This is a genomic window from Flavobacterium amylolyticum (assembly GCF_048284335.1).
Taxonomy (GTDB): domain Bacteria; phylum Bacteroidota; class Bacteroidia; order Flavobacteriales; family Flavobacteriaceae; genus Flavobacterium.
Genome location: NZ_JBLVPG010000002.1, coordinates 288357 through 346027, shown reverse-complemented (window position 1 = coordinate 346027; position 57671 = coordinate 288357). Strand labels below are relative to the sequence as shown.

The 57671-nt window shown below is 33.4% G+C and carries 40 protein-coding genes and 2 pseudogenes (2 of these 42 cut by a window edge); 24 read left to right on the top strand and 18 right to left on the bottom strand.

The annotated features are described in order from the left end of the window. On the bottom strand, positions 1–793 hold the beginning of the coding sequence (gene nagB, locus ACNQF9_RS07670) for a glucosamine-6-phosphate deaminase (RefSeq protein WP_417960119.1). Its footprint begins 1145 nt before the window's first position; the window shows 793 of its 1938 coding nt (coding positions 1–793); it begins with the start codon at positions 791–793; its stop codon lies off the left edge, out of view. A 350-nt stretch (positions 794–1143) separates the two neighbouring features. Between nagB and ACNQF9_RS07665 the strand changes: the two genes are divergently transcribed. After that, positions 1144–2805, top strand: coding sequence for an MFS transporter (locus ACNQF9_RS07665; RefSeq protein WP_417960120.1), 1662 nt, complete (start codon positions 1144–1146; stop codon positions 2803–2805). A 199-nt stretch (positions 2806–3004) separates the two neighbouring features. On the opposite strand, the gene ACNQF9_RS07660 is transcribed toward ACNQF9_RS07665, so the two are convergent. After that, entirely contained in the window at positions 3005–4852 is a 1848-nt protein-coding gene (locus tag ACNQF9_RS07660) for a CocE/NonD family hydrolase (protein WP_417960121.1), read from the bottom strand. A 506-nt stretch (positions 4853–5358) separates the two neighbouring features. Between ACNQF9_RS07660 and ACNQF9_RS07655 the strand changes: the two genes are divergently transcribed. Genes ACNQF9_RS07655 through ACNQF9_RS07635 form a run of 5 tightly spaced genes read left to right on the top strand, consistent with a single transcriptional unit; the run spans position 5359 to position 10621 of the window. Then, positions 5359–6831 (top strand): sodium:solute symporter family protein, encoded by a 1473-nt coding sequence (locus ACNQF9_RS07655; RefSeq protein WP_417989966.1) that lies wholly within the window; start codon positions 5359–5361, stop codon positions 6829–6831. Next, the gene (locus tag ACNQF9_RS07650) at positions 6812–7246 is read left to right on the top strand and encodes a GNAT family N-acetyltransferase (RefSeq protein WP_417960123.1); all 435 of its coding nucleotides are present in this window, start codon (positions 6812–6814) and stop codon (positions 7244–7246) included. Before ACNQF9_RS07655 ends, ACNQF9_RS07650 begins: the two co-directional genes overlap by 20 nt. A 6-nt stretch (positions 7247–7252) precedes the next feature. After that, a complete protein-coding gene (locus ACNQF9_RS07645; protein WP_417989965.1) occupies positions 7253–8407 on the top strand; it encodes an amidohydrolase in 1155 nt (384 codons plus the stop codon). Beyond that, entirely contained in the window at positions 8397–9548 is a 1152-nt protein-coding gene (alr, locus tag ACNQF9_RS07640) for an alanine racemase (RefSeq protein ID WP_417960125.1), read from the top strand. Before ACNQF9_RS07645 ends, alr begins: the two co-directional genes overlap by 11 nt. Continuing rightward, the gene (locus tag ACNQF9_RS07635; RefSeq protein WP_417960126.1) at positions 9548–10621 is read left to right on the top strand and encodes an alanine/ornithine racemase family PLP-dependent enzyme; all 1074 of its coding nucleotides are present in this window, start codon (positions 9548–9550) and stop codon (positions 10619–10621) included. The genes alr and ACNQF9_RS07635 overlap by 1 nt, the downstream gene beginning before the upstream one ends. 165 nt (positions 10622–10786) lie before the next feature. Here the strand turns inward: ACNQF9_RS07635 and ACNQF9_RS07630 are convergent, their stop codons facing one another. Genes ACNQF9_RS07630 through ACNQF9_RS07620 form a run of 3 tightly spaced genes read right to left on the bottom strand, consistent with a single transcriptional unit; the run spans position 10787 to position 15444 of the window. Then, positions 10787–12820, bottom strand: coding sequence for a protein-disulfide reductase DsbD family protein (locus ACNQF9_RS07630; RefSeq protein WP_417960127.1), 2034 nt, complete (start codon positions 12818–12820; stop codon positions 10787–10789). Beyond that, on the bottom strand, positions 12820–14130 hold the full coding sequence (gene tilS / locus ACNQF9_RS07625) for a tRNA lysidine(34) synthetase TilS (RefSeq protein ID WP_417960128.1): 1311 nt from the start codon (positions 14128–14130) through the stop codon (positions 12820–12822). The genes ACNQF9_RS07630 and tilS overlap by 1 nt, the downstream gene beginning before the upstream one ends. Before the next feature lie 27 nt (positions 14131–14157). Then, positions 14158–15444, bottom strand: coding sequence for an anthranilate synthase component I family protein (locus tag ACNQF9_RS07620; protein WP_417960129.1), 1287 nt, complete (start codon positions 15442–15444; stop codon positions 14158–14160). A 142-nt stretch (positions 15445–15586) separates the two neighbouring features. On the opposite strand from ACNQF9_RS07620, the gene ACNQF9_RS07615 reads away from it, so the two are divergent. Beyond that, the gene (locus ACNQF9_RS07615) at positions 15587–15991 is read left to right on the top strand and encodes a VOC family protein (protein WP_417989964.1); all 405 of its coding nucleotides are present in this window, start codon (positions 15587–15589) and stop codon (positions 15989–15991) included. A gap of 37 nt (positions 15992–16028) precedes the next feature. Next, positions 16029–16409 (top strand): DoxX family membrane protein, encoded by a 381-nt coding sequence (locus ACNQF9_RS07610; protein WP_417960131.1) that lies wholly within the window; start codon positions 16029–16031, stop codon positions 16407–16409. Positions 16410–16503: 94 nt separating this feature from the next. Here the strand turns inward: ACNQF9_RS07610 and lpdA are convergent, their stop codons facing one another. Together lpdA and ACNQF9_RS07600 are read right to left on the bottom strand one after the other, a co-directional pair. Next, positions 16504–17907 carry a dihydrolipoyl dehydrogenase gene (lpdA, locus tag ACNQF9_RS07605; protein ID WP_417989963.1) on the bottom strand — a complete coding sequence of 468 codons (1404 nt, stop codon included), beginning with the start codon at positions 17905–17907 and terminating at the stop codon, positions 16504–16506. Between the two features lie 151 nt (positions 17908–18058). Next, on the bottom strand, positions 18059–18517 hold the full coding sequence (locus tag ACNQF9_RS07600) for an Lrp/AsnC family transcriptional regulator (protein WP_417960133.1): 459 nt from the start codon (positions 18515–18517) through the stop codon (positions 18059–18061). A gap of 277 nt (positions 18518–18794) precedes the next feature. Here ACNQF9_RS07600 and ACNQF9_RS07595 point away from each other — a divergent pair, with 277 nt between their 5' ends. From ACNQF9_RS07595 to ACNQF9_RS07570, 6 genes are all read left to right on the top strand, one after another. Next, on the top strand, positions 18795–20021 hold the full coding sequence (locus ACNQF9_RS07595) for an aminotransferase class I/II-fold pyridoxal phosphate-dependent enzyme (RefSeq protein ID WP_417960134.1): 1227 nt from the start codon (positions 18795–18797) through the stop codon (positions 20019–20021). Positions 20022–20897: 876 nt separating this feature from the next. Beyond that, positions 20898–21482, top strand: a complete 585-nt coding sequence (locus ACNQF9_RS07590) for a Maf-like protein (protein WP_417960135.1) — start codon at positions 20898–20900, stop codon at positions 21480–21482. An 11-nt stretch (positions 21483–21493) separates the two neighbouring features. Continuing rightward, positions 21494–22024 carry a mechanosensitive ion channel domain-containing protein gene (locus tag ACNQF9_RS07585; RefSeq protein WP_417960136.1) on the top strand — a complete coding sequence of 177 codons (531 nt, stop codon included), beginning with the start codon at positions 21494–21496 and terminating at the stop codon, positions 22022–22024. A 183-nt stretch (positions 22025–22207) separates the two neighbouring features. After that, a complete protein-coding gene (locus ACNQF9_RS07580; protein ID WP_417960137.1) occupies positions 22208–23407 on the top strand; it encodes an AI-2E family transporter in 1200 nt (399 codons plus the stop codon). 101 nt (positions 23408–23508) lie between these two features. Further along, a complete protein-coding gene (locus tag ACNQF9_RS07575; protein WP_417989962.1) occupies positions 23509–25329 on the top strand; it encodes a BamA/TamA family outer membrane protein in 1821 nt (606 codons plus the stop codon). 284 nt (positions 25330–25613) lie between these two features. Then, entirely contained in the window at positions 25614–26279 is a 666-nt protein-coding gene (locus ACNQF9_RS07570) for a spermidine synthase (protein ID WP_417960139.1), read from the top strand. A 93-nt stretch (positions 26280–26372) separates the two neighbouring features. Here ACNQF9_RS07570 and kdsB read toward each other — a convergent pair whose 3' ends face one another. Next, positions 26373–27110 carry a 3-deoxy-manno-octulosonate cytidylyltransferase gene (kdsB, locus tag ACNQF9_RS07565; RefSeq protein ID WP_417960140.1) on the bottom strand — a complete coding sequence of 246 codons (738 nt, stop codon included), beginning with the start codon at positions 27108–27110 and terminating at the stop codon, positions 26373–26375. 761 nt (positions 27111–27871) lie between these two features. Here kdsB and ACNQF9_RS07560 point away from each other — a divergent pair. The 6 genes and pseudogenes from ACNQF9_RS07560 to ACNQF9_RS07535 all read left to right on the top strand — a co-directional run bounded on the left by ACNQF9_RS07560 (position 27872) and on the right by ACNQF9_RS07535 (position 36575). Next, positions 27872–28198: a DUF6660 family protein gene (locus ACNQF9_RS07560; protein WP_417960141.1), complete on the top strand. Its 327-nt coding sequence runs from the start codon at positions 27872–27874 to the stop codon at positions 28196–28198. A 107-nt stretch (positions 28199–28305) separates the two neighbouring features. After that, positions 28306–32678: pseudogene (locus tag ACNQF9_RS07555) on the top strand (CusA/CzcA family heavy metal efflux RND transporter). Positions 32679–32692: 14 nt separating this feature from the next. Continuing rightward, entirely contained in the window at positions 32693–33913 is a 1221-nt protein-coding gene (locus tag ACNQF9_RS07550) for an efflux RND transporter periplasmic adaptor subunit (RefSeq protein WP_417960142.1), read from the top strand. Between the two features lie 25 nt (positions 33914–33938). Beyond that, positions 33939–34268 (top strand): annotated as a pseudogene (locus ACNQF9_RS07545) (MerC family mercury resistance protein); the annotation flags it as partial. 57 nt (positions 34269–34325) lie between these two features. After that, positions 34326–34538 carry a GDCCVxC domain-containing (seleno)protein gene (locus tag ACNQF9_RS07540; RefSeq protein WP_417960418.1) on the top strand — a complete coding sequence of 71 codons (213 nt, stop codon included), beginning with the start codon at positions 34326–34328 and terminating at the stop codon, positions 34536–34538. An 18-nt stretch (positions 34539–34556) separates the two neighbouring features. Continuing rightward, positions 34557–36575: a heavy metal translocating P-type ATPase gene (locus tag ACNQF9_RS07535; RefSeq protein ID WP_417989961.1), complete on the top strand. Its 2019-nt coding sequence runs from the start codon at positions 34557–34559 to the stop codon at positions 36573–36575. Between the two features lie 157 nt (positions 36576–36732). Here the strand turns inward: ACNQF9_RS07535 and ACNQF9_RS07530 are convergent, their stop codons facing one another. Together ACNQF9_RS07530 and ACNQF9_RS07525 are read right to left on the bottom strand one after the other, a co-directional pair. Beyond that, the gene (locus tag ACNQF9_RS07530; RefSeq protein ID WP_417989960.1) at positions 36733–38652 is read right to left on the bottom strand and encodes an amino acid permease; all 1920 of its coding nucleotides are present in this window, start codon (positions 38650–38652) and stop codon (positions 36733–36735) included. A gap of 274 nt (positions 38653–38926) precedes the next feature. Continuing rightward, positions 38927–41842 (bottom strand): FAD-binding and (Fe-S)-binding domain-containing protein, encoded by a 2916-nt coding sequence (locus tag ACNQF9_RS07525; protein ID WP_417960420.1) that lies wholly within the window; start codon positions 41840–41842, stop codon positions 38927–38929. Between the two features lie 268 nt (positions 41843–42110). On the opposite strand from ACNQF9_RS07525, the gene ACNQF9_RS07520 reads away from it, so the two are divergent. The 3 genes from ACNQF9_RS07520 to ACNQF9_RS07510 all read left to right on the top strand — a co-directional run bounded on the left by ACNQF9_RS07520 (position 42111) and on the right by ACNQF9_RS07510 (position 46671). After that, complete coding sequence (locus ACNQF9_RS07520; RefSeq protein ID WP_417960145.1) at positions 42111–43643, top strand: glycoside hydrolase family 10-like protein; 1533 nt, start codon at positions 42111–42113, stop codon at positions 43641–43643. Between the two features lie 30 nt (positions 43644–43673). Then, on the top strand, positions 43674–44942 hold the full coding sequence (locus ACNQF9_RS07515) for an MFS transporter (RefSeq protein ID WP_417960146.1): 1269 nt from the start codon (positions 43674–43676) through the stop codon (positions 44940–44942). A 118-nt stretch (positions 44943–45060) separates the two neighbouring features. Next, positions 45061–46671, top strand: coding sequence for a glycoside hydrolase family 3 protein (locus tag ACNQF9_RS07510; RefSeq protein WP_417989959.1), 1611 nt, complete (start codon positions 45061–45063; stop codon positions 46669–46671). A 302-nt stretch (positions 46672–46973) separates the two neighbouring features. On the opposite strand, the gene ACNQF9_RS07505 is transcribed toward ACNQF9_RS07510, so the two are convergent. The 4 genes from ACNQF9_RS07505 to ACNQF9_RS07490 form a co-directional block, all read right to left on the bottom strand. Beyond that, complete coding sequence (locus tag ACNQF9_RS07505) at positions 46974–48029, bottom strand: phytase (RefSeq protein ID WP_417989958.1); 1056 nt, start codon at positions 48027–48029, stop codon at positions 46974–46976. A 240-nt stretch (positions 48030–48269) separates the two neighbouring features. Further along, on the bottom strand, positions 48270–48680 hold the full coding sequence (locus tag ACNQF9_RS07500) for a metallophosphoesterase (protein WP_417989957.1): 411 nt from the start codon (positions 48678–48680) through the stop codon (positions 48270–48272). 57 nt (positions 48681–48737) lie between these two features. Beyond that, entirely contained in the window at positions 48738–49016 is a 279-nt protein-coding gene (locus ACNQF9_RS07495) for a hypothetical protein (protein WP_417989956.1), read from the bottom strand. A 65-nt stretch (positions 49017–49081) separates the two neighbouring features. Continuing rightward, positions 49082–51895: a TonB-dependent receptor gene (locus ACNQF9_RS07490; protein ID WP_417989955.1), complete on the bottom strand. Its 2814-nt coding sequence runs from the start codon at positions 51893–51895 to the stop codon at positions 49082–49084. Positions 51896–52926: 1031 nt separating this feature from the next. Here ACNQF9_RS07490 and ACNQF9_RS07485 point away from each other — a divergent pair. Then, positions 52927–54069, top strand: coding sequence for a saccharopine dehydrogenase family protein (locus ACNQF9_RS07485; RefSeq protein WP_417960151.1), 1143 nt, complete (start codon positions 52927–52929; stop codon positions 54067–54069). A 94-nt stretch (positions 54070–54163) separates the two neighbouring features. Here ACNQF9_RS07485 and ACNQF9_RS07480 read toward each other — a convergent pair whose 3' ends face one another. From ACNQF9_RS07480 to ACNQF9_RS07465, 4 genes are all read right to left on the bottom strand, one after another. Then, positions 54164–55018 (bottom strand): EamA family transporter, encoded by an 855-nt coding sequence (locus ACNQF9_RS07480; RefSeq protein ID WP_417989954.1) that lies wholly within the window; start codon positions 55016–55018, stop codon positions 54164–54166. 147 nt (positions 55019–55165) lie between these two features. After that, positions 55166–56065: an MBL fold metallo-hydrolase gene (locus ACNQF9_RS07475; RefSeq protein ID WP_417960153.1), complete on the bottom strand. Its 900-nt coding sequence runs from the start codon at positions 56063–56065 to the stop codon at positions 55166–55168. A gap of 272 nt (positions 56066–56337) precedes the next feature. Continuing rightward, on the bottom strand, positions 56338–56931 hold the full coding sequence (locus ACNQF9_RS07470) for a 2OG-Fe(II) oxygenase (protein WP_417960154.1): 594 nt from the start codon (positions 56929–56931) through the stop codon (positions 56338–56340). 171 nt (positions 56932–57102) lie between these two features. Further along, positions 57103–57671: the 3' portion of an AAA family ATPase gene (locus ACNQF9_RS07465; protein ID WP_417960422.1), read on the bottom strand. It continues 895 nt past the right edge of the window; the window shows 569 of its 1464 coding nt (coding positions 896–1464); its start codon lies off the right edge, out of view — the gene reads right to left on this strand; the stop codon is at positions 57103–57105.

Genomic DNA, 57671 nt, shown 5'->3' with positions numbered 1-57671 from the left:
AAACAAAAGTGGTATTAGTATGGTTTTGCAAAAATGTTGCTGGGGTTTCAGGGCTCATTTCTCCTTGAATAGTTGTTTTTATCACTTCTGCTTTATTCTGACCCCAGGCCATCAAAACAATTCTTTTGGATGTAAGAATAGTAGAAATACCCATCGTAATGGCTCTTTTGGGAACATTTTCGATTCTATTAAAATCAGAAGAAGCATCAACCCTAGTGATGTGATCTAAAGTAATTATTCGAGTTCCTGAATTGATATGAGAGCCTGGCTCATTAAAACCTACATGACCCGTCCGACCAATTCCTAACAATTGAAAATCAAGTCCACCTACCTTTTTTATTTTATTTTCATATTCAATACAATATTGTTTGAGTGTATCTATTGGTATTGTTCCATCAGGAATATTTATATTTTCAGGTTTAATATCAATATGATTAAACAAATGCTCGTGCATAAAATAATGATAGCTGTGGTGGTTTTCTTTTTTCATTGGATAGTATTCATCCAAATTAAAAGTGACTACATTACTAAAACTAAGTCCATCTTCTTGATGCATTCGAACCAATTCTTCGTATACCTTAATTGGTGACGAACCTGTTGCTAGACCTAGAATACAGGATTTGTTTTCAGACTGTTTGAATAGAATCAATTGTGCAATTTCTTGAGCAACTATTAAAGACGCTTCTGAAGCATTTTTGAAAATTTCATTGTGAATTTTTTCAAACCTTGTTTCCTCAAATTTGCCGGCACTTTCATAACTGATGTCTGGTACATTTTCTAAAGCACTTTTCATAGGGTGTTTTTTATACTGATTTATAAAGATAGGTTTTTTTATAAGAGTTTAAAAAAATTAAAATCGCAGATATATAATTCTTAAATTATATAGTGAAGTTCATTGAATCCTAAAAAGAGTATACCATTTCTACTGCTCAAGAGTATTCTACAGCAAGCGACAAATTAATCCTAGTGCAGGAATTAGGAAAAAATTTGAAAAAAAAACATCTTTTTTTAACAATTAGTGAATATTCAATAATTATAACAATATTTAGTCTAAATTATTTTTTTTTAATTTACTTAACAAATATATTTACGGTCTTACAGCTTTAAAACTATTTAATTACAATCATTAACCAATGCATACTTATGAATTCAGAACAAACAAGGTCTAACAATTCCGCCCTTTATACGCTTATAACAGTATTTTTCTTTTGGGGTTTTATTGGAGCATCAAACGGTATTTTTATTCCATTTTGCAAAGCTAAATTTGGCTTAGACCAATTTCAAAGTCAACTAATCGATTTCGCTTTTTATGGGGCTTATTATATTGGAGCTTTATTACTTTTCATTTTTAGTAGTATTGCAAAGAAAGATATTCTAAATGGATGGGGATTCAAAAAAGGAATTATTTATGGATTATTAGTCAGTACATTTGGAGCCGTATTAATGATAGTGGCCGTAACACAAGGTAGTTATTTATTTATTCTTGGCGCTTTATTTATAGTTGCACTTGGTTTTTCATTGCAACAAACATCAGCACAACCTTTTGCAGCCTCTCTTGGTGAACCCCATTCTGCATCAAGCAGATTGAATCTTGCCGGAGGAATTAATTCATTAGGAACTACGATAGGCCCCATTGTTGTTTCCATCGCTTTGTTTGGAGTTATTGCGGGAGTAAATATCGAAGAATTTGCTCAAAAACCAGATTCATTGGATTCAATGAGAATCTTGTATGTATTTGTTGGAGGTCTGTTTTTATTGGCTGCAGCCTTATTCCATTTTTCTAAAAAATTACCGGCAGGAAAAAGTGATTCTACTTTTGAAACGGCTAATAAAGCAATGAAAACCCTTATTGCAATTACTGTAATTCTGGTAGCTATTTTTGCTTATATCTTTTCTCGTTATGAAGACCCTCAATTTATTAGTCGTTTTATAGACAACAAAGAAAAAGATTTCTTAGGATTAGCTTTGACCGTTTCAACCCTTTTAGTTGTGGTCATTGGATTATTCTTCGCTAATACAACTGCTCAAAAAAATCCTGAAGGATGGGGTGCTATGAAATACCCACAATTAGTATTAGGGATGCTGGCACTGTTTGCTTACGTAGGTGTCGAAGTAACCATTGGAAGTAATCTTGGAGAATTATTGGTAACTGCTGACTTTGGTTCTATTTCTGGTCCTGCTTTGGCACCTTATATGTCTATGTATTGGGGTAGTTTAATGATTGGACGCTGGGCAGGAGCTATTACTGTTTTCAACCCGTCATCACAATTAAAGAAAATTTTACTTATTGTTATTCCTTACGTAGCTTTTGGTGTAGTACTGACCGCTAATGCAATTTCTGGCCAAGATGTTACACCATTATATGCCTATTCCTTTGTAATTTTGTTTCAAATTGCTGGTTTCTTTTTAGGGAAAGACCAACCTTCAAGAACCTTAATGATTTTTGGTTTAATGGGAATGACAGCCATGCTTATTGGTTTATTCACAACGGGGACTATCGCAATTTTTGCTTTTATGAGTGGCGGATTATTCTTAAGTATTATGTGGCCTTGTATTTTCTCACTGGCAATTGCCGGATTAGGAAAATACACATCTCAAGGTTCTGCTTTTTTAGTAATGATGATTTTGGGTGGTGGAATTATCCCTCCATTACAAGGAAAGTTAGCAGATATAATTGGAATTCATACCTCTTATTTTATTCCAGTTTTATGTTTTGCTTTCATCGCATTCTATGGTTGGAAAGTAATTGGGATTCTAGAAAAACAAGGTATTGGAAACGAAATAGAAGTTGGTGGAGCACACTAATTTCACACAGAAACACCAATAATTAAACAAATAAAAAAGCGATTCAAATAAGATTTTGAATCGCTTTTTTTAGCTAATGCCATATCATTAGTATGCTTAAATAAAAATGTACTAGGTTACCTAACCTATAAAAAAACAAATAAGCTGTCTCTTTGAGAACTTTTATTTGTTTTTTTATATTAACCTTAATCTTACTAATTTATTTTAAAACTGTAAACTCAATTTTTGAATCATTATAAATTTTGTGTGCCTGTTTCTTAAAATCTTCAGGTTTAGCATAGAATATATTATCCACAAAGGTTTGCGGATTCAAATCAATTAATGGAAACCAGGTACTTTGTACTTGAATCTGGATTTTATGTCCTTTTTTGAATGTATGAAAAACATCTTGTAACTTGATATTTAACGCCGTTTTTTCATTAGCCACAAAAGGCTCTGGTTTTGAAAAACTATTTCTAAAACGTCCACGCATTACTTCGCTACGCACCATCATGTGATAATTACTCATTTTTAAATAAGAAGCAACGTCTTTTGTCTCTGGTTCATCTTTCGGGAATACATCAATTACTTTAACAATCCAGTCCGCATCAGTTCCTGTAGTTGAAACTTGCAGTTTAGCTATAATTTCTCCAGCTAAAGTTGTATCGTTATTTAAAACTTCTGTTTCAAAAACCAGCACATCAGGTCGTCTAGCAGCAAAACGCTGATCATCCGTCATGTATTTTCTTGGCGTAAGCCCTTGTTGTTTAATATCCTCTGAATAAGGAACTGGTTTTTTAGGATCACTTACAAATTCCTCAAAAGCAAAATTCTTTTTTGCCATTTTTGACAAACGATTGTCTTGTAAAAAGAAATCTTGTTTTTCAGTATTTTGTGGAGGCCACGAATCATAAGTTTTCCATTCTTTAGCACCTGAATCAAAAACATAGGCTTCGGGTAATTTATTTTCTCCTTTTGCGCTATTTTTTAAAAAATGGCGGAAAAAATTAGCTTCGATATTTTTTTGATAAAAACCAGAAATACTGTCTCCAAAATTAATATTACCAATCACTTGTTTTGCAGAATTTCTAGCCCAATCGCCATGACTCCATGGTCCCATCACGATGGTATTATAGTTTTTACTACTCTTTTCTATAGTACTATATGTGTTTAAAGGCCCGTATAAATCTTCTGCATCAAACCATCCACCTACTGTCATTACAGCTGGCTTTATGTTTTTCAAATGTTGTAAAATCCCACGTTTTTGCCAAAAATCATCGTAACTGGAATGGTCTTTCAGCTGTTGCCAAAATTCATCTTCTTTACCATAATACTTATCTAAATTGGATAATGGTCCTGCATCCAAGAAAAATTGGTAATCATCATTTGTTCCTGTATTCGTGAATTTATACCACGGTTCAGTAGTACGTTTTGTTTTTTGTGGTCCAAATAATGGTGTTACTTTCCAATAACTCAACAAATAAGCTCCATTATGATGAAAATCATCAAAAAAGAAATCAGCAATACAGGCTTGAGGTGAAACTGCTTTTAAAGCTGGATGATTGCTTAACAAAGAATAGGTTGCATAAAAACCTGGATAGGAAATTCCCCATGTTCCAACATTTCCGTTATTATTTGCTACATTTTTAACCAGCCAGTCAATAGTATCATAAGTATCCGAGGCTTCATCGGTGTCTTTTTTACTTTTTTTGTTAGGTAAAAAACCGCGCATATTGTCGTATAAACCGTCACTCATAAAGCGACCACGAACATCTTGATAAACAACAATATATCCCTCTTTCATCATGGTTTCACTTGGAGAAATACTTTTTTTAAACTGATTCTCTCCATAAGGTCCTGAATTATAAGGCGTTCTTTGCATTATAATTGGATATTTTTTTGAACCATCTTTTGGAGTGTAAATAGAAGTAAACAACTCTGCACCATCGCGCATTTTAATATGCACTTCTTTTTTGGTATAATTATCAGCAACATAATTTGGTACTTTATCTTGGGCAAAAAGAATTGCACCAATAAAAAAAAGAGAAATACTTAGTGATTTTTTCATGAATTTTTTTAATTAAAATAGTTTTTAAAGATAAAAAAATCTATGAATATAATATCCTTATTTCATCTTTTTTAAAATTGACATATCGCCTTTACTGAGATAAAAAAGTAGAAATATACGCTGTTTATAATTGTTAATTATCTTCAACACTTTCACACCAATAATTCATTTATGAATTCAAATTAGTGGTTTTTTTATCAGATAATCCTTTGTCTTTGTCTTGAATTATTCACATTATTAACCCGAAAAATGAGCGTTTTTACTCATAAAAAGCACATTTTACCTGTTTTAATAACTTTTTTCAGATAATTCGCCTTATATTTGTAAAATAACAAGTTATTTTTTGTGGTTATTAAAGTCTCTTTTTGTACACTTTTAACCCAAAAATTAAGATCCCTTATTTCAGAAAAAAAATCTGAAAAAATCATCTTTTTGCAGTTTACTGCATCTTTTGCCTTTTGGAAAAATTCCATATACAGGCTATTAAATAATCGAAAATAAATAATATGCACATAATAGATTATGCAATCTTTGTTGTTTATATGCTGGCTATGTTAGGCGTTGGCGTATATTTTTTTAACAAAAACAAAACGGCTGAAGATTTTTACGTAAGTGGCCGAAATATGAGCAGCTGGCACATCGGTTTATCCGTTGTGGCCACAGATGTTGGGGGTGGATTCTCAATAGGATTAGGCGGACTTGGCTTTACGATGGGGATATCAGGTTCTTGGATGCTATTTACCGGACTGCTTGGCGCTTGGCTCAGTGCCGTTTTTCTTATTCCAAAAGTAAGTGCGTTAGGACATAAATATAAGTTTTTTACTTTTCCGCAAATATTTGATCATTTTTATAACGCTAAAGTCGCGCTGTTGGCCGGAATTATTTCAGCTATTGGATATATTGGATTTACGAGTTCGCAAGTTTTGGCTGGAGCCAAATTAGCTTCGGCAACCATAGAAGGACTTAATTTACAAACAGCACTAATTGTCATGGGACTTATAGCGGTAATCTACACCGCTATTGGAGGATTGAAAGCCGTTATATATACTGATACGATTCAATGGTTAGTCCTGATTGGTGGCTTGGTTTTCATAGGGATTCCAGTTGCCTACAATGCCGTGGGAGGGTATGACGCAATCAAAGCTACATTATCCCCTGAATATTTATCACTGACCAATGTAAAATGGTATCAGATTTTAAATTGGTCCATAACCATAATACCCATTTGGTTTGTAGGAATGACTTTATACCAGCGGATTTATGCCAGCAAGGGAGAGAAAGAAGCAAAAAAAGCATGGCTGATCGCCGGTGTTTTTGAATGGCCCATAATGGCATTTATGGGCGTGATTCTGGGAATGCTGGCGAAAGTGGCCGCTACCAAAGGAATGTTTGACGGTATTACAGATGCAGCCAATATGGACAGCGAAATGGGATTGCCTATTTTACTGGCAACCATACTTCCTGTAGGATTAATGGGACTGATGCTTTCTTCCTATTTTTCGGCTATACTTTCTACTGCGGACAGTTGCTTAATGGCGGCTTCGGGAAATATTGTCACCGATATTATTGCTAAATTTTCTAAAAAAGAATTAAGTCATAAAAAAGAACTGCGACTTTCACAAATGGTCACCTTGATCGTTGGTTTTCTTGCTATTTTAATAGCTTCCCAAATGCAAAATGTATTAGAACTGATGCTTTACTCCTATGCTTTCATGGTGTCCGGATTATTTGTTCCGGTCATAGGCGCTTTATTTTGGAAGAAAAGCCATCCAACAGCTGCTTTTTGGAGCATGCTTTTTGGGGGTGCCACCACAATCCTGCTAATTGTTACAGAGAATAAACTTCCTTTAGGATTAAAACTGCCGGAACATTTAGATGCAAACCTCTATGGAATAAGTATTTCTCTTATTTTATTCATTACAATATCACTCTATTACAACAACAAAAAAGAAAGACAAAATGGAATTCAAACAAATTAATGCTACTACTGGAGAAGATACAATTTATACCAATCAAATTGTTGCACTATTCCTTTATACCCATTTAGAACAATATGGTGACACCATTGAAGACATTCAGAAATGTATTGATTATGCCATGAATCCAGTCAAAGGAGGAAACATTGTAGTGGGAATCGAGGAACAAAAAATCGTAGGGGTCGTGATTTTAAACAACACAGGGATGAAAGATTTTATTCCCGAAAATATTTTGGTATACATTGCCGTGGACAACAGCCAACGCGGAAAAGGGTTTGGAAAACAATTGATGCAAAAAGCAATATCGATTGCCGAAGGAAATATCGCACTGCATGTAGAGCCGGACAATCCTGCCAAAAAACTATATGAAAAACTAGGCTTTACAAATAAATATTTGGAAATGCGCCTCATAAAATAGTCCAAAATGGAAAATTCAAACCAGTATACCGATTCACTTGTGCAGTTAAGAAAGGAATTACACAAACATCCCGAGGTTTCAGGTAAAGAAGTTGAAACTGCTAAACGTATTTATTCATTTCTCGAAAATCACCCTCCTGATGAATTGATTACCGGAGTAGGAAAAACTGGCGTAGTCGCAATTTACAAAGGTAAAAAAGCCGGAAAAACAGTATTATTTAGATGTGAGCTAGATGCTCTGCCTATTGAAGAGACGAACGTTTTTGAACATCGATCACGTACAACTGGAATTTCCCACAAATGCGGACACGATGGTCACATGGCTATTCTCTGCGGTTTAGCTGCTGAAGTGTATCAGAATAAACCGGAATCAGGAACTGTCATTTTATTATTTCAGCCGGCTGAGGAAGATGGCAGTGGTGCTCAAAAAGTATTATCGGATCCAAAATTTGCTTCTTTGCACCCCGATTATGTATTTGCTTTACATAATTTACCGGGGTTTCCACTCAATCAGATTGTCGTAAAAAACAATATTTTTACTTGTGCAGTTCATAGCATGATTATTAAGCTGAAAGGAAAGACAGCCCATGCCGGAGAACCTGAAAAAGGAATTAATCCTGCATTAGCAATAGCAGAAATTACAACTAAATTTAATGCAATTATTCAGAGAGACATTTCAAAAGAAAAATTTTGTCTTATTACACCCATTTACACAAAAATGGGCAAAAAAGCCTATGGTGTTTCAGCTGGTTCAGGAGAAATTCATTTTACTGTACGTAGTGACAGTAATTTGCAAATGAAAAAAATAGAATTGGTTTTAGAAAATTTAGCAAAATCAATTGCAAAAGAATGTGAGCTGAAATGTAAGATTCGATGGATGCAAGGTTTTCAAGCCAATGAGAATCATGAAACCGCTGTAGCAATCATCAAAAAGGCAGCAAAAATTAATAATTTTGAACTATTCGAAAAAGAAAAACCATTTACTTGGGGTGAAGATTTTGGCTTGTTTACACAACACTATCCCGGCGCCATGTTTGGACTGGGTTCAGGAATACACACACCGGCTTTACACAATCCTGATTATGATTTTCCTGATGAAATTATTGCAACTGGAGTAGCTATTTTTCATCAAATCAGTAAACAAATTACAAATGCACACTAATTCACTTATCGAGCTTGATCGCTCCGCGTATCAAAAAAATATTAATTTTTTAAAAAATACTTTTGGAAAAAAAGTACTGGTTTCCTCTGTTGTAAAAGGAAATGCTTATGGTCATGGAGTACAGCCGTTTGTGGCTATGGCATTTCAATGTGGCATAACTCATTTTTCTGTTTTTGATGTTCAGGAAGCTAAAGTCGTAAAAGCAACACTACAGGACAAAGCAACTATTCTGGTTATGGGACTCGTTCAGGATGAAGATATGGAATGGGTAATAAAAAACGATATTGAATTCTTTATTTTTGATAAAAGCCGCCTTACGATAGCTATGAAAACCGCTAAAAAACTCGATAAAAAGGCAACTTTGCATATTGAAGTAGAAACGGGAATGAACCGAACCGGTTTTGAAAAAAATGAACTGAATACTGTGATTGCTTTTTTAAAGAAACACGTACAACATCTTAATTTCAAAGGACTTTGCACTCATTATGCCGGAGCCGAAAGTATCGCTAATTATTACAGAGTGGACCAGCAAATCCAGAAGTTTGAAGAAATTTACACCTTTTTTTGTAAAAACGACTTAAAACCGGAAATTAGACATTCCGCATGTTCAGCAGCATCCATAATGTTTCCGCAAACCAGAATGGATATGGTGCGCATTGGAATAATGCAATACGGATTGTGGCCCAGTCCAGAAGTATTTGTTACGTATCTCAATTCTAAAAAGAACAAAACAGATCCACTGCAACGCGTTATCACTTGGAAAAGTGCAATAATGAGCGTTAAAAAAGTAAATATTGGTGATTTCATTGGTTATGGAACCAGTTTTATGGCCAAAAGGAAAATGAAAATCGCAGTGATACCTATAGGATATTGCCACGGATACAGTCGTTCTTTGAGCAACCAAGGCCGTGTACTGATACTTGGACAACGCTGTGTTGTAGTCGGCTCCGTAAACATGAACATGATGACCGTCGATATTACTGATATTGAGATGGCAAAAAAAGAAGACGAAGTAGTGCTGATCGGCACACAAAAAGAACTTTCTGTTTCTGTCGCTTCCTTTAGTGATTTCAGTAATCAACTCAATTATGAATTATTAACTCGGATTTCTAAAGCAATTCCACGTAAAATTATAGAATAATGGCCTTTATAAAATTATACCGAAAAAAATTACAGGAAAATTATCAATTTTTAGACCAAACATTTAAATCAAGAAACATCCAGTGGGGAGTAGTTTCAAAACTCTTATGCGGAAATAAAATTTATCTCAAAGAAATCATCGCCTTAGGAGTCCGTGAAATTCATGATTCCAGAGTAAGTAATTTAAAAAAAATTAAAGGACTAGATCCCGAAATTCAAACCGTCTATATTAAACCCCCAGCAAAACGAAGTATTGAAAGCATTGTGCGATATGCCGATATTAGTTTTAACACTGAGATCTATACGATTCAATTGCTTTCGGATGAAGCTGTCAAACAAAACAAAACGCATAAAATCATCATCATGATTGAAATGGGTGATCTTCGAGAAGGCGTTATGGGAGAAGAATTAATAGAATTTTACGGTACCATTTTAAAAATGCGTAACATAGAAATATCAGGTATTGGGACCAATCTTAATTGTCTTAGCGGTGTAATGCCTACTCAAGATAAACTAATTCAATTGAGCTTATACAAACAGCTAATTGAAGCTAAATTTAACATTAGTATTCCATTCGTCTCCGGTGGAACCTCAGTTGCGATTCCTTTGATATTGAAAAATGCCCGACCTATGGCTGTGAATCATTTTCGAATAGGAGAAGCACTTTTTTTTGGCAAAGATTTGTTTACAGGAAATACTATCGAAGGAATGCACAATGATGTTTTTAAATTATATGCTGAAATTATCGAAATTACTGAAAAGCCAAAAACACCAACAGGTGAATTAGGCGAGAATGTTGCCGGAAATTCCTTTTCTATGAACGAAGTCACTGATTTAGGAATCACTTCCCTGAGAGCCATTCTAGACATTGGTTTATTAGACATGCAACCCCAATACATCGAATCTGATGATGCTGACATTACCATTGTAGATGCCAGTTCTGACATGTTAGTTATTGATATTTCTAATTCTAAAAAGACCTATAAAATAGGAGATTTAGTCGCTTTTAAAATACGATATATGGGTGCATTGTATCTTTTAAATTCTGATTATATTGAAAAAATAATCGAATAAAACCACATTACTTCCCACCTTGAGCAAAATACCCCTAATACTACGGATTATATTCCGCCACTATTACTAAATAAAAATTGCACTAATCTCCAGCAATTGATTTGTTGAAATTAGTGCAATTTTATTTAAATATTCGGTCTAAAATTTATGTGACCAGACGATAGGTTATTTTATTTTTTTAAATTGATCAATTCCTGCTTTCAACCATCCTTTATAAGCATTGATATTTGAATTATAACTTTCTGGTTTATCAGATAACATATTTTCTTCTGTATCTAAAACAATGTAATACGGTTGCGCATTGGCTTTGTATCGAGTGATTTGAAAATCGCTCCATTTATTCCCCACACTTACAATTTCTTTACCCGTTTCTTTAGATATATATTGCTCACTTTTTGGCAATTCTCTTTTATCATCGACATACAAAGAGATCAATACCACTTCATCCTGTAATATTTTAAGAATCGCGGGATCAGACCAAACATAATCTTCCATTTTTCTGCAATTCACACAAGCAAATCCGGTAAAATCAAGTAAAATGGGTTTGTTTACTGATTTAGCATAAGCCAATCCTTTTTCATAATCGTCAAAAGCAATAAGATCATGTGGCCCTAAATGTGCGCCTTGCGGCAAAATTTGGGCTGATGCATTCGATCCGCCTTTTGAGTTTCCTACACCGTATGGACTTTCGCTATAGGTCATTGGTGGCGGGAAACCAGAAATTAATTTTAATGGTGCGCCCCAAATTCCGGGAATTAAATAGATGGTAAAGGCCAGCACTACTAATCCGAAAGACAATCTTCCCACCGAAATATGATTCATAGGACTATCATGCGGCAGCGTAATTTTTCCGAATAAATAAAACGCAAGTGTTCCAAAAATAGCAATCCAAATTGACAAGAACACTTCTCTTTCTAAGAAATGCAATTGCAATACCAAATCCGCATTGGATAAAAATTTGAAGGCCAAAGCCAATTCTAAAAATCCTAAAACCACTTTAACAGTATTCAACCAACCACCAGATTTTGGCAAAGAATTCAACCAACCCGGAAACATCGCAAACAACATAAAAGGTAAGGCTAAAGCTAATGAAAATCCGAACATCCCTACAATTGGTGCTATTCCTCCCTTAGAAGCCGCTTCTACTAATAGTGTTCCCACAATAGGTCCTGTACAAGAAAAAGATACAATCGCTAAGGCTAAAGCCATAAAGAGAATTCCAATTATACCACCTCTATCCGCTTGATTATCGACTTTATTAGCCCAAGAATTAGGCAACATGATCTCGAAAGCACCTAAAAATGAAGCCGCAAAAGTAACTAGTAAAATAAAGAAAATAATATTAAACCAAACATTCGTTGATAACGCATTCAGGGCATCGGCACCAAAAATCCAAGTCACTAAAAAGCCTAAAACTACATAAATAAAGATAATAGCAATTCCATAAATAATGGCATTTCTAATTCCTTTTGCTTTTGTTTTACTTTGTTTTGTAAAAAAACTTACTGTCATAGGGATCATCGGGAAAACACAAGGCGTAAGCAATGCGGCAAATCCAGATAAAAAAGCGATAAAGAAAATAGACCATAATCCCCTTTGTTTGGAAGGCTTAGAATCTAATACCGGAACTTTTTCAGGAGTAACAATTTGTGCTTTATTCCCATCCGTATTTACAACTGTAGTATCAACTTTGGCAGAATCTATTGTCGTTAAATCAGGTGCTACAGTAGCTATCTCTAATGTTTTTGAAGCCACAGGAATCGTAAACGAAAAATTCTTCTCTATATTAATACAAACCTCTTTACACACTTGGTAATTGAAATTAACTTCAATTTTAGAAACCTTTGGATTTGTAATTGTGATTTCTTGTTGAATTTGTCCTTTCTTTTCAAAAAATGTTTCGTTTACTTCAAAAATATCATTAAAAGCTGTTCGGGTCTTGCTTTCTTTGGCTTTACCAACCAAATTAAAATTTCCTTTTTGATTTTTGAAAATGATTTCCAATGGCAGCGGTCCGCCATCTGGAGTAAATTGAGAATACAAATGCCAATCATTTTCTATGACAACATTGAAAGTAAGGATATAATTAGTATCTGATTTTTTTTCTATTTTGGTGGTCCATTTTGCAGGATCAAGAATTTGAGCATCTCCATTGGCAAAAGCCAAAAAAGCAATAAGTATAAATAGTAGTTTCTTCATTATTCTAATTGTATTTTAAGTATATTTCTTGTTGTATTTTGTACTTTAAAGCGTTCATCTTGACGAACATCAATAATCCAAACTATTTGATCATTCGAACATAAAAGCCAAGTATTTTCTTTATCTATCAATGATAATTTTTCATCTTTAAAAAGCTTGCTTACTTTCTTCGATTTACCATTCATCCCAAAAGGCTGCAGCTTATCTCCCTCGTTCCAATGCCTTAAAACCAATGGATATTGTAATTTATCGGCGTCCACAAAGATAGTTTTATTTGAAACGATACTAATGTCCGCTACTTTACAAAACGTAAGATTTAAGGGAATATTAACTTCTTTTTGATTTTCGTCAATAAAATATTCTTCCTTTTCATTTACGAAATTTATCGGGCTAAGGATTAGAGAATTCCTATTTTTCAACAAACGGTATTCAGAAGAAAAAATTTGCTTTCCAGATTGGCTTTCGACCAAATCATAAATATCATCCCATGCCGAAAATTCAAATTCTTTGAGCCATTGGTACAAATACGATTTGTAATTCGGTAATTTTTTTAATTTTTTTAAATCAAAGTAAATATCTTCTTTCTCTTGCGTTGCAACTTGCTGATAAATCATAATGGAAGCATCTTCAACCATAACTTGTGCCTCTTGCAAATACATTTGCGTTTTGTTAAACGAGGAAAGGAAATTTGGATTCAATTCCTTTAACATTGGGACCAGATGATGGCGAATTTTATTTCGAAGGTATTTATCAGATGCATTACTACTGTCTTCACGCCATTGAATGTTATTTAATCCGGCATATTCTTCCATTTCCGCCTGGCTGAATGCCAAAAGTGGGCGAATTACTTTTTCGTTCTGTTCCGGAATCCCTGTCAAACCATCTAAACCTGTTCCTCGACTCAGATGGATTAGGAATGTTTCCAGATTATCATCAGCATGATGCGCCGTAAGAATATAGTCAAATTTTTCCGTTTCCAATAATTCATAAAACCAATTGTAACGTAATTCTCGGGCTGCAACTTGGGTAGATATTTTATAATCTTCAGAAAAAGCTTTGGTATCAAATTGCGTTATAAATACTGAAATATCATTTGTAGTGGCATATTGCTGAACGAAATTTTGATCTTCAAAACTTTCCATACCGCGCAATTGAAAATTACAATGTGCAATTCCAATTTTATAATTCAATTGCTGAAACAAATGCACCATGACCATACTGTCTTTCCCGCCACTTGTAGCAAGAAGTAATTTTTTTCCGTTCAAGAATTGGAAATTATGAAGCAGATGGTTTTTGAATTTCTGTAGCATGTTCAAATTTAATTAATTCATTTTGATTTAGCTTAAAACTTCTCGCATAGCTTTTGCTTTAAGCAAACATTCTTCATACTCGTTTTCAGGAATGGATTGCGAAGTTATAGCACTTCCAACTGAAAAAGAAACATATTTTTTTTCTTGATTGTATAAAATGCTTCGGATAACCACATTGAAATCAAAATTTCCATTGGGGGAAATATACCCTACAGCACCACTATAGAGCCCACGTTTGTTTTCTTCCAGTTGTTCAATGATTTTCATCACCGAAATCTTTGGAGCTCCGGTCATACTTCCCATTGGAAAAGTTGTTTTTAAGGCATCTACAACGGAATATTGTGCATCTAATCTTGAAGTTACTGTTGATATCATTTGATGTACTTGCATAAAAGTATAAATACCACATAACTCTTCTACTTCAACGGATCCCTTTTGTGCCGTTCGAGACAAATCATTCCGCACTAAATCCGTAATCATAATATTTTCAGCTCTTTCTTTTGGGTCTAAAGCCAATTGTATTTTTGATTTTTCATCTTCAATTTGATCCAAAAATCGTTTGGCAGTTCCTTTAATTGGCTGTGAAATAAGCCGTTCTCCTTCTTTTTTTAAATAGCGTTCCGGTGTCGCCGAAAGTAAAAAGTGTTTGTTGTTTTTAAAAAAAACAGCAAATGGAGGCTGAGAAATTTCGTTGAGTTTTATAAATTTTTCAATTGGATCAATCGTTGTATTTTCGGCAAAAAACTCCATACAAAAATTGGCTTCATAAATATCGCCTTGATGAATATGTTCCAATATTTTAGAAACCTTTTCAAGATAATTTTCTTTCAGAATTCGTTGCTGAATAGTTACTATTTCTTCTATTTCAACTTTTGACTTTTGACTTTCAACAATACTTTCAAAATCTTCCTCTATTTCAGCGTCACACACATTAAGATATTGAATTTCCAGTTGATTCCCTTTCAATAAAAACAGTTTTTTTGGTTGAAAGAAAAACAAATCCGGAAAATCTAGTCCATCAAAATTATCTGATTGTAAATCCTCAATGTCATTTTTAAGATCATAAGATAAAGTACCAAAAAGCCAATCTTTAGTACTTCGCTGGTATTGTTTTAAATCCTCAAAAGCATTGTGATGATCGGTCTTTATTGAAGTAAATGCATCAACGGCAAGAACACAATCATAACTGGAATAGTTTTGCGGATAATCATTACTGTCTAAATAAATGATTTCTCGAAACTGTTGAGACCAAAATAAAAGTTGCTGCTTGAACAATTTTGGATTAGAAATGGACTTGTAAATTGAAGTTCTCAAAAAATGATGGTGTTTAAAATTCAAAATTACAACAAAAAATAAACCTTCAATAACTGATTTTACAAAAAGTAGCTTATTTTTTTGTAAATTTGATACTACAGGTTTGTTTTTGAATTCTTTTAATCATTTAATAATTCCAGTTATGGCTTCAAAAATTTTTATTAATTTAGCTGTTAAAGACTTAAAAAAATCCATTGATTTTTTTACTAAACTTGGATTTTCTTTCAATCCACAATTTACAGATGAACATGCTACTTGCATGATTATAGGAGAAAATATTTTTGCGATGTTAGTTACGGAGCAACGTTTTAAAGACTTTACCAAAAAAGAAATTTGTAATGCCCATAAAAATACCGAAGTTTTACTTGCAATAGATGCCGAGAGCAAAGAAAAAGTAGATGAAATGATTCAAATTGCAGTTAGTGCCGGTGGTTCAATTTATATGGAGCCACAGGATCATGGGTGGATGTACGGAAATAGTTTTGCTGATTTAGATGGGCATCAATTGGAAATTTTCTATATGGATCAAAGTGCTATTCCTAAATAATAATTCTCAAATCTGTAACCTCTAAAAACCATATACTATGAAAATTGCAATTATTATTATCCGAACTTTAATTGGGCTTTTGCTACTTTATGCGTCTGTTAGCTTCTTTCTAAAACTAGCACCGGAACCAGAAGTTACAGGAAACTTTAAGGCTTTTAATGTCGGCTTAGTTGCGTCAACTTATTTGATCCCCTTGGCAAAATCAATGGAATTCCTTTGTGGATTATCCTTTATTACCGGACGGTATGTTACATTAGCCAATATTTTAATATTACCTATTACCATAAACATTTTGTTTATTAACTTTTTTTTATCCCCTGAAGGAATACCAATTGCCTTATTTTTATTTTTAGGAAATCTGTTTTTAATTTACAGCCATTGGGAAAATTACAAAGGTTTATTTGTGGCCAAAGGCTAAGTAAATTCACCTCATAACAAATAAAAACCCGTTCAATAGAACGGGTTTCTTTATTTTTAAACAAGTATTTGATCTCTCATTTCAGATTCTCTAATTATACATGCAAAGCTCTGTTATCAGTAGCGGCTAATGCAGCTTCTTTTATCGCTTCTGCAAATGTTGGATGTGCATGAGACATTCTTGAAATATCTTCAGCAGATGCTTTGAATTCCATTGCAGTAACTGCTTCAGCAATTAAATCCGCACAACGGGCTCCAATCATGTGAACTCCCAGCACTTCATCCGTTTTTGCATCAGCAAGAATTTTTACAAATCCGTCTAAATCTCCTCCAGCACGAGCACGACCAAGGGCTTTAAAAGGAAAACTTCCTGATTTGAAATCTACTCCAGCTGCTTTCAATTGCTCCTCCGTTTGTCCTACAGCTGCCACTTCTGGCCAAGTATAAACAACACCCGGAATCAAGTTATAATCAATATGTGGTTTTTGACCTGCTAATATTTCTGCAACCATGGCTCCTTCTTCTTCTGCTTTGTGCGCTAACATAGCACCGCGAACAACATCTCCAATAGCATAGATATTAGGTACGTTAGTTTGTAAATGATCATTTACTTCAACCATTCCTCTATCTGAAATTTTCACTCCTGCTTTATCAGCATTCAATCCATCAGTATACGGACGACGTCCCACAGAAACTAATGAATAATCTCCTTCCAGCGTAATTGTTTCTCCTTTTGCATTTTCAGCTTGAACAACAACGCTCTCGCCATTTCTTTCTACTGATTTCACTTTGTGTGAAACGTAGAATTTCATGCCTTGTTTTTTTAATACTTTGGTCAATTCTTTTGACAATGAAGCGTCCATTCCGGGAATAATTCGATCCAAATATTCTACTACAGAAACTTGCGCTCCCAATCGTAAATACACTTGCCCTAATTCAATTCCAATTACTCCACCACCGATAATTACCAAATGTTTTGGTACTTCTTTAAGTTTCAACGCCTCTGTAGAAGTGATGATTCTTTCTTTATCGATTTTGATAAATGGCAAAGAAGATGGTTTTGAACCTGTAGCGATAATGATATTTTTAGCTTCGATAGTTTCAGAAGTTCCGTCCGCTTTTGCAACAGCAACATGTGTAGCATCAACAAATGAACCCAATCCTTCCAGAACTGTAATTTTATTTTTGTCCATTAAAAATTTCACACCACCTGAAGTTTGATCTACAACTGCTTGTTTGCGCGCAATCATTTTTTCAAGATTTACTTTTACTTCGCCAGAAAATTCAATTCCGTGATCTGCAAAATGAGCAATTTCACTGTAATGATGAGAAGAAGCAAGTAATGCTTTGGAAGGAATACAACCTACATTCAGGCAAGTTCCTCCAAGAGTTGAATATTTTTCGATAATTGCTGTTTTGAAACCCAACTGTGCACAACGAATTGCTGATACATATCCGCCTGGTCCAGAACCTATAATGACTACGTCAAATGAACTCATAGTATATTTTTTTATTGTGTTTTTATAAAATGTTGCACAAAATTAAGGAATTAAGTTTTGTTTAAAGTTTAATTCCGAAGGTTTTTTGTTACGATTTTTTAGTAATTAACATTTACTTGTCATTGAATACCACTTAAAATTCACCTTTATTCTAAATATCAACAACAGTCGTATTTTTTACTTCACTAATCATAAAAGTGCTATGTGTACTGCCTATGTGTTGCAATGTAGTCAGTTTTGTAACCAAAAATTCTCGATACGCTTCCATATCTTTTACTACTATTTTAATTATATAATCATAATCACCACTCACATGATGGCATTCAAGGACTTCCTTGAGTTTTACCACTTCATTTTCGAATGTAGCAATAAACTCTTTGGTATGCTGAATCAATTTGAGGTGACAAAAAACAACAAAACCTTTTTCGACTTTCGAACGATTGATTAACACGACATATTTATCGATAATTCCTTCTCTCTCCAGTTTTTTAATTCGTTCGTAAACAGCAGTAACAGAAAGATTAAGTTTTAAGGAAAGCTCTTTGGTTGTTTTTTTACTGTCGGATTGTAATAAAAAAAGTAGTTTTTTATCGATGGGGTCTAATGTCATTTTTATTGAAATTTGAATTGAAATAAAATCTATATAAATCCTATTTGAGAGGCTAATTTAGAAAATTAAATTATATAATTTAATTATAATAGTTTTAAAATCTAATATTAAACAATATGATTGATTATCAATCTAGAACATTGTTATTTTGGATAGATTTTATTCATACCGAAATCTAATAGCCCTGATAGCAGCGACATCCTTTTACTTTTTTCTTTAAAAAGTAAAAGATACAGCGAATAGCAGGAATAGCTTCAAATAACAATAAAAAACAATTATGAAAAATTTCAATCCCGCAGACAACATTCAGGATTTACAGTACTTTGGTGAATTTGGTGGTGTGAATCCATCCATTTCGGATTCCTCAACCTACACTTTCTTATCGGCAAAAACAATGTTCGATACTTTTGAAGGCAATATAGAAGGCTGTTATTTATATTCACGTCACTCTTCTCCAAGCAATTTATACTTAGACAAAGCCTTGGCTGCGATGGAAGGCACAGAAACAGCCAATGTTTCAGCATCAGGAATGGGAGCCATTACCCCTACATTGTTGCAATTGTGCGGTGCTGGCGATCACATCGTTTCCAGCAGAACTATTTATGGCGGAACCTATGCTTTCTTGAAGAATTTCACACCAAGATTAGGCATCAAAACCACTTTTGTTGACATCACAAAACTAGACGTTGTAGAAGCTGCAATTACTCCCGAAACTAAAGTTTTGTACTGTGAAACGGTGAGTAATCCTTTACTGGAAGTAGCTGATATTGCCGGTTTGGCAAAAATTGCTAAGAGACATAATTTGAAATTAGTGGTAGATAATACTTTTTCACCATTATCTGTTTCTCCTGCAAAATTAGGTGCGGATATTGTGATTCATAGTTTGACAAAATACATCAACGGGAGCAGTGATACTGTGGGAGGCGTCACCTGTGCTTCTCAGGAATTTATTGATAGTTTAAAAAATGTGAATAGTGGCGCCAGTATGTTATTGGGTCCAACAATGGACAGTTTACGTTCTGCCAGTGTGATGAAAAACTTACATACATTACATATTAGAATGAAACAACACAGCCACAATGCGATGTATCTTGCAGAACGTTTTGAAAAAGAGGGTCTAAAAACGGTTTATCCTGGTTTAAAAAGTCACCCAAGCCATGCATTGTATACTTCGATGATTAATCCCGAATATGGTTTTGGAGGTATGATGACACTAGATGTTGGCACTTTGGAAAAAGCTAATGCATTAATGGAATTGATGCAAGCCAAAAATTTAGGATATTTGGCAGTAAGTTTAGGATTTTATAAAACTTTATTTAGTGCTCCGGGAACTTCAACTTCTAGCGAGATTCCTATCGATGAACAAATAGAAATGGGATTGACTGATGGTCTAATTCGGTTTTCTATAGGTTTGGATAATGATATCGAAAGAACCTATCACATGATGAAAAAATGTATGATGGAATTGGATATACTAACACCAGAATCCGTTTTGATGAATTAGTATGAAATAAGAAAAATTTATGTTTATAGTAATCCAAAAAAAAGATCGCTAATTTTATTAACTCGTTTTTAGATAATAAAAACGCTGATTATAGTATTTTACAGATCCATTACCGGCTTTTTTCCTTTTTAACCGTTTTTATCGTAAGTTGTATCAGTCGATTTTTAGCTTTTATAAATTCATTTAGCATAATACAAATGTAGCTTACAATTTCATACATTACTTTGATTATTATTTTTAGTTGACTGAAAAATCGTTGTGGCCCCTTGGTTTTATCTAGTGGTACTAAATTTTGAAAGATTGAAACCTATTTAAACAATGAAAAATACCGTTAAAAACTAAAATATCAAGGAAAGTTTTATTTTCTACACCTACAGAAGCATCAGATTTACCAAAAAAAGTTTACAAATGTTCTAGATTACTAAAAAAATAACCCAAGTAGCATATGTGGAGCAAATTACTCTAACTATGCTTTAACTGAATTTTTTAAGTACTTAAAAAGCGAATTAATTTAAGGTATTAACTAATTCATAATGTAACAATAAAACTTGAAATCTTTAAATACATTAAAATTTAATGGGACAGAAAAACGAGTTGTTCGACTTTTAATTATGTAACTAATGAAGTATTTAAGAATTCAATTAATTACTAAAATATAAATTAGAAATTCTACATCTAACATATGTTATATTTCATTTCAAAACTTACGGTAGAACAATAAATAACTTCTAAAATGCTAATCTATTTTTTTACTATATTTGAACTTTCTGTTAGTCTATTTTATGACATAAACAGGATTGTTTAAAACCTATTAATTAACTGTAAATCGACATTTTACTTCTAAAAAATTTTAGCTAACAGCTTACTATAAATACAATGCTTAAAAATAAATTAAAAAAATACATCTTAATTTTGGCTTCTGGTTCTCCAAGACGTCAGCAATTTTTTAAAGATCTAGATTTGGATTTTGAAATTCGTTTAAAAGAAATTGAGGAAATCTATTCACCAGATTTGAAAGCAGAACAAATCACTAATTATCTGGCTGAATTGAAAGCCAGCGCTTTTGAAGGTGAATTAAAAGCCAATGAAATTCTGGTTACCAGCGATACCATTGTATGGCACAATAACAAGGCCTTGGGTAAACCAAAAAACGAGCAAGATGCTTTTGAAATCTTAAAATCATTGTCGAATGCTACACACGAAGTAATAACTTCAGTTTGTTTTAAAACCAATGTGAAAGTTGATTTATTGTATGAAATAACCAAAGTCACTTTTAATGAATTAAGCGATGAATCAATTCACTATTATTTGGAGAATTACAAACCATTTGATAAAGCAGGAGCCTATGGCATTCAAGAATGGATTGGCTTTATAGGCGTCTCAAAAATAGAAGGTTCATATGCGAATGTAATGGGAATGCCTACTGATAAAGTGTATGAATACTTGAGTAATTTAGCGTAATAAATATAGATATGGCTTTATTTAATGTATATACTAAAGAACTAATTGCATCCGGAATTCTAGGTTTTTTATTGATCTTTTTACGCATTATTTCAACAAAACTGGTGCGTCGCTTTGCTAAATCAAATCAAACAATTGAACACAGGACGAATTTAGTAATTAAGTACATCCATTTGTTTATCAATGTTTTAGCAGTTATAGCCCTAATAATAATTTGGGGGGTTCAAACCAAAGATATTTTCATTGCACTATCTTCTATCACTACTGTTGTAGGAGTTGCTATGTTTGCCCAATGGTCTATTTTAAGTAACATCACCTCTGGTATTATTTTATTTTTTTCCTTCCCGTTTAAAATTGGTGATGTAATTAAAATCCATGATAAAGATTTTCCAATTGAAGCTGAAATCGAAGATATTGGCGCTTTTCACGTTTTCTTAAAAACTATTGATGGAGAAAAGATTATATATCCAAACAATTTACTATTGCAAAAAGGGATCTCTATCCTAGAAAATCATTTCGAAAATAAAGAATTTGTTGATTAATTCATAACTTTATAATAATTAAGCGATTTTATACTATTCAATAAGTAGTATGAAAAAGTAATAATTATATAACTATTGATCTAAAATGTATAATACTTTAATTTTTATAATTATACATATTTGTTCTTGAAAAAATTTGAACTTCAAAAATATACTTTGTTTGCACTACAAAATTATAAAGAGATGAATGAGATTATAAAGTTTCCGTTTTATGTTAAATTAACCTTGACTTTATTAGGCTTAATAAGCATTGTCTTTATCTTTTATATTGGCCAAGACATATTGATTCCAATAATGATGTCGTTTTTGTTTGCCATATTATTATATCCTATAGTTCAGTTTTTTAAATCTAAACTACGTTTTCCGCATGTGTTGGCTGTAATGATAGCAGTGCTATTATTTGTTTTAGTTTTTATAGGCCTTTTTATATTTTTATCATTCCAGATCAGTGATTTTGCAGATGATTTTGATAGAATTGAAAGAAATATTAATATTCACCTAAGTAATATTCAAGGATTTGTCAGAGACAATTTTCATTTAAGTTCAAGAGAACAAAAACAATACATCGATACTGCCACAGAAGATTCGTTAGAAAAAGGAAAAGAAATAATAGGAACTACACTAATGTCTTTTACGGATACCCTAATTAATTTGACTTTAATACCTATTTACACTTTTCTAATTCTTTTGTACCGTACTCATTTTTTACTTTTTTTATCTAAATTATTCAAAAAAGAAAACCATGATCAGTTAAAAATAATTTTAACTAACATTAGAGTAGCTATCAATAGTTACATTGTAGGTTTGATTATTGAAATGATTTTAATTTCTACAATGACTACTCTTGGATTCCTGTTAATAGGTGTAAAATATGCCATTTTATTGGGTATAATAACCGGAATTCTAAATCTGATTCCTTACATTGGAATTCTATTTGCAGGTGTTTTAAGTATAGTGGCTTCTCTTACCGGTTCTCCAGATATATCAATAATTATTGGTGTTATTGTAATCACGATTGTTGTTCAACTGATCGATAATAATATTATTGTTCCACTAATTGTAAGCTCTAAAGTAGAAATAAATGCATTCATATCAATTATTGGAATCATTATCGGTGGAGCAATTGCTGGGGTTTCCGGAATGTTTTTAGCACTTCCGATACTTGCCGTTTTAAAAGTAATTTTTGACAGAGTTGAATCCCTAGAGCCCTGGGGCTATTTAATGGGCGATCATTTACCTAAAACCTACACTTGGCGCAAAATTAAATTACCTCTTTTTGATTCTGAAGAACCTTCTGAAAAAATTATACTTAAGGCTGATGTTATTGTACCAGTGTTTACTGAAACAACTACTGAAAAAGATCCTAATCGAACTGAAGGTTAAACTTAAAAAATACTTTTGAACTCATTCTTTTTAATACTAATAACATTAGAAGAAAAATTCTCTTATGTTTGTATGACAACTTTACAGTTTATTCTTTAATAATGTATAAAAAAATAAAACTGATTCTATTTCTTGTAGTATTCTGCTACTCTCACATTTCTTTTGCTCAAGCAATAGAGCCTAAAAAAGATACATCTTCCCTTTATACAAATATTCAAAATTATTCAAAAAAGAATAAGTTTACCCGTTTGATGCATAAATTAATTTTTAGATCGCCTGTGATAAAAAACGATGAAACTAAAAAAACCCAAAAAAAATACGAAACTTATGAAGGTAAAATTATAAGAAACATTACTATTCTTACTCTGGACCCTTTTGGATATTCTGAAATTGATACTTTAAAAAAACCTAAAAACTGGGCAGAAAGAAATGGTAATAAGATACATATAAAAACAAATCGCCTCGCTATTCTCAATTTATTACTTATTAAGAAAAACAAACCCTTTGATTCTTTATTAGTAAAAGAGTCAGAGCGTTTGATACGAACGCAACGCTTTATAAATAGAGTTGATATTGCACCAAAATTGATTCGAAATAGTCCTGATTCTATTGATATTTCAATACGAGTTTTAGATTCTTGGAGTCTCATTCCCAAAGGATCACTTTCGGGTTCTAGAGCTAATTTTGAACTTAAAGATCTGAATTTTTTAGGATCAGGTCATCAATTTGAAAATGACTTTAGAAATAGATTTAGTGATGGGAAAAGCGCTTACTCTGTAGCCTACAGTATTCCAAATATAAAAAACACTTTTATAAATACCCGATTAAGCTACCACATAGATTTAGATGATTATTATGCTAAAAGTATTACTATTGATCGTCCTTTTTATTCTCCCTTAACCAAATGGGCGGGTGGAATTTATTTAGACCAACAATTTCGAAAAGATACCCTACCTGATTCCAATTTAGTTTTTGCATTTCAAAATTTTAAATTTATTACTCACGATTTTTGGTTTGGGCGCGCTTTTAGGATTTTTAAGGGAAACACTGAAAGTGAACGTACAACAAATCTTATTACAACAGGTCGGTTTTTACATCTAAAATACCAAGAAAGTCCAGAGTTTAATTACGATCGTGATGATTTTTACTCTAATGAAAAACTGGCCCTATTTGGTATAGGAATTTCATCCCGTAAATTTATTAGGGACCGTTATATATTCAGAAATGGCATTATAGAGGATGTTCCTATTGGTAAAGTATACGGAATAACGACTGGTTATCAATATAAAAATAACGGTGGCCGTTACTATTTAGGTGGACGTGCTGCGTTTGGGAATTTTTATAAATGGGGCTTTTTAAGTGCTAATTTTGAGTTGGGTACTTTTTTCGAAAAATCTATAACGAAACAAACTGCATTTTCTTTTCAGGCAAATTATTTTACAAATCTATTTAGTTTAGGAAAATGGAAATTACGCCAGTTTATAAAACCACAAGTGATAATTGGATCAAACCGAATGAATGTAATAGGGGATCAACTATCAATCAATGATGATTATGGACTCAATGGATTTAGGATTGCAGATTATGGAACTGAAAAAGCAATAGTAACACTGCAAACTCAAGCCTATGCGCCATGGAATCTTTGGGGATTTCGATTAAATCCGTATTTAAATTATTCAATTGCTATGTTAGGAAATGCAAAAAATGGTTTGGCAGAAAGTAAAGCATATTCAAAAATTGGCATCGGATTAATTATAAATAATGATTACTTAGTGTTTAGTTCCTTCCAAATTTCTCTTTCCTTTTATCCTTCCATACCCGGGAATGGGCAAAATATTTTTAAAACCAATTCTTTTGAGACCACTGATTTTGGCTTCCAGGATTTTGAATTAGCAAAACCACGTACTGTAATTTTTCGCTAAAAATCGTTTTAGATTCTTGCTACATCTAGATTAAACAGAATTTTTTTAATATTAATTAACGTAATTGTTGCTGTCATGTATTGTAAACATTAATTTTATAATTCTCCGGAATTTTAAATTCAGTATTTGAATATTGAAAAAAACTAAAAGTAATCAAGCGGTTTATAATTTATTCGTTCTAAAAAAACTCAGGTTCAATGAATGATGGCCTACATAAAAATAAAAACAGTAAATTATAGGTAATGAATTAATCTAAGTCTTATTTTTGAGTAAAAGTGATTCAAATGATTAAAAAAATATTCAGTTATCTAATTCCAATAAAAATTTATCAAACAAAATCTTTGTTGAGTAAATCGATTGAGGTGACTTGGTCAAACGGCGAATTAGTTTTAGATTCTGAAAATGCCAATTATTCGTATGGCAGTCTGCAACGCATTTTAAGATTAGGCTTAAAAAACATTGGTTATGAAAAAATAGTAACCATGAATCATGTTTTAGTTTTGGGAGTTGCTGGCGGAAGCGTTATAAAAACATTGATAGATGAAATAAGATTCAAAGGAAAGATCACAGGAGTCGAAATTGATCCAGAAATAATTAAAGTAGCCAATGCGTATTTTAAATTGGATGAAGTTAAAAATCTTGACATAATAATTGATGATGCTTTTGAATTTGTTTTGAAGACCAAAATTAAATATGATTTAATTATTATTGATATTTTTCAAGATATTACAATGCCCAATTTCCTGTTTGAACCTTTTTTTATCAAAAGAATTTGCTCTCTTATAGAAAGTAAAGGTTTCATACTTTTCAATACGATGTTATTGAATGAAGCACAAAACCTACGAAATAAAAAATACGTTTCTGAGTTTTATGAAAACCAATTCAAAATCAAAACTATTCCTCGAGTTGAAGTTCATAATGAATTGATAGTAATCGAAAAGCTATTATAATGCTAAGCAACAATAAATTTAGAATACTAATTTGCCCGTAATGGAAATAAATTGTTGTCTAACTACAAATAATTAGCTTAAAATACTCTTTAATTAGCGATTTACTCCAAGCATATTTCTAGCTTTTTCTAAATCTTCAGGCGTATCAATCCCAATTCCTACATGTTGGGTTTCGATCATTTTAATACGTTTCCCAAATTCCAGATAGCGCAATTGTTCTAGCTTTTCTGATGCTTCCAATGATTTCATAGGGAGACTGTAAAAGTCTAATAGTGCTTGTTTTCTAAAAGCATAAATTCCGATGTGTTGCATGTACCGGACGCCCACATTTTTCTCTCTGGGATATGGGATCACGGAACGAGAAAAGTACAAAGCAAATCTGTTTTGATCGACCACCACTTTAACATTATTGGGATTATTAATATCGTCTTCATTGGTAATTTCGCGCATTAATGAAGCTAAATCTACTTTTTTGTCCAAATCATTTCTTAAAACTTCAATTACTTTGGCTAATGGTTCTACCTCAATAAAAGGTTCGTCCCCTTGTACATTAATTATTATGTCAACATCCAAATTTTCAACTGCTTCGGCAATTCGATCACTTCCGGATTCGTGTTCCTTGATACTTCTAATGGCTTTTCCGTTATGAGAAACGATTTCGTTATAAATTAAATCAGAATCGGTAACCACAAAAACATCATCAAACAATTGGGTGTTCATGGCGGCTTCATATGTCCTTAATATGACCGTTTTACCTCCTAAATCCTGCATCAGTTTAGCAGGAAATCGTGTCGAAGCATACCGGGCGGGAATGACTGCTATTATTTTCATTTACCTAATTTTATTTTTTTACGAAGATAGTAAGTCGCAAAGTTTCATTCATTTTTTTGTGCAAATATTACGCTAATAATCAACACAAATACTTTAATAAAAATGCTTAAAAATAATTATTTAAAGTAAAAATGTTTAAATAGTACTTAACACTATGAAATCTATATCCTTGAAATCGATCAACAAAACCTATATATGTCAAATATAGCAAAATATATTTTAGACTTTTAGAGGTTATACATTCCCTAAAGATTAATTTATCAACTTAAAATCATGTAGAAATAAATATAAGTAATTAACACCCTTATTTAGGTTTATCGATAGTGAAATTCATTTTTTAAATTATACATAGAATCAACCACTTATACATTTAATTGTATAAAACCAATTCGATAAAAAGCAGTAGGCACTTGCTTTTTTATAGAAGAAATTAGTCCGAATTTATATCTAGACTTTACCTCGCTTGAAGCCTATTTAATTGTTGTTAGGCTGTCCCTATCGATTTTTAAAAAGCTACAAAAAGTACCCTGTTTTATGAAGATCATACCTAAAAAAAAGCAAGAATTTTGGTTCCATTCAATAATGCTTTTTTTGCTAGCCCATTATTACATATGAAGCAAACACAGTTGATTTAATTAAAGCAAATGGAATACTAATAAAAGTAAAGTGATGTTCGTAGAATTTATTTATACTTCATGTAAAATGAATTAAAAATGAATCAATATTAAAATCATTTGAATTTTATTCCTAATTTTACATTCGTGAAATGGATTTTATCGATATTATCAATTTATCTAATAGCTCTTTCCTGTTTGCCGTGTGCTGACATCGAAGTAAATAGTCCTGTTCATGATTTGGCTAAACTAGCGCCAATTGATGAACAACATTCCCATGATAAAGAAAAAGATTCCTGTTCCCCTTTTTGTTTTTGTAATTGTTGTGGTGCACAAGTATTGAGTTATCAGTCCAATATCCCCTTTGGTTTTACTGTAGTTTCTGCTATGATAAACATGCAGCTACCTACTTATAAATCCGTTTTTGCTTCTAATTTCTTTGGAAGTATTTGGCAACCTCCACAAATAGTATAATGATACCTGTCCCGACACTTCGGGATTCGGTACAGAGAATTCTGGTTTTTCCACAGTATCCAAAGGGCAATTTATTGTTCCCATTTCTCATTCATTATAATATTTAAATGTTAGATAAAATCATACAATTTAGTATAAAGAACAAATTCATTATACTTTTATTTACCCTTATGCTGATCGTTTGGGGTAGTTATTCTCTTAAAAATTTACCGTTAGATGCGTTACCCGATGTAACAAACAACCAGGTCCAAATTATTACTACCGCTCCTACCTTAGCAAGTCAGGAGGTTGAACAATTAATAACATATCCGCTGGAACAAGCAGTCAAAACGATTCCTAAAGTAATCGAACTGCGCAGTATCTCTCGTTTTGGACTTTCAGTAGTTACTGTTGTTTTTAAAGACGATGTGGACATTTATTGGGCACGAGAACAAATTTTTCAACGGTTGAAACAGGCTGAAGAAAACATTCCAAAATATGCAGGTTCGCCCGAATTAGCCCCCATAACAACAGGACTTGGAGAAATATATCAATATGCGGTGTATGCCAAAAAAGGATATGAAAATAAGTATGATGCCGTACAATTAAGAACGATTCAAGATTGGATTATTACGCCTCAATTACAAGGTATTGAAGGTATTGCAGAAGTAAGCACTTGGGGTGGAAAACTAAAACAATATGAAATTGCAGTCAATCCTAATACATTGAATAGTTTGGGTGTAACGATAACTGAAATTTTTGAAGCGCTTGAAAAAAACAATCAAAATACTGGAGGTGCCTACATTGAAAAAGACCAATATGCCTATTTTATTAGAGGTGTTGGTATGGCAACTGGTCTCAAAGATTTAGAAAATGTAGTAGTCAAAAATCGTAATGGTTCGCCTATTTTAATTAGAGATGTTGCAGTTGTAAAAGAAGGAATAGCACTGCGTTATGGGGCTTCAACTAAAGATGGAAAAGGCGAAATCGTGTCTGGTTTAGCATTAATGCTTAAAGGTGAAAACTCTAGTGCAGTAGTGGGAAGAATTAAAGAGAAAATGGTTCAGATCAACAAAACCTTACCCGAAGGTGTAGTTGCCGAAGCTTTCATCGATCGAGGGAAATTAGTTGACAATGCTATTGGAACGGTTACTAAAAACTTACTTGAAGGTGCGTTAATCGTGCTATTTGTATTAATATTATTTCTTGGTAATTTACGAGCCGGATTAATTGTTGCTTCTGTCATTCCTTTAGCCATGCTTTTTGCAGTCATATTGATGAATTATTTTGGCGTAAGCGGAAATCTAATGAGTTTGGGCGCTATCGATTTTGGAATTATTGTCGATGGTGCCGTAATCATTGTTGAAGCAACCATGCATCATTTACAAAAACTAAATAAGCAAAAAACATTAACGCAATCAGAAATGGATACTGAAGTATACAAATCTGCTTCCAAAATCAGGAACAGCGCTGCTTTTGGAGAAATTATAATTTTAATAGTTTACCTGCCTATTTTAGCTTTAATCGGTACCGAAGGAAAAATGTTTAAACCTATGGCCATGACTGTTGGTTTTGCAGTGGTTGGAGCTTTTATTTTGTCATTGACGTATGTTCCTATGATGAGCGCGCTTTTTTTATCAAAAGACACGGAACATAAACCCAATTTCAGTGATAAAATGATGGCTTGGTTTGAAAAAATTTACATCCCATTTTTACATAAAGCGTTACAATTTAAGAAAGCCGTCTTAGCGATTGCTATAGGGTTATTCGTTTTTGCCTTTGTTATCTTTCAAAATATGGGAGGTGAATTTATTCCAACTATCGAGGAGGGCGATTTAGCGATTAATGCCTCTATTATGACTGGAAGTTCACTTTCGCAAATGGTAAAAACAACTACCGAATATGAAAAAATCTTAAAAGCAAAATTCCCGGAAATAGAAACTATAGTGACTAAAATTGGTAGTGGCGAAATCCCAACTGACCCAATGCCTATTGAAAGTGGCGATTTAATTATTGTGCTTAAAGACAAAAGCGAATGGACTTCGGCAGAAAACTGGGAAGATTTAGCCAATTTAATAAAAAAAGAAATGGAAGCCATTCCTGGTGCCACTATAGAGATTTCGCAACCCATTCAAATGCGTTTCAATGAATTAATGACAGGAAGCCGAAGCGATATTGCTATCAAGATTTTTGGTGATGATTTAGAAATTTTAGATACGAGAGCAACGGAACTCATTGCTAAAATTAAAAATATTGAAGGTATTGGTGATTTGAAAGCCGATAAAGTAAATGGATTACCTCAAATTACAATTAAATATGATTATAGTAAAATCGCGTTATATGGTCTAAATATTAGAGATATCAATCAAATTATTCGTTCTTCATTTGCTGGAGAAAGTGCGGGCAAGATATATGAGGAAAGCAAACGATTTGATATTGTAGTTCGTATGGATGCGACCAATCGAAGTGACATTACTGATGTTACCAATCTATTTATTCCATTGCCAAACGGACAACAAGTACCACTCTCACAAGTAGCTACAATTGCTTATGAGCAAGGCCCCGTTCAGGTGAGTCGTGAAGATGGAAAGCGAAGAATAACAGTTGGTTTAAATGTTCGGGGTCGGGACATCAAAAGTGTGGTCGAAGAAATACAACAAAAACTAGATAAAGATTTTAAACTTCCGACAGGATATTATATAACCTATGGAGGTCAATTCGAAAACTTGATTGAAGCGACTAAAAGACTCTCAGTAGCCTTACCTATTGCATTGGGATTGATTATAGTATTGTTATTTTTTACTTTTAATAGTTTCAAACAAGCTGGATTAATTTTCACAGCCATCCCATTATCAGCCATTGGTGGCGTATTTGCTTTGTGGCTAAGAGGCATGCCGTTTAGTATTTCGGCAGGAATTGGTTTTATTGCTTTGTTTGGGATAGCCGTATTAAACGGAATTGTATTACTCTCTTATTTTAACCAACTCAAAGCGGAGGGAATAATTGATCCTTTGCAACGGGTTTTGACAGGAACAAAAACAAGATTGCGTCCCGTTTTAATGACTGCTGCCGTGGCTTCATTAGGTTTTCTTCCTATGGCTTTATCAACCAGTGGTGGTGCCGAAGTGCAAAAACCATTGGCTACTGTTGTCATTGGTGGGTTGTTTTCAGCTACGTTATTAACACTAATCGTTTTACCAATATTGTATTTATTATTTGAAACCTCTACTAAAAATATTTTTTCTAATAAAAAAAATGAGACTCCTGACAACATTAAAAAGGAATTAAAATGAAAAAAAGAACATTAAAACACATTCTAACGAGGATTATACTTTTAATTAGCACATTTTCTTTTGCCCAAAATAGTCAATTAATCACATTAGAGAACGCTATCGATTTGGCTAAATCTAATAATATAGATTTAAAAATTGCTACTAAAGAAATTGAAAAGCAAACCGTTCTCAAAAAAAATGCTTTTCAAGTTGATCCATTGCAAATTCAGTACCAAGGAGGACAATTTAATAGTGCCAATTACGACCACAATGTTTCCGTTCAGCAATACTTTCCAATCGGAAAAATTACCAAAGCCAATAGACAATTGCAAGAAGAATTAGCAAAATTAGCCGAAAAAAGAAAAGCCTTAACGGAATATGAACTAGAAAAAGCCGTAACATTATCCTATTATCAATATCTATTTGGAGTTACTATTCAAAACTTAAACAATGAATTGAATGCTATTTATACCAAATTCCTCAAAAATGCCACCCTTCGTTTCAAGACGGGTGAAAGTGGAAATATTGAAGTAATTAGTGCCAAAGCAAAGGTGAAAGAAATTGAAACTCAAAAAGCACAATTAGAATACGATAGGATTATTTATCAAAAACAATTGCAGTTTTTTGTTCAAACCGAACTTAATATTGTTCCGGACAGCACAACGCCAGTTCAGTTTTCGTCCCTTACGAATACGAATAAAACTAAAATTGAAAGTTTAGTAACGGAGTATTATCTACAGCAGATATCAGTGTATCAAAAAGAAGCTAATACGTTTAAAGCACTCAGAACGCCAAAATTAGGATTGGGTTATTTTGCCCAGACCATTGATACGAAATCCTACTTTCAGGGATTTACAGCCGGTTTACAAATTCCATTGTTTGGTAATGCCAATACTGCTAAAGCCAAAGCATCGGAAATTAGTATTTCACAATCGCAATTAGAATTGGATAAAAACAAACTATCGTTGCGATTACAAATTCAGAAATTACAAAACGAATTTGAAAAGCAACAAAAGGGACTGGAATATTATCAAAATGAAGGTCTCCAATATGCCGAACAAATTATTACAACAGCTGAAAAAAGCTATGCCAATGGTGACATGACGTACTGGACTTACATCAGCTTTTTAAACCAAGCAATTGATATTAAAAAGCAACATGCTGAAACACTAAATTCATTCAATCAAAGTGCTATCCAGCTGCAATTTCCATCTATTTCTACTAATTAATACTCAACAAAAAAATGAAAAATATAACAATCAAAGAAATAACGTATATCCCTCGATCAACAACATATTGCTTACTTATTGCTACTTGTTTCTTACTTTTAGTCTCCTGTAACAATACAAAATCTGAGGAAGTAAGAGAAGAAGAAAAAGCTGAAAATACAGTTACTTTAACAGCACCTCAATTTAAAACAATAGGCATTGAATTGGGTGTTGTAGAAAATCGTAATTTAAATACAGTCATAAAAGCCAACGGGTATACCACCGTTCCGCCACAGAATGCTGCAAATATTTCAACTTTAATTAGTGGTGTAATAAAGGATATTTATATATTGGAAGGCACTTTTGTAAACAAGGGAAAAGTATTGGCAACCATTCAAAATCTGTCTATTATAGAAATGCAGGAAGATTACAAATCGGCAATTGCTACAGTAGAATATTTACAATTAGAATTCAATAGACAAAAAATATTGAGTGATGAAAATGTAAATCCAAGAAAAACATTTCAAGAAGTCAAATCCAAATTAGCAGTAGAACGAGCCAGAGCACAAGCAGCAAAAACTAAATTAAACGCTTTACATGTAAGCCCAAACAGCAACAGTTCATTAGTACCGATTGTATCCCCAATTAGCGGTTATGTTGGAAAAATCAGCATTTCAAAAGGATCCTTTGCCGATACAGGAGTCGTACTCTTTGAAGTAGTTGACAATAGCCAGATGCACTTGGATTTAAATGTATATGAAAAAGATTTAGGATCAATTTCTATAGGTCAGGAAGTAGACTTTGTTTTAACAAATCAATCTAATAAATCCATTAGAGGAAAAATATTTGGCATCAATAAATCTTTTTCAAATGAAAGTAAAACAGTAGCAGTACATGCTAAAATTAATGCCGAGGATGCAAAAGGATTAATTTCAGGAATGTATGTTTCCGCTAATATAAACATTAACAACAATACGGTTCCAGCATTACCAAAAGATGCCATTGTAAGAAATGGAGAAAAATATTTCATATTTATTCAGGAAAAAGCTCCTTTAGAAAAAGAAGAAAAACATACCAATATGGAAGAACACAATGAAGTTTACTTTAAAGCCATTGAAGTAATTCCTGGCACTACTGATTTGGGTTACACAGAGGTAAAATTTATTGAGACAATTCCTGCCGATGCAAAAATTGTGACTAAAGGAGCCTTTTATCTACTTTCAGTTATAAAAGGAGGCGGGAGTCACGATCACTAATTAAAGAACTTAAACACTTCCTATTATGAAACTTAAATTAAATCTTGAGAAATTTGGAGTGATTGGGCTTTTCATCACGGTTCTATTTTCACCTTGTTGTTTCCCTTTATTTAGTTTTGGGGCCTCGGTACTTGGATTAGGCAGTTTTGAATTATTTGGGGGATGGACAATGTGGGTATTTCTAATAATGGTACTACTTTCTATTTTAGGTTTTTACATTTCTTATCTAATACATGCCTCTTTACGTCCTTTACTTATAGCTGCTCCAAGTGCCCTTTTAATTTTCTTTGGATGTATTGCTAACAGCAATATTCAATTTATTTATACGGGTATGTTTGGAATATTGATCGCAACGGGAGTAAATTATTACCAAAACAAAGTATACGGAAAATGCAACAATTGTACAAAAGATATAAGCAATACTGTTGTGTTAAAATCAACTGTAACGTGTCCAAATTGCGAATTCCAAAAAGAAGAAATAATGCCCACTGATGCTTGTCAATTTTTTTATGATTGTGAAAATTGTAAAAATATACTTAAACCTTTAGAGGGAGATTGTTGTGTATATTGTAGTTATGGTTCTATAAAATGTCCGCCAATACAACTTGGAGCTATTTGTTGTTAGTTAATAAATTAGAATAATATGAAACATCTACATCAATATGATTCGTCCGGAAAACAACTTTGTTGTACGTTAGAAGAAAAAATAAACAACAAATCCAATAATCAATCAGGCTGTTGTACCCCTCAAAATGAATCCGAACATGCAGACGATGACGGTCACGATCATTCTGACGTAAAGGATAGTTTACTTCAAATGTTCCTACCCGCAATTATTTCATTTTTGTTACTTATAGTGGCCATTGGCTTGGACAATTATATCCCCCAAACTTGGTTTGTAGGCTGTGTAAGAATTCTCTGGTATGCAGTCGCGTATTTACCCGTAGGATTTCCAGTAGTAAAAGAAGCTTTGGTTAGCATATCTAAGGGCGAAATTTTTTCAGAATTTTTATTGATGAGTATTGCCACAATTGGCGCATTTAGTATTGGTGAATATCCCGAAGGTGTTGCTGTGATGCTTTTTTACGCTATCGGAGAACTGTTTCAAACTCTGGCAGTCCAAAGAGCTAAAACAAACATCAAATTATTATTAGACCAAAGACCCGATGAAGCCACTATATTGGATGGAGAAAATGCCATTACTAAAAAAGCATCCGAAATAATTATTGGAGAAATTATTCAATTAAGACCCGGAGAAAAATTAGCACTTGATGGAAAACTACTTTCAGACACTGCTTCTCTCAACACTGCAGCATTAACAGGCGAAAGCAAACCCAACACCAAACAAAAAGGAGAGACCGTTCTTGCGGGAATGATTAATCTGAATACCGTTGTTCAAGTTGATGTAACTACTGCGTACACGGATAGTAAACTGTCAAAAATCTTGAAAATGGTGCAAGAAGCAACGGCAAAAAAAGCCCCAACTGAATTGTTTATTCGGAAATTTGCCAAAATATATACCCCAATAGTTGTTTTTTTGGCTATTGGTATTTGTTTGCTTCCAATTTTATTTGTTGAAAAATATAATTTTAATGATTGGTTGTACCGTGCTTTAATATTCTTAGTTATCTCGTGCCCGTGTGCTTTAGTTATTTCCATTCCATTGGGATATTTTGGAGGGATTGGTGCGGCCAGTAAAAACGGAATTCTATTTAAAGGATCTTCCTTTCTTGATCTAATGGCCTCCATACAGGTGGTGGTTATGGATAAAACAGGAACGCTGACCAAAGGCGTTTTTAGGGTCCAAAAAGTTGTGGCTGTTGCTATTCCTGAAGCTGATTTAGTAAAATATACAGCCGCATTAGAAACCAAATCTACCCATCCCGTGGGAACCGCAATTATAGAATATGCTAAAGGAACAGAAAAAAATACAACCGTTACTGATGTAGAAGAAATTGCAGGACATGGTCTTAAAGGAAAAGTAGACGGAAATGAAATCTTGGCAGGGAATGTTAAGTTAATGCAAAAATTCGATATCAGTTATGATCCAGAAATCGATAATACTCCTTTCACGATTATTGTTATTGCAATCAATCAAAAATATGCAGGATATTTTTTAATTGCCGACGAAATCAAAGAAGATGCCAAACAAGCGATTCAGAACTTACATAAAATAAACGTAAAAACGGTAATGCTTTCCGGGGATAAACAAGCTGTTGTAGATGCGGTGGCTAAAGAATTAAACATAGACCAAGCGTACGGTGATTTATTACCGGAAGATAAAGTCCAAAAAGTCGAGGAATTGAAATTACAAAATCTTAAAATTGCATTTGTTGGTGACGGTGTAAATGATGCACCAGTTATAGCCCTAGCGGATGCTGGTATAGCAATGGGCGGTTTAGGAAGCGATGCCACTATTGAAACAGCAGATATAATAATCCAAAACGATCAGCCTGTGAAGATTTTTACCGCCATCAATATTGGAAAACAAACCAAGAAAATAGTATGGCAAAATATTGGATTGGCATTCACCGTAAAAGCCGTTGTACTTATTCTAGGTGCAGGCGGTTTAGCCACCATGTGGGAAGCAGTCTTTGCAGATGTAGGCGTGGCATTATTGGCAATTTTAAACGCCGTGAGGATTCAAAGAATGAAATTTTAAAGGGCTATAACAAAAAAAGAGGTTCGCTTTTATAACGAACATCTCTTTTTTAATTGTATTTATATTTACAAGGCCAATATAACCTTATTTAATATTACTTTTCGTTAGTTGCTTAGTAATTAGTCCTATATTCCGGTATAAAAAGATTCTTAGAACTTTAATTCAACTTGCTATTTTTTCGGCTAAAGCCAAAATAAATAATCAATCCAATCAAAAGCCAGATTCCAAAATAAATCCAGTTCCAAACGCTCAATTCTGCCATCATATACAAACAACATATCAAACCCAACAATGGTATCAAGGACAAATTTGATTTAAAAGACCAAACTGATAATCCAGCTAAAACGATTAAGAAAATCCACATTGGAATTTTGTGTTTGAATAAACTAAAACCCGTTTCATATTTAACTCCATCTGCTATTGGTAAACCCGCTATAACAGTAGAATATTTTGCATCATCTACTTCATATTGACTTAACAAAAGTTCTAAATCAGGTGTTTCATCAGTACTGTTTTTAGCATCAATACTTACTAAATAATCATATACTTTTTGAGTTTCTTCTTTATTCAATGAGGTAATGATAGCTGCTGAACTGTTAATTTGGGTTTCATTAGTTATGAAATCCATAGTCGCTTTTTTATTAAAACCAAAAGCAAACACTAATCCTATAGCAATTAAAAATGGTAAAATAAATTTAGAGTTTACATAGGGTGTTTTAAATTTTCCACGAGGAATATCCGTTCTGTTTTGCAAAACCAAAACACCTGCACAAACCAATACAAAAGCAAATAAAGTCCCAATACTACACAAATCGGTAACCAATATTAAATTCAAAAATAAAGCGGGAACTGCTACCACAAAACCGGTAACAATTGTTGCATACGACGGTGTTTTATATTTGGGATGCACTCTTGAGAAACGTTTTGGCAACAAACCATCCCGACTCATACTCATCCAAATACGAGGTTGTCCCATTTGAAACACCAATAAAACACTAGCCATAGCCACAACCGCACTTACTGCAATAATTCCTGACATCCATTTTAAATCTAGTTTGTCAAAAACAAATGCTAGCGGATCGCCTACATTCAATTGGTCATAACGAACCATTCCAGTTAATACCAATGCTATGGCGATGTACAAAACCGTACATATTATAATAGCCCACATCATTCCTCTTGGCAAATCACGTTGTGGATCTTTACACTCTTCAGCGGTAGTTGAAATTGCATCAAAGCCAATATAAGCAAAGAAAACGGCTGAAACACCTTTTAAAACACCCGTAACTCCATTTGGAGCAAAAGGATCCCAATTTGCTGTATCTACATAAAAGACTCCAACAGCAATAACCAATAGAACAATACATAATTTAACCACAACCATGATGTTACTGGCATTACGAGACTCTTTCATTCCGCGGTAAATCAGTGCTGTAATCAAAACGATTATCAATAAAGCCGGAAGATCTGCTACAAAATGAAACGAACCCACAACAGGTGAAGTCGTCCAGGCCGTATAAGCATCTTGTAAAGCAGGACTTAAGTTTACATATTCTTTTCCGCCTTGCATCAATGCTGTAGCATCATCAAATCCTCTGGAAGCAGATAAAAAATCCATTTGAACCCATTGCGGCAATTCAAGACCACCGCTTTCAAGTAATCCTGTAAAATAATCACTCCACGATATGGCAACCGTTATATTACCTACGGAATATTCCATGATTAACGCCCAACCAATAATCCAGGCTATAATTTCACCAAAAGCAACATACGAATACGTATAGGCACTTCCGGAGACAGGAACCATTGAAGCAAATTCAGCATAAGCAAAAGCAGCAAAACTACAGGCAATAGCCGTAAACAAGAATAAAAAGATAACAGCAGGACCTCCATCAGAACTCGCTTTTCCAATAGTACTAAAAATCCCCGCCCCTACAATAGCTGCAATTCCAAAAGCAGTCAAATCACGAGCCGTTAAGTGTTTTCCTAATGCATTATGTCCGTCTGCATTTCTTTTTTCAACCTGTTTTAAAATATCTTGTACTGTTTTCTTTCTAAATAAACTTGAAGATGCCATAAAATAAATTTTATCATTAAAAGTTAATATATTGTAAATTGTATGTCTTTATGCTGAGGATAATGTAAATTATCTTCAAAATTCAAAAGTATAAAACAAATTGAATTAATAGAGTTTCTCTAACAATTTATTTTTATTATTTTTTAAAAAAGATAAAATGATTTTTTTTATTACTTTACAAAGTCAAATTATACATAATTACTCTAATAAAAGAAAAACACTTGAAACGGACGTGAAGTATTATAGGGTTCAAAAATCATATCAAACTAGAAAATCATTTCACACAACTTCTTAGAATAGTAACCGGATGTAAGGCCTTTCTGCTTGTCCCATCAAAAATTTGATGACGGCAACTGGTTCCTGCAGCAGCAATAGTCACTTTAGTATCAGTTGCTCTAATTTTAGGAAACAAAGTATCTTCGCCCATTTGCATGCTGATTTCAAAATGCTCTTTTTCATAACCAAAAGATCCTGCCATACCGCAGCATCCTGAATTATAAATAGTAACCGAATTGTTTTTAGGTATATTTAGCATTGCAAACGTCGCTTCAATAGTACTTAAAGACTTTTGGTGGCAATGGCCGTGAATTTTTATTGTTTTTTCTTCATCAGAAAATTGTTCCGAATGAATTTTACCAGATGCAATCTCTTTTTTGAAAAATTCTTCGATTGTAAAAACATTTGGAGCTAATTTTTCGGCACTTTCTTTGTCGTCGGCTAATCGAATGTATTCGTCTCTAAAAGTTAATATTGCCGACGGCTCGATTCCTATCAATGGACAATCAGCAGTAATATAATCTGCAAAAACAGCAACGTTTATATTCGCAATTGCTTTTGCCTCCTCCAGAAAACCCTTTGAAATAAAAGCTCTTCCACTTTCTTCATGATCCACCAAAATCACTTCGTAACCCAATTCAGTCAATAATTCATACGCATCTATCCCTACTGAAACATCATAAAAATTAGTAAATTCATCACAAAACAAACATACTTTTCCGTTTACAAAAGAATCACTCGGTGCTTGATTCCAATTTTCTTCATACCATTTTCTAAACGTCTTTGGAGCCAAGAGAGGCACCTGCCTCTGAGAGGCTATTCCCATACTTTTTTTAACTAAAGGAAAATTCACCATAAAATTAGTAAACCTAGGAAAAATGCTTCCTAAATTATTGAGTTTTGCATTGAAGGCAAATATTTTATTGCGCAACGTAAATCCATTTGCTTTTTGGTATTGGTATAAAAACTCCGATTTTAAAGCCGCAACATCTACATTACTGGGACATTCACTGGCACACGCTTTACAACTCACACACAATTCAAATACTTTATACAATTCTTCGTGATCAAATTTATTCACTTTCTCTGAATGTGTCAAATATTCGCGCAACGCATTAGCTCTGGCACGAGTGGTGTCCTTTTCATTTCGTGTTGCCCGATAACTGGGACATAATGTTCCACCAGCAGAGGGGAGTTTCCTGCAATCACCGGATCCATTGCATTTCTCTGCTGCACGCAAAATTCCCATACTATCTGAGAAATCCTGAATCGTTTTTATATCCGGTTCTACCCGACCCGCTTCTACCCGAAGGTTCTCATCCATTTTGTAGGCATTTACAATTTTCCCAACATTCATCACTGTATTGGGATCAAAAGCATTTTTGATGCGTTTTAATAATTCATAATTTTTATCTCCTATCATAAACGGCAAAAATTCTCCACGTACTATTCCGTCACCATGTTCCCCACTCAATGAACCTCTGTATTTTTTTACCAAAATTGCTACTTCGGTTGCGATGTTTCTAAATTGATGCAATCCTTCTTTTGTTTTTAGATTTAGAACAGGGCGTAAGTGAATTTCTCCCGCTCCGGCATGTGCATAATAAATGGCGCTCTGACCGTGACGTAGCATCATTGCGGAAAACTCAGCAATATAATTTGGTAAATCACTCAATTCGACTGCAGTATCTTCTATCGAATCAGCCGCTTTATTATCTCCTACAATACTTCCTAATAGTCCCAGACCTGCTTTGCGCAATTCATTTATTTTATCAATATCAGCACCATAAATTTTAGGCAAAGCATACCCAAAGTTGTGCTGCTCAAGATCTGCTATTAAAGCATTGGCTTGCAATTCAGCATCTTCCATACTGTGATGTGATGCCACTTCAAGCATAATAACTGCTTTTGGCTCTCCTTGAATAAAAAATCTATTTTTAGCTTGCTCTCGGTTGGTTTTGGTACAATTCAAAATCGTATCATCCATCATTTCGCAGGTATACAAATGATGTTTCATTGCAGTCACTACTGCTTCTAAACTTTCCTGAATGGTGTGAAAATGAGCTACTACCATAATATTATTCGTGGGTGGTACATCATCCACTTTCAACGTAATTTCTGTAGTAAAGGCCAAGGTTCCTTCACTTCCACAAAGGAGTTTTGCTACATTTATCGTTTTTTCTGTACCTCCAAAAAGTTCCGACTTTAATAACAAATCGATAGCATAACCGGTATTTCTTCGGTGAATTTCTGGTTTTGGAAATTCTTTTATAATTTCTTTTTGATTGTCTGTATTCGAAAGCTCCTCAAATATAGTTTTGTAAATCGAACTTTCCAGTGTGTTCCCTTTTGTTTTTTCAATGAATTCTACCGAAGTCATTTCTTTGAAGGTAGCAAAACTTCCATCACTCAAAATAGCTTTTATCTCTACTATTTTATCCCGAGTAACCCCATAGCGTATCGACGTTGTTCCAGACGAATTATTACCTACCATTCCACCTATCATACAACGGTTCGAGGTTGAAGTATTGGGTCCAAAAAATAATCCATGCGGTTTTAAGTACAAATTCAATTCGTCTCGAATCACTCCCGGCTGGACGGTAACCGTTTTTTTTATAGAATTAAAGGCGCCAATTTTAGTAAAATGTTTCGAAACATCTATAATAATTCCGCTACCCACAGTTTGACCTGCCAAGGAAGTACCGGCAGTTCTAGGTGTAACCGAAATCTTGTTTTTGGATGCAAAACAAATGATTTTTACAATATCTTCCTCTGATTTTGGAATGGCTACTGCAACAGGCATAATTCTGTATGCTGAAGCATCCGTAGCATAAAGGGTCTTGTGCAGCTCGTCATAAAAAAGTGTTCCTTCTAATGATTGAGATAACTGCAGTAATGAAAGGGAAGTTGGCATGATCAAAGACATTATATTTTAAAAAACTGATGCTATAGCATTTTTGACAAATATAAATATTATAGACTGTCAAAAAATGAAAAATCAAATAAGAAAAATCAAATAGTTTTTAATCAAATTTAAAATCCGATCAAATACTACTTAATACTGATTTAGAAAAATATGGCAAAGAAATTGTGTTGATAAAATAAGTTAAATTTTAAAACCAATTTATCTGGTAAATTTCACTAAAAAAACTATTTTTGAATACTTTATAAACAAGACTTTAATGAAAAATTTCAAGCGCACCTTTTTGCTTTTATCCATCTTTTTACTTTCTGTTTGGAATGGAAACGCACAAGCATTAGCTACGAATCCTAAAAATGAATTTAGAGCCGTTTGGATTGCTACCGTAGTCAATATTGACTGGCCAAAAACCAGTACAGATAATGTTGCCAAACAAAAGGCAGATTACATTGAGATTTTAGACACCTATAAGAAATTAAATTACAATGCGGTCATCGTTCAGATTCGAAGTGTTGGGGATGCATTTTATCCTTCCGAATTTGCACCTTGGTCTCGTTTTTTGACTGGGAAAGAAGGCCAAGCACCAAAACCTTATTTTGACACCTTAGCTTGGATGATTGCTGAAACCCATGCCAGAGGCTTTGAATTTCATGCTTGGATGAATCCCTACAGAGCCACGATGGACTATAACACTTCGCTTTTAAGCCCACAACATGATTTTTTCAAACATCCGGACTGGATGATTAAATACGGCGGTAAATATTATTACAATCCGGCATTGCCAGAAGTTCAAAATCACTTAACTGCTGTTGTGGAAGAAGTGGTTAGTAATTATGATATTGATGCAATCCATTTTGACGATTATTTTTACCCGTATCGAATAAAAGGAGAATTATTTGATGACACTGATGCTTTCAAAAAATACGGGAATGGATTGAGTTTAGCTGACTGGAGACGCTCTAATGTAAATGATTTTGTGAAATGTGTTTCAATTTCGATTAAAAACATCAAACCTTGGGTACAGTTTGGTATCAGCCCGTTTGGAGTATGGCGTAATAAATCAGTAGACCCAAGAGGTTCCGAAACGGAAGCCGGACAAACTAATTATGATGATTTGTTTGCGGATCCTTTGGCGTGGATGGAAAACAAATGGATCGATTACCTAGTTCCACAATTGTACTGGAGTATGGATCATCCTAAGGCTTCGTATTCAAAATTATTGCGTTGGTGGTCTGAAAACTCCAAAAACACTGCTGTTTATATTGGAAATGGAACCTATAAAATTAATGCCGATTCCGACAAAAGATGGAATAATCCTAATGAGATTCCAAATCAAATAGACATTACAAGATCCTATAAAAACATTCAAGGAAATGCTTTTTTTAGTGCCAAATCCTTTTTGAATAAAAATCAGAGCGTGACTCGATTATTGGAAAACAATCAATACAAATACCCCGCACTGCCGTTTGTTGTTCCTAATTTTATTAAAAAAATGGCGATTGTTCCCACAGCAAATAATGTTTTGATAAATCCAGTGTCCTCCAGTTTTAATGTTACTTATCCGTTGTACAGTAAAGTGCGTTATGTAATGGTTTATGGCGCTAAATTCAATTCGAAAATTGATATTACTAATCCTAGTCAAATTATTGATAAAGTTGCGTTTAAAGAAAATAATAATACTATTGAAGTCGTAATACCAACTTACAAATTAGACAAAAATACCAGCTGTGCCATTACATTCATTGATTTTTATGGTAATGAAAGTGAAGCAACTCTAGTAAACTTTACATTATAAATTCAATTGAATATTATTATTCCTTTTTAAATGAGAAAAGACAACAGCCCTTGGTTTTGGATTCCACTCTTAAATTTTGCTTCAGGTTTTCCCTACGCTATCATAATATCTGTATCGGTGATTATGTACAAAAGTTTAGGAATTGATAATGAAGATATCGGTGTATATACTAGTTTATTATACTTGCCTTGGGTTATTAAACCATTATGGAGTCCCTTTATAGATTTATATGCTACTAAAAGAAAATGGTTTCTTACGATGCAATTGGTAATTGCTATAGCCTTTTTGATTGTCGGATTAACCATTCCTATGAGTAATTTTTTTGTATTAAGCCTAGCAATTTTTTGGGTAGCGGCATTTGCGTCTGCCTCAAATGATGTGGCAAGCGATGGTTTTTATTTATTGGCTTTAGAAAAAGAACAACAATCTTTTTTCTTAGGAATTCGAAGTACTTTTTACCGACTTTCTATGCTTACTGCCAACGGCTTAATCGTAATCCTAGGGGGATTTCTAGAGCATAAATATGGAGATAAAAGCAAAGCTTGGTCCTACACAATGATAATTGTTGCCCTAATAATGGCTTTTCTAACCGTATATAACTTTTTTACCACTCCAAAAACAGAGAACACTAAAGTTACAACCGAAACAGAAAACAAACAGAGTTTCGGCGTTGTTTTTAAAACCTTTTTCCAAAAGAAACAAATTGGAATTGTATTGGCTTTCATACTGCTTTTTAGATTAGGAGAATCTCAATTATTAAAAATGTTAACCCCTTTTTTAATAGACGACACAACCAAAGGTGGCATGGGATTAACGACTGAGGAAGTAGGCATCATTTATGGGACATTTGGAGTAGCAGCACTGGTAATTGGTGGAATTCTAGGTGGAATAGCGATTTCAAAAGGAGGACTTGGCAAATGGATGCTACCCATGATTTTAGCAATGCACTTGCCGATAATAGGATTTATTTTTCTTTCTCATTTTCATCCTAGTTCTGTTTTTTATATTTATCTTACAGTAATTGCAGAACAATTTGGTTATGGATTTGGGTTCGCTGCCTTTATGATGTATTTAATTTATGTGGCTGATGGTGCATCTAAAACGTCCCACTACTCCATCGCAACAGGATTTATGGCTTTAGGAATGATGCTTCCTGGAATGCTTAGTGGCTACATTCAGGAATATCTGGGATATGGAAATTTCTTTATTTGGGTGTTTTTAGCTACGATACCAGGATTAATACTTTCCAGATTTTTAATCTTTCCAGCTGATTTTGGTAAGAAAGTGGAACAAGTATAAATGATATAAACTTCAACTCTGCAAGAAACCTAAGTCCATTCAAGCTAGTATTTCTAAGCGTCTAATGTGAACTTCCATTTGATGTAAGGCTAAAAATTATTGTTAAAACTATTTCAAAATGACATTAGAACAAAAAATAGGGCAAATTTTCTTCCCTGCTGTTTTCATTAATGATACCGAAGAGAACATACAAGCAACGGAACGATTAATTAGAGAGTACAACGTAGGTGGATTAACTTTTTTTCATAGCAGAGCCAGTGCCGCAACGAATTATGAAAATAAAAATAAAGTAGTTCCTAACGATACTAGTGTTCAGCGTCTAAAGGAACTTGTGATAAGGTATCAAAACTGTGCTACTACTCCCTTATTAATGAGCATTGACGCAGAATGGGGATTGGCTATGCGTGTTGAAAAAACACCACAATATCCTTATGCCATTACACTTGGAGCTTTACCCGAAAGTGAAAAACATTTGGTTTATGAAGTGGGAAAACAAATTGGTTTAGACTTAAAATCAGTGGGAATTCATTATAACCTAGCACCTTTAGCAGACATCAATAATAACCCGAATAACCCTGTAATTGGGTATCGCTCCTTTGGACAAAATAAAGAAAAAGTGACTTTATTTGCCCTTGAATATTTAAGAGGGATGAATGATGTGGGAATTTTAGGTTGCCTTAAACATTTTCCCGGACATGGTAACACCAATGTAGATTCCCATTTAGGTTTACCCATTTTAGAAGAAACATTGGAAGAATTATTAACCAATGAATTGTACCCTTTTATAAAAGGTATCGAGAATAATGTCGATTCGATTATGATTGGGCATTTAGCTGTCCCTGCTTTGAATGAAGGAAAGAACACTTCGGCAACGTTGTCCAAATCTATAATTGAAACCCTTTTGCGCAAGGAATTAGGGTATGATGGTTTAGTGATTTCGGATGCGTTGAACATGCACAGTGTTTCAAAATTATACCCCAAAAAAGGACAACTGGAATGGGAAGCTTTCAACGCCGGAAATGATGTATTGTGTTTTGCTGAAAATGTCCCCGAGGGAATTCAGGAAATTCTAAAAAATGCGACACCGGAACGAATTGAAGCCAGTTTCCAACGCATTTTGAAATGCAAGAAAAAAGTAGGAATTGTTGATGGGAAACTGAGTTTACCAAATCTTTCTGAAAGTACATTTAATTTTGAAGCTTGTTCGATTTTAAATCAAAATATTGCTCAAAACTGCATGACAAAAATAAAAGACAACCATAATACTGTGACTGTTTTTGATGCTAAAAATAGAGAAGATCTTGCCAAAATGAGTATCTATAAAAATACCAACAATCCATTTTTCAAAAACTTGACTATAGCTTTACCTTCTCCTGAATTTTATTATGAAACTGGAGGATCTACGGTTCTAAATGAATTAGAAAAAAACCTAAATCGATTTGATACTTTGGTCATTTCTTTATTTGTTCCAAAAGCAAAACCTTTAAATAATTTTGATATTAAAGATGGAGTTCTTCAATTTTTAGGTAAGTTGTTAACGTCAAAAAAATGCATTTTATATGTTTTTGGAAATCCTTACGTCCTTCAAATTATTCCAAATCTCACGTATGCTTTAGGAATTATTCAAATGTATCAAGACACTACTGAATTTCAAGAAATCGCCGCAGAAAACCTTTTAGAAAATACTAAATGCAAAGGAATTCTTCCTGTAATTGTTTCTTTTTTATAATCATCACCTTACAATTATATAAGATTCATACTAAAAGACTTTCTATGATGCATTGAATAGTGATCCATTTGCTGAACTTATTTGAAGCAAAAATAACAATTCCTGATGATATTGTTGTTTACTTGATTACTCTTTACAACATTTATTTTATCAAAAAGGGCAATAATTGAGTTTTCTATACTTTTAATAAAGGTAGTAAAAAGTCTTTCCTCACTTTTTGTTTTATAATATTTTATTGGGATTCGGCATAAAAAAGGCTGTTCGAAAATACCTTTTCGAACAACCTCATAAATAAATAAAAATTATTTTTTAACTTTTGAATCAATTAAATCCTGAATAAGATTCCAGTCATAAAGATGAAAAGTCATTCCGTTACTCATTGCAACAAACATTCCCTTAGGGAAATTAGAACCAAGGTTAACCTGTGTTACATCTGATCCATCAGATTCAACAGTAGCTGTTGGGATCTCTGCTAATAATGGATAAACATTAGAATTTTCTTTAGTGCCAGATCTTGGATAAACCATAAAAGTATTGTTTTGCTGGTTTGAAACTAAAATATATCCTGTAGAGTCTGTTTTTTTATAAATGGCAATTCCCTCATTATCTGATTTAAAATCATTTTTACCAAAAACAGCCAGTTCTTTGTTATTCATAGCGTCTGGATCTGCAAGATATTTTTTGATTCCAAATTGTTCATCACTATAATACACATACCCTAATTCATTGTCTACAGCGATCGCTTCTATCTCTTTTTTTCCGCTAAAGCTCCCAAACTTCCGAACCAATTTGGCTGTCACAATTCCATTTTCCGAACCTATCAATTCATATTGCCATAGATAGTCAGTTGTAGGTCCTGATTTTCTACCTACAATAGCATAAATAGCATGATCACTTGCTCTGGTATACAAAGCAATTCCCATAGGATCACGCTCTGTTTCTCCTTCAAAGGCAGGAATACCTCCATTATCAATTGGTTTTAAATCCGGAAGTGAATAAACTCTGATTTTATTGGTTTCTCGCTCTGTAACCACAGCTATATCAACTTTTTTAGTACCTAATTGTAGTCCATAAGCAACATCCACATTATTGGGCCGTTTTAATGTTGCCGTTTTGTTTATTATTTTCCCTTTCAAATCATATACATAAAGCGCTCCGTTACTGTCTTTATCTGTTCCCAGAATCAAACTTTTTGAGGGATCGTCAGGATGAATCCAGATTGCTGGATCATCAGTATCGTGAGGTGTCATTTCTGTTATTACTGTAGGCTTGAGCGCATTTTTTTTTATTTCTGCTAATTTGTTTTTACAAGAAGCCAAAAGGCTAAAACTTAGAAGAACAAGTATTATTTTCTTCATCTTATTTATTAATTTCTGTTTTAAAAATCAGAATTCCTTTTTCATTAAGGGCCTGCATTATAAGTTTTTTATCGGTAACGGAAAAAGCCATAAATCCGGGTTCCGCAGCGGCAAATAAGGTACCCTCGCGTTTTCCTGTAGGTCGCACTTCACAACCCGATCCCGTAAGAAATTGAGTTGTGTATCGTCCTTTAGGTTTAATTACTTGAAAGTCATGTTCGTGTCCGCATAAATAAGCATCTACCTTATGCTTGTCAAAAAACTTGGCAACTTTTTTTCAAAGGATTTAGTGTCTGGACTCTCTTTTCGTTTTCCTCCTGAATATAAAGGATGATGCCCCACTACTATTTTCCACTTGATTGATTCATCTGTTGTATTTAATGTTTCAGTCAACCATTTTCGTTGTGCCGTAGTGTCCTGAGCGATTATATTTTCATACATATCCGAATCTTTTTTATAATAGCCATCAATAAACGGATTAGTATCTATTACTACCAATAACAATTTATTTCCGTTTTCCATTGCTATTTTTTTGGAATAATAATTAGCTGGTAAATTCCACCTGCGACTCACTTTTGAATAATCAATTTGAGCTTGTATGTTGCCTCTATAATCGTGATTCCCCAAAGTTATATACCAGTTTTCATACAAACTATGATTAGTGTATATATTTTCGAAAGACGAATTCCATTGACTGTCTTGCGTACTTTACACCCCATTAGGATAAAAATTATCCCCCATTGTTAGCGTAAATTTAGAACCTAAAGTCATTGCCGCTTTCCCCATTTGATTGGCTACTTCTTTTTGATAATAGTATCCGTTTCTTCCAAAATCACCAACAACAATAAAGTTAAGACTTCCGTCTTGTAGTTCTAATCCCGGAATAAATCCTCCTTTATAACCTGATTTTTCCTCGGATAAATAATCTTGTGCAAACAAATGAAAGTGAAGCAAAAGAAATAAAAATAGTATTGCGTTTTTTTTCATGACAAATGATAAATAGTAGCGTAACCATGACGTTTTTCCATTTCTACGCTACAAATATTAAAATTTTAAAGATCAAATTTGACTCCCACATTATACCTAGCCTGATAAAATTCCAACTGTTTAGTTCTGTTTGAAGTTCCTTGATAATAGCGTAAAGGTTGGTTCGTTATATTATTAGCTTCTGCAAATATGCGAAGGCTTTTTGTTAATTTATAGGAAACATTCATATCCAGAAAAAACTGTTTGTCATAATAACTGTCCTGAAATTCAGAAGCACCCAATTCATCTAAATAATCTGCAGCAAAATTAGCCGAAGCCCTGGCCGAAAATTTACTGTTTTCCCAGAATAAAGACCCATTAATCATATGTGGAGCAGTACCCGGCAAACTTACATTAGTCCTTTCATTTCCATCAGCATCTGAAATTCCTTTGGCATCTGACTGAGTAAAAGTATAGTTAGCATACACTCCAAATCCTTTTAAAAATTTACCGGGTAAAAAGTCTAATTGCCTTTGAAAGGCAAATTCAAATCCGTAAACAGAAACATTATCCCCATTCCTGGATTGAATAAAATTCCAGTTTTCTCCCATAGGTACAGGATTGGATTGTGTAGGGAAATCATTAGCAAAATCGGCGGTTGTGTATTGATTGTCACTATAGGTGTAAATAAACTTATTAAGGTTTTTATAAAAAACTCCAGCAGATACCAAGCCAACAGATTCAAAATAATTTTCAGCCATAAAATCAAAGTTATGAGAAAAAGTAGCGTCTAATTCTGGATTTCCGGCTTGTATCTCAGCATCTGCAGCTATATTATTGACATAGGGAGCTAATGCATAATAATTAGGACGTGCCAGAGCAGTTGTAAATGCAGCTCTTAAAATCAGATCATCTGTTGCATCATATTTAAAAGCAATACTTGGAAGGACATTCGTATAGGTATTTGTATTATTAATTTGACCTTCCAATTCTGATTCATCTAGAACTCTGTTTCCAGTGTAATCAATATGGGTTGTTTCGATACGAGCACCTACAATCATAGAAAGCTTGTCGTTAAATTCCTGATCCCATCTTACATATCCTGCGTAAATATTTTCCTTGGCAGTATAATTTACAGCTAAAAATTCAGAAGGGTCCACTTCTTGTTCATATAAAGCGGTGTTATTTAAATTTAGATTACCAAGATAAGATGCAGATGCTTGCGTACCCGAAACGTACTGGCTTCCGGGATTAAATCCATTTCCTCTAAAAAAAGTAGTCGGAATATCTGCCAGATTAAAAGAAGTAAGAGGAGTATATGAATAAAATATATTATTCCTTTCTTTATCCTTTAATCGCACACGGAGACCCGTTCTAATCCGTCCTTTTTGATCTTTAAACACTGAAAATGGAAATCGAAGGTTTAGTTTTGCACCCAATTCACTTTCATCAGTACGATCTCTATTTTCGGAAAGTGCTGTCTGCGCAAATTGATTTAAATTTTCTCCGCTAGTGCTAATCAAAGGCAGTCTATTGTTGCTTAAATCCTGTGTAAAAGCCAAACCTTCTTGTTCAAATTCAAGATAGCGTTCATTAGGGCGAAACTCACTTGCAGTTGCGTAATTAACAGACCAATCCAAATCCAGTTTAGAGCTCAAAAGATGCTCTCCTTTTAGTGAATAATTCTGTACCCGCTGATCTTCTAATCGGGTGCTTTTATTGCGATTATTGTCTATTCCGCCTTTTGTCTGTCTTCGAACTCTTCCGGTAAAACCCGTTATAGTTTCATTATCATAAATTGCTTCAATATCGTCATAACGTGTTCTAAAACGTGTTTCTCTATCGTCTCTCCAATTGTAAATTGCATTGGCAAAAATTCTATTATTTTCGTTAAATTTATAATCTAAAGCAATCGCTCCACTTCTTCGAATGCGCTGAACATTGTAAATTCTAATGTCAGATTCCTCAACATACACATTGTTAAAAGCATCTTTTACCCAAACAGCTTCGACATTATCCGAACCGTAATTATTATTATTATAAGAGCCACTAACGACCATTCCTAATTTATTGTCTAAATACCGATTTCCATAAACTAGTCCTGCAGTATAATTTGCTTGTTCTCTAATTGGACTAAAACCACCCGCCATAGTTGCCGAAATTCGCTCTCCGTTTGGTGAGGCACGAGTAATTAAATTTACAGAACCCCCAATAGCATCGGCATCCATATCTGAAGTCAGTGTTTTATTAACCTCAATAGTAGCAATCATATCCGATGGAATTAAATCCATCTGTACATTTCTATTGTCTCCTTCGGCAGACGGAATTCGATCCCCATTAATAGTGACCGAATTTAAAGATGGAGCCAATCCCCTTACAATAATATTTCTGGCTTCCCCTTGATCATTTTGCATTGTAATTCCAGGAACCCGTTTTAGAGCATCGCCTATATTGGCATCCGGAAAACGCCCCACCTGATCTGATGAAATAATATTAGTAATGTTACTGTTGTTTTTCTGTTGGTTCAAAGCTCTCGCTTGACTTCTAATTCGGTCTCCTTTTACAATAACCTCATCTAGATTTTCAGAACCGCTAGACATAACCAGATTGATTACAGTATGTCTACCATCTTCCACTACAACTTGCTGGCTTACAGTTTTATAGCCAATATAAAAAACTTCTATTTGATAAGTACCCGCAGGAACATTTAAAAATTCATAATCACCAATTTGATTAGAAAGTGTATTGCGATTTGCTGTATTCAATAATTTTATTGATGCGAAAGGCAACGAAATATTGCCAATGGCATCGGTTATCTTACCGGAAACTATATTGCTTTTCTGGGCAAATATAGATTCACTAATACTAAAAATTAAAAATAATAAAAATAATTTTTTCATAATATATATCGTGTTATTTACAATATTGCTAATGTAAACGCAGATGTATTAAGAAGAGGTTAACTGTTGATTAGGCTATTGATCACGGAAGTACAAAAATAGTTAATTAACTTTTGGGTCTTTATTACACAAAAAATTAAGATCCAAAAGTATAAATTAAGCAAATTTTAAGAAAATAATTTTGCAATCCTTAATTTTAGTGATGTAATAAATATATATAGTACTAAAAAAGACAATTTAAACTTCTATTAACTACAATTAATACATCTAATTATAGTTATAATAATAGAATATGTATTAGATTTTACATAAAAAACTGTCTGTTAAACAAAAACTTCTGTAGTAACGAAATATATAAACCTTTTATATTTTGTTTATTGACCAATAATTATAACTAGGAGCCGAACTATAAAAAAACAATTGACAATTGATTTACAATATCGTGTCGATTGGATAGTATTGAAAATTGAAGGTATTATACTTATTTGGTTCCTATTAACAAAGGCGTAAATTATATAGAATATAAATAGAAAAGAAAAAAACATATAAAATATCTCGTCAGTAGTTGTGTAATGCACAACGGTCAGTCTTTGAAATTGAAATGGTTTAAGACGACGAACTATGTGCTATTTTTGAAAATTATAAAATGATTTAGATTAATTATCCCAATCAGATGTACTATTATTAAAGCCTGTTTCGTTTAGCTTATTAAAAAGCAATTTAGAAAACCTAATACGTTAACTAGTATTGGTACCTTCTGTTATAAAAAACTAGCAGGTATACCAAATAAACTATCTTAAATATAAAATAATTTGATTTTAAAAATAGAAAATTAATAATATCAAATTATCTACTATATTAAATATTTACTGGTTGATATTAAAAAAAACATCCAAGTAGCGCTAAAATTGACTACTGATATTAGCCCCTTGGATGCAATTATCTGAACTAATACATTTAATCAGAAGATCAAACCTCTTTTAACTTAGAGCTCTAAATGCTTAACCAATAAAAAATAGTATCTTTAAGATATGAAAAAGCATCACACTATAATTATTGCAGGAGCAGGAGGAATTGCAGAAGCTGTTGGTTTGTTATTGATGGAATGGAGCGAAGTAACACCTACTCTTTTTATTGGTGACAGAACCCATTCAAAAGCAAAAAAAGTAGCACAGTGGATTCAAGAAGGAACAACAAAATCCGAATTTGTTCAGGACTTTCATCTTGCTGAAAAGGGCTTAACAGATGATATGAAAAGAATCTTACTTCAAGGAGATATTATTTTAGACTGCCTACCGGGTAGTCAAGCAACGAGAATCGCCCAGTTTGCAAAGGATTATAAGTTACATTATGCTAACCTCACAGAATATGTTGCAGAAACTGAAGAAATAATAGCTTTAGCAAAAGATGCTCAAACTGGTTTTCTACTTCAAACTGGTTTAGCTCCCGGTTATATTGATTTACTTGCCAATGGGCTTTTTCAACAGTTTTGTAAGGATTATGAAGTAGATAAAACAGACAAACTAGAGTTTAAAGTTGGAGCTCTAACCAATCATGCAGTTGCCCCTCATTATTATGGTTTTACATGGAGTCCGGTGGGTGTTGCTACTGAGTACATAAAAGATACTGTTGTACTTCGGGATTTTAAAAAAACTAACCTACCAGCATTATCCGAAAGAGCAACTATTATTATTGATGGAATCACTTATGAGGAAGACCTTACCTCTGGAGGTGCTGCTGATTTACCAGATGCATTATCAGAAAAAGTACGCTCGCTCGATTATAAGACCTTACGTCATCCAGGACATTATGGTTGGATACAGGAACAACTTATTGATTTAGAAAATGCTCCAGACGCAATTAAAGGATTGCAAGAAAAAATGGAAGCATTAGTGCCTCATGTTGAAGATGATCAAATCGTTTTGTATGCAGCAGTAGAAGGTATGGACGCATCTGGAATTTTGCGCAGACGAGAAATGGCTAAACTTATACATCCTCAAAAAGTAGGGAAACATCAATTGAGAGCCATTCAAACAACCACGGCAGCGCCCTTGGCTCAAGCAGCCCAATTATTACTAGAAAACCCTCATCACGGAGTTGTCCTGCAAAGCCAAATCGATCCAATACAATTTTTGAATGGAAATTATATAATACGTGTTTACGGACAATTATAAAACAAACCACAATTACGTATAATATGACGGCAAATTTTCTACAAAATTTAGTAATTAATGGACTTCTTTAATGAGGTTGTAACATTTTAGTTTATTAAATGATCTGTGAGATCACGATTAAAATAATTGCTATCAGAGCCAAAAAAAGACCTGTAAAATTCATTTTGGTTAGTTTTTCTTTAAAAACAAAGATGCCAACAAGGCTACCTATTATAATGACTCCCATATTCATCCCAGCAAAAACTGTTGAAGGATTTTCTGCGAAGACTTTATGTGCTTTTAAATAGAAAAGAATATTTCCAAAATTAAAAATACCCACTAAACCTCCAAAAATAATATTCTTTAAATTAAACGGTATTTTAATCACAATCACCTCATAAACGACAGCACCAATCATAATAAGCAGAGCTATTGCAAAAACTATAACTAATGATGTTGTATAGGGCAGAGTTGTATACAATGCAATTTGTTTAAAAAGAATGTCTATAATTCCAAATCCTAGCAAAACTACTGCTGGATAAATCCACTTATTATTCGTGTTTTGGGAAGGCTTAGCAAGAATAAGCAACAATGCAGGAAATCCTACCAAAAGTGCAGTGATTTTTAATATATTGAAATCTTCCTTGAAGAGCAGCCAAGTAGCCATAATGGGGATAAACAAAGAAAGTCTTTGTGCTGCATCTGTTTTAACGATACCTACTTGTTTTATCGAAGCTGCCAAAAAAAGAAAAACAGTCGGTAACAAGATTCCGATCGAGACATAAATGCTCCATGGTGCCGAATTTCCTATATTATTAAGAGCTGGACTAAAGGACAAATAACAAAGAATTAAAGCAAATACATAATTCCAAGCAACGATTTGAATAGCGCTAATTGCGTATCCGCGAGCCACTTTAAATAACGCTCCTACGGTAACACTGCAAATAACACTTAAAACCAGAAATAACATAATGAATTTTTAGCCTTCAAAATTACCATTTATTTTCTTTTCTATTACTCTTTTATAAAGTTAAAGAAAGCATCAATTCAAAAAAAAGTATTAATAAGGTTTAAGCGGTGACAAACGAAAATAAAAACAGTCAAAAATTATAAAATCTTAAATCCTTCCTTGTTCTTTTAGTTTCCAATAGCGCAATAAACCATTTACGGATATCCAGCTTGGATTAGCAAACTCATAAGTTTGGATCTCTTCCGCCTTTAATCCTTTATTCACAAACTGTTTTCTAGTGTATTCTATAAATTGTGGTACTATTATTTCAGGTGGAGTTTGATTATCATAAAATGGTTTTATGAAATTTGCCCATTCATCGAGAACTAATTCTAGTTCTGACAATAATTCATCGGGATTTGTTTGTAAATCAAAATGAGTTAAATACAAGGCTTTTGGCTTTAAATCTTTAAGTTTTTTTAGGGATTCTTTCCATAATTCAATATTAATATCAGGTGGCGGACAAGGTGGTACTACTGGACCCTCTCCTATTTTTACACCAGCCACATCCCCTGTAAATATCGCGTCACCAATTTGGTAGGCATTATGATGTACGGCATGTCCCGGAGTATACCATACTCTTATTCGTACATCTCCAAAGTCTACACTATCTCCATCAGTTACCCCGATCAATTGTTGTTCAGGTATGGATTCCATCTTTCCCCAAAGAAGCTCCATCGCATCTGTGTATATCATCTTGGCTGAATTCCATAATTTCTCGGGATTGGCCAGATGCGGAATTCCAATTGGATGTACGTATATTTTAGCTCCATTTCGTGCAAACTTCCATGCAGCTCCCGCATGATCAAAATGGATGTGGGTCAGAAATACATGTTGAATATCTATAATCTGGTATCCTATTTTCTGAATCCCTTTTTCAAGATATTCCCAAGTAGATTCTGGTCCGGTTTCGATAAGTATCGGACCTTTTTCGGTTTCAATTAAAAAAGCGCCTATGGAGTGTTTTTCAGATTGAAAGTGTAAATCAATAGTATGAATTTTATACATAACTAGTTTTATTTATGATCTTACAAGATCGTTTATATTTAATTTAAATTCGTCTTCACTCCGTATAGAATTTTTCAGAAGTCAGACGAATTTTATAAACTGTATAAATCTTCCATTGACTTTTAATAATTATAAGTTAGAAAATGTACGTTTGGTAAAAAATACTACCATCTAATAAATTATTTAAAACTGAGTTCTGAGTGTTTGAAATATACCTCCGATAAACAAGTACTTAAAAATATACTTACTTTATTTCGTTTTTAAATAGAATTTTAATCACTCTTAAGCCATCCAGTAATGCTCATTCTAGTATTTTGGGTCACTAAAACTTCATGAACCAATTCATCACTTTTAAAAAAAACTGTTTTACCCTGAGTAGGAGCAATTTTTTGATTGTTGTCAGCTTGATGTATCAGCAATTCGCCACCGTCACTTTCTTGCCAATTACTATTTAAGTAACTAATCATCGAATATTTTCGACTGGGATTATTCTTAAATTGATCCAAATGCTTCAGATAAAAATCCCCTGCTTCATACAACGAATAATGAAACTCATAGCCCGTTATTCCTGCATAACAGCTTTGATTTAAATAAACAATAAAGGCTTCTATTTGAGTAAAGAATTCATTTTCGAATGCGTTATTGTGTTTTTTGTCAAGCCAATAAATGGAATCGCTTCGTATCGCACCATCATAAGAAACCTTTTCTGAATTCCCAATTCCTGCTTCCATCAATAGGCTTTTCTGATTCAAAGCAAGTAAGTTTTGCTTTAGATTATTGGCTAAATGGGTACTCAAAAAATCTTCGGATATCCCTACTTTATTCTCAATATAAGTAGCAATCAAGGCCTCGAAACTATTTTCCATATTTGTTTTAATTGACTGTATTTACTGCCATTGGGACAAGGTAGACTAATAAAACCCGTTAGGGACTCATTATGTAATAAATAAAATTATTTATTACTAATTTGTTTTTATATTGCAATAAGAGATAATAAAAAAAGGGTTTAGAAATGAATCCAAACCCTTTTTTATTAGTTATAATTTACTGATAAAACTTCCATAAATATCCTTGAACTGATAGCCTTCTGAAAAGCGATCTTTACTCAGTTTTTTGTATTCTACTAATCCCCAAAGAATAAATTCTTTCATAAAAAACTTATCTTCATTTTCCAATTGGGGCTGGTATTTTTTGATCAAAATTTCAAGCGGTACAATACTTCCCAAGATTCTTTCGTAGTCTTCATCAGAACAATCATCTAATAATTCAAAACCGCTTTCGGCAAAAAACCATTCAATAATATCCGTATAGGCGTTTTTGACGCCTTCTTTCTCTAGTTTTTCAATTTTTGGAAAATAAGCTGGGAAAAAAGTATGAATCGCATCGCCCAATAAATGCTGCGCTACTGCTGCAGCTCCCTCCTGCTCTCCTTCGTAAACCAACTCTACTTTTCCCGTAATAGCAGGAATAATTCCCATAAAATCAGACAGACGTAACGTAGTTTTTTCACTTCCAGATTTCAATGCTCTTCTTTCGGCAGTACTTAATAGATTTTCTAAAGCCGTAATACTTAATCGAGCACTTACGCCACTTTTATTATCAATGT

Excerpts from the sequence above, each read along its gene's own strand:
- ACNQF9_RS07665 (WP_417960120.1), top strand. The coding sequence starts at position 1,144 with ATGAATTCAGAACAAACAAGGTCTAACAATTCCGCCCTTTATACGCTT.
- ACNQF9_RS07660 (WP_417960121.1), bottom strand. The coding sequence starts at position 4,852 with ATGAAAAAATCACTAAGTATTTCTCTTTTTTTTATTGGTGCAATTCTT.
- ACNQF9_RS07655 (WP_417989966.1), top strand. The coding sequence starts at position 5,359 with ATGCACATAATAGATTATGCAATCTTTGTTGTTTATATGCTGGCTATG.
- ACNQF9_RS07650 (WP_417960123.1), top strand. The coding sequence starts at position 6,812 with ATGGAATTCAAACAAATTAATGCTACTACTGGAGAAGATACAATTTAT.
- ACNQF9_RS07645 (WP_417989965.1), top strand. The coding sequence starts at position 7,253 with ATGGAAAATTCAAACCAGTATACCGATTCACTTGTGCAGTTAAGAAAG.
- alr (WP_417960125.1), top strand. The coding sequence starts at position 8,397 with ATGCACACTAATTCACTTATCGAGCTTGATCGCTCCGCGTATCAAAAA.
- ACNQF9_RS07635 (WP_417960126.1), top strand. The coding sequence starts at position 9,548 with ATGGCCTTTATAAAATTATACCGAAAAAAATTACAGGAAAATTATCAA.
- ACNQF9_RS07630 (WP_417960127.1), bottom strand. The coding sequence starts at position 12,820 with ATGAAGAAACTACTATTTATACTTATTGCTTTTTTGGCTTTTGCCAAT.
- tilS (WP_417960128.1), bottom strand. The coding sequence starts at position 14,130 with ATGCTACAGAAATTCAAAAACCATCTGCTTCATAATTTCCAATTCTTG.
- ACNQF9_RS07615 (WP_417989964.1), top strand. The coding sequence starts at position 15,587 with ATGGCTTCAAAAATTTTTATTAATTTAGCTGTTAAAGACTTAAAAAAA.
- ACNQF9_RS07610 (WP_417960131.1), top strand. The coding sequence starts at position 16,029 with ATGAAAATTGCAATTATTATTATCCGAACTTTAATTGGGCTTTTGCTA.
- lpdA (WP_417989963.1), bottom strand. The coding sequence starts at position 17,907 with ATGAGTTCATTTGACGTAGTCATTATAGGTTCTGGACCAGGCGGATAT.
- ACNQF9_RS07600 (WP_417960133.1), bottom strand. The coding sequence starts at position 18,517 with ATGACATTAGACCCCATCGATAAAAAACTACTTTTTTTATTACAATCC.
- ACNQF9_RS07595 (WP_417960134.1), top strand. The coding sequence starts at position 18,795 with ATGAAAAATTTCAATCCCGCAGACAACATTCAGGATTTACAGTACTTT.
- ACNQF9_RS07590 (WP_417960135.1), top strand. The coding sequence starts at position 20,898 with ATGCTTAAAAATAAATTAAAAAAATACATCTTAATTTTGGCTTCTGGT.
- ACNQF9_RS07585 (WP_417960136.1), top strand. The coding sequence starts at position 21,494 with ATGGCTTTATTTAATGTATATACTAAAGAACTAATTGCATCCGGAATT.
- ACNQF9_RS07580 (WP_417960137.1), top strand. The coding sequence starts at position 22,208 with ATGAATGAGATTATAAAGTTTCCGTTTTATGTTAAATTAACCTTGACT.
- ACNQF9_RS07575 (WP_417989962.1), top strand. The coding sequence starts at position 23,509 with ATGTATAAAAAAATAAAACTGATTCTATTTCTTGTAGTATTCTGCTAC.
- ACNQF9_RS07570 (WP_417960139.1), top strand. The coding sequence starts at position 25,614 with ATGATTAAAAAAATATTCAGTTATCTAATTCCAATAAAAATTTATCAA.
- kdsB (WP_417960140.1), bottom strand. The coding sequence starts at position 27,110 with ATGAAAATAATAGCAGTCATTCCCGCCCGGTATGCTTCGACACGATTT.
- ACNQF9_RS07550 (WP_417960142.1), top strand. The coding sequence starts at position 32,693 with ATGAAAAATATAACAATCAAAGAAATAACGTATATCCCTCGATCAACA.
- ACNQF9_RS07535 (WP_417989961.1), top strand. The coding sequence starts at position 34,557 with ATGAAACATCTACATCAATATGATTCGTCCGGAAAACAACTTTGTTGT.
- ACNQF9_RS07530 (WP_417989960.1), bottom strand. The coding sequence starts at position 38,652 with ATGGCATCTTCAAGTTTATTTAGAAAGAAAACAGTACAAGATATTTTA.
- ACNQF9_RS07525 (WP_417960420.1), bottom strand. The coding sequence starts at position 41,842 with ATGCCAACTTCCCTTTCATTACTGCAGTTATCTCAATCATTAGAAGGA.
- ACNQF9_RS07520 (WP_417960145.1), top strand. The coding sequence starts at position 42,111 with ATGAAAAATTTCAAGCGCACCTTTTTGCTTTTATCCATCTTTTTACTT.
- ACNQF9_RS07515 (WP_417960146.1), top strand. The coding sequence starts at position 43,674 with ATGAGAAAAGACAACAGCCCTTGGTTTTGGATTCCACTCTTAAATTTT.
- ACNQF9_RS07510 (WP_417989959.1), top strand. The coding sequence starts at position 45,061 with ATGACATTAGAACAAAAAATAGGGCAAATTTTCTTCCCTGCTGTTTTC.
- ACNQF9_RS07505 (WP_417989958.1), bottom strand. The coding sequence starts at position 48,029 with ATGAAGAAAATAATACTTGTTCTTCTAAGTTTTAGCCTTTTGGCTTCT.
- ACNQF9_RS07495 (WP_417989956.1), bottom strand. The coding sequence starts at position 49,016 with ATGAAAAAAAACGCAATACTATTTTTATTTCTTTTGCTTCACTTTCAT.
- ACNQF9_RS07490 (WP_417989955.1), bottom strand. The coding sequence starts at position 51,895 with ATGAAAAAATTATTTTTATTATTTTTAATTTTTAGTATTAGTGAATCT.
- ACNQF9_RS07485 (WP_417960151.1), top strand. The coding sequence starts at position 52,927 with ATGAAAAAGCATCACACTATAATTATTGCAGGAGCAGGAGGAATTGCA.
- ACNQF9_RS07480 (WP_417989954.1), bottom strand. The coding sequence starts at position 55,018 with ATGTTATTTCTGGTTTTAAGTGTTATTTGCAGTGTTACCGTAGGAGCG.
- ACNQF9_RS07475 (WP_417960153.1), bottom strand. The coding sequence starts at position 56,065 with ATGTATAAAATTCATACTATTGATTTACACTTTCAATCTGAAAAACAC.
- ACNQF9_RS07470 (WP_417960154.1), bottom strand. The coding sequence starts at position 56,931 with ATGGAAAATAGTTTCGAGGCCTTGATTGCTACTTATATTGAGAATAAA.